Source organism: Guggenheimella bovis, from assembly GCF_054492335.1.
Genome location: NZ_JBQWTF010000002.1, coordinates 7227 through 61609 on the forward strand (window position 1 = coordinate 7227; position 54383 = coordinate 61609).

Annotated in this window: 63 protein-coding genes, 1 tRNA gene and 2 pseudogenes (1 of these 66 only partly in view); 40 read left to right on the top strand and 26 right to left on the bottom strand. The window is 43.8% G+C overall.

Features of this window, described 5'->3' with window-relative positions; translation table 11 throughout:
* The 6 genes from ACUB3H_RS06410 to ACUB3H_RS06435 all read left to right on the top strand — a co-directional run.
* Positions 1-1492 (top strand): Cna B-type domain-containing protein (locus ACUB3H_RS06410; RefSeq protein WP_459129852.1); only part of this gene is annotated, 1492 nt, incomplete at its 5' end.
* 124 nt (positions 1493-1616) lie between these two features.
* Complete coding sequence (locus ACUB3H_RS06415; protein WP_459129853.1) at positions 1617-2027, top strand: hypothetical protein; 411 nt, start codon at positions 1617-1619, stop codon at positions 2025-2027.
* Positions 2011-2238, top strand: a complete 228-nt coding sequence (locus ACUB3H_RS06420) for a helix-turn-helix domain-containing protein (protein ID WP_459129854.1) — start codon at positions 2011-2013, stop codon at positions 2236-2238. The genes ACUB3H_RS06415 and ACUB3H_RS06420 overlap by 17 nt, the downstream gene beginning before the upstream one ends.
* A 52-nt stretch (positions 2239-2290) precedes the next feature.
* Positions 2291-2809 carry a GNAT family N-acetyltransferase gene (locus tag ACUB3H_RS06425; RefSeq protein WP_459129855.1) on the top strand — a complete coding sequence of 173 codons (519 nt, stop codon included), beginning with the start codon at positions 2291-2293 and terminating at the stop codon, positions 2807-2809.
* 9 nt (positions 2810-2818) lie between these two features.
* Complete coding sequence (locus ACUB3H_RS06430; RefSeq protein ID WP_459129856.1) at positions 2819-3598, top strand: ZIP family metal transporter; 780 nt, start codon at positions 2819-2821, stop codon at positions 3596-3598.
* 22 nt (positions 3599-3620) lie between these two features.
* Positions 3621-4997: a leucyl aminopeptidase gene (locus ACUB3H_RS06435; protein WP_459129857.1), complete on the top strand. Its 1377-nt coding sequence runs from the start codon at positions 3621-3623 to the stop codon at positions 4995-4997.
* Between the two features lie 9 nt (positions 4998-5006).
* On the opposite strand, the gene ACUB3H_RS06440 is transcribed toward ACUB3H_RS06435, so the two are convergent.
* A complete protein-coding gene (locus tag ACUB3H_RS06440; RefSeq protein ID WP_459129858.1) occupies positions 5007-5549 on the bottom strand; it encodes an NUDIX hydrolase in 543 nt (180 codons plus the stop codon).
* Between the two features lie 67 nt (positions 5550-5616).
* On the opposite strand from ACUB3H_RS06440, the gene ACUB3H_RS06445 reads away from it, so the two are divergent.
* Complete coding sequence (locus tag ACUB3H_RS06445; RefSeq protein ID WP_459129859.1) at positions 5617-6270, top strand: GntR family transcriptional regulator; 654 nt, start codon at positions 5617-5619, stop codon at positions 6268-6270.
* Between the two features lie 238 nt (positions 6271-6508).
* A complete protein-coding gene (locus ACUB3H_RS06450) occupies positions 6509-7753 on the top strand; it encodes a hemolysin family protein (RefSeq protein ID WP_459129860.1) in 1245 nt (414 codons plus the stop codon).
* Between the two features lie 44 nt (positions 7754-7797).
* Here ACUB3H_RS06450 and ACUB3H_RS06455 read toward each other — a convergent pair whose 3' ends face one another.
* Complete coding sequence (locus ACUB3H_RS06455; protein WP_459129861.1) at positions 7798-9558, bottom strand: ABC transporter ATP-binding protein; 1761 nt, start codon at positions 9556-9558, stop codon at positions 7798-7800.
* On the bottom strand, positions 9545-11284 hold the full coding sequence (locus ACUB3H_RS06460) for an ABC transporter ATP-binding protein (RefSeq protein ID WP_459129862.1): 1740 nt from the start codon (positions 11282-11284) through the stop codon (positions 9545-9547). The genes ACUB3H_RS06455 and ACUB3H_RS06460 overlap by 14 nt, the downstream gene beginning before the upstream one ends.
* Positions 11285-11555: 271 nt before the next feature.
* On the opposite strand from ACUB3H_RS06460, the gene ACUB3H_RS06465 reads away from it, so the two are divergent.
* On the top strand, positions 11556-12491 hold the full coding sequence (locus tag ACUB3H_RS06465; protein ID WP_459129863.1) for a DUF3829 domain-containing protein: 936 nt from the start codon (positions 11556-11558) through the stop codon (positions 12489-12491).
* Here the strand turns inward: ACUB3H_RS06465 and ACUB3H_RS06470 are convergent.
* Together ACUB3H_RS06470 and ACUB3H_RS06475 are read right to left on the bottom strand one after the other, a co-directional pair.
* Entirely contained in the window at positions 12477-13334 is an 858-nt protein-coding gene (locus tag ACUB3H_RS06470) for a polyphosphate kinase 2 family protein (RefSeq protein WP_459129864.1), read from the bottom strand. The genes ACUB3H_RS06465 and ACUB3H_RS06470 overlap by 15 nt on opposite strands.
* On the bottom strand, positions 13331-14401 hold the full coding sequence (locus tag ACUB3H_RS06475) for a DUF362 domain-containing protein (protein ID WP_459129865.1): 1071 nt from the start codon (positions 14399-14401) through the stop codon (positions 13331-13333). Before ACUB3H_RS06475 ends, ACUB3H_RS06470 begins: the two co-directional genes overlap by 4 nt.
* Positions 14402-14480: 79 nt before the next feature.
* Here ACUB3H_RS06475 and ACUB3H_RS06480 point away from each other — a divergent pair, with 79 nt between their 5' ends.
* The 4 genes from ACUB3H_RS06480 to clpB all read left to right on the top strand — a co-directional run bounded on the left by ACUB3H_RS06480 (position 14481) and on the right by clpB (position 18883).
* Complete coding sequence (locus ACUB3H_RS06480) at positions 14481-14939, top strand: RNA polymerase sigma factor (RefSeq protein WP_459129866.1); 459 nt, start codon at positions 14481-14483, stop codon at positions 14937-14939.
* Positions 14936-15646, top strand: coding sequence for a hypothetical protein (locus ACUB3H_RS06485; RefSeq protein ID WP_459129867.1), 711 nt, complete (start codon positions 14936-14938; stop codon positions 15644-15646). Before ACUB3H_RS06480 ends, ACUB3H_RS06485 begins: the two co-directional genes overlap by 4 nt.
* A gap of 30 nt (positions 15647-15676) precedes the next feature.
* Entirely contained in the window at positions 15677-16204 is a 528-nt protein-coding gene (locus ACUB3H_RS06490; RefSeq protein ID WP_459129868.1) for a GyrI-like domain-containing protein, read from the top strand.
* Between the two features lie 96 nt (positions 16205-16300).
* Positions 16301-18883, top strand: coding sequence for an ATP-dependent chaperone ClpB (gene clpB / locus ACUB3H_RS06495; protein WP_459129869.1), 2583 nt, complete (start codon positions 16301-16303; stop codon positions 18881-18883).
* Here the strand turns inward: clpB and ACUB3H_RS06500 are convergent.
* Positions 18880-20040, bottom strand: a complete 1161-nt coding sequence (locus ACUB3H_RS06500; RefSeq protein WP_459129870.1) for an NAD(P)-dependent malic enzyme — start codon at positions 20038-20040, stop codon at positions 18880-18882. The genes clpB and ACUB3H_RS06500 overlap by 4 nt on opposite strands.
* Positions 20041-20128: 88 nt before the next feature.
* Between ACUB3H_RS06500 and ACUB3H_RS06505 the strand changes: the two genes are divergently transcribed.
* From ACUB3H_RS06505 to sdaAA, 9 genes are all read left to right on the top strand, one after another.
* Complete coding sequence (locus ACUB3H_RS06505) at positions 20129-21115, top strand: NAD-dependent epimerase/dehydratase family protein (protein ID WP_459129871.1); 987 nt, start codon at positions 20129-20131, stop codon at positions 21113-21115.
* Positions 21099-21749 (top strand): M48 family metallopeptidase, encoded by a 651-nt coding sequence (locus tag ACUB3H_RS06510; protein ID WP_459129872.1) that lies wholly within the window; start codon positions 21099-21101, stop codon positions 21747-21749. Before ACUB3H_RS06505 ends, ACUB3H_RS06510 begins: the two co-directional genes overlap by 17 nt.
* A gap of 61 nt (positions 21750-21810) precedes the next feature.
* Positions 21811-22794, top strand: a complete 984-nt coding sequence (locus ACUB3H_RS06515) for a metal ABC transporter substrate-binding protein (protein WP_459129873.1) — start codon at positions 21811-21813, stop codon at positions 22792-22794.
* Complete coding sequence (locus ACUB3H_RS06520; RefSeq protein WP_459129874.1) at positions 22791-23513, top strand: metal ABC transporter ATP-binding protein; 723 nt, start codon at positions 22791-22793, stop codon at positions 23511-23513. Before ACUB3H_RS06515 ends, ACUB3H_RS06520 begins: the two co-directional genes overlap by 4 nt.
* Positions 23506-24309 (top strand): metal ABC transporter permease, encoded by an 804-nt coding sequence (locus ACUB3H_RS06525; protein ID WP_459129875.1) that lies wholly within the window; start codon positions 23506-23508, stop codon positions 24307-24309. Before ACUB3H_RS06520 ends, ACUB3H_RS06525 begins: the two co-directional genes overlap by 8 nt.
* Complete coding sequence (locus tag ACUB3H_RS06530) at positions 24302-25021, top strand: hypothetical protein (protein ID WP_459129876.1); 720 nt, start codon at positions 24302-24304, stop codon at positions 25019-25021. The genes ACUB3H_RS06525 and ACUB3H_RS06530 overlap by 8 nt, the downstream gene beginning before the upstream one ends.
* Positions 25018-25707, top strand: a complete 690-nt coding sequence (locus tag ACUB3H_RS06535; RefSeq protein WP_459129877.1) for a TIGR03943 family putative permease subunit — start codon at positions 25018-25020, stop codon at positions 25705-25707. Before ACUB3H_RS06530 ends, ACUB3H_RS06535 begins: the two co-directional genes overlap by 4 nt.
* Positions 25708-25715: 8 nt before the next feature.
* Positions 25716-26372: an L-serine ammonia-lyase, iron-sulfur-dependent subunit beta gene (gene sdaAB, locus ACUB3H_RS06540; RefSeq protein WP_459129878.1), complete on the top strand. Its 657-nt coding sequence runs from the start codon at positions 25716-25718 to the stop codon at positions 26370-26372.
* The gene (gene sdaAA, locus ACUB3H_RS06545; protein WP_459129879.1) at positions 26369-27250 is read left to right on the top strand and encodes an L-serine ammonia-lyase, iron-sulfur-dependent, subunit alpha; all 882 of its coding nucleotides are present in this window, start codon (positions 26369-26371) and stop codon (positions 27248-27250) included. Before sdaAB ends, sdaAA begins: the two co-directional genes overlap by 4 nt.
* Positions 27251-27301: 51 nt before the next feature.
* Here the strand turns inward: sdaAA and ACUB3H_RS06550 are convergent, their stop codons facing one another.
* The 3 genes from ACUB3H_RS06550 to ACUB3H_RS06560 form a co-directional block, all read right to left on the bottom strand.
* Positions 27302-27709 (bottom strand): Fur family transcriptional regulator, encoded by a 408-nt coding sequence (locus ACUB3H_RS06550; protein WP_459129880.1) that lies wholly within the window; start codon positions 27707-27709, stop codon positions 27302-27304.
* 215 nt (positions 27710-27924) lie between these two features.
* Complete coding sequence (locus tag ACUB3H_RS06555; RefSeq protein WP_459129881.1) at positions 27925-28170, bottom strand: metal-sensitive transcriptional regulator; 246 nt, start codon at positions 28168-28170, stop codon at positions 27925-27927.
* Positions 28170-30611: an FAD-dependent oxidoreductase gene (locus ACUB3H_RS06560; RefSeq protein ID WP_459129882.1), complete on the bottom strand. Its 2442-nt coding sequence runs from the start codon at positions 30609-30611 to the stop codon at positions 28170-28172. Before ACUB3H_RS06560 ends, ACUB3H_RS06555 begins: the two co-directional genes overlap by 1 nt.
* 93 nt (positions 30612-30704) lie before the next feature.
* Here ACUB3H_RS06560 and ACUB3H_RS06565 point away from each other — a divergent pair, with 93 nt between their 5' ends.
* Positions 30705-31763 (top strand): M42 family metallopeptidase, encoded by a 1059-nt coding sequence (locus ACUB3H_RS06565; RefSeq protein ID WP_459129883.1) that lies wholly within the window; start codon positions 30705-30707, stop codon positions 31761-31763.
* 26 nt (positions 31764-31789) lie between these two features.
* Here ACUB3H_RS06565 and ACUB3H_RS06570 read toward each other — a convergent pair whose 3' ends face one another.
* The 10 genes and pseudogenes from ACUB3H_RS06570 to ACUB3H_RS06615 form a co-directional block, all read right to left on the bottom strand.
* On the bottom strand, positions 31790-32311 hold the full coding sequence (locus tag ACUB3H_RS06570) for an FmdE family protein (RefSeq protein WP_459129884.1): 522 nt from the start codon (positions 32309-32311) through the stop codon (positions 31790-31792).
* Positions 32308-33069: an ABC transporter ATP-binding protein gene (locus ACUB3H_RS06575; RefSeq protein ID WP_459129885.1), complete on the bottom strand. Its 762-nt coding sequence runs from the start codon at positions 33067-33069 to the stop codon at positions 32308-32310. The genes ACUB3H_RS06570 and ACUB3H_RS06575 overlap by 4 nt, the downstream gene beginning before the upstream one ends.
* Entirely contained in the window at positions 33066-34118 is a 1053-nt protein-coding gene (locus tag ACUB3H_RS06580) for a FecCD family ABC transporter permease (RefSeq protein ID WP_459129886.1), read from the bottom strand. Before ACUB3H_RS06580 ends, ACUB3H_RS06575 begins: the two co-directional genes overlap by 4 nt.
* Positions 34087-35169 carry an iron ABC transporter substrate-binding protein gene (locus tag ACUB3H_RS06585; RefSeq protein WP_459129887.1) on the bottom strand — a complete coding sequence of 361 codons (1083 nt, stop codon included), beginning with the start codon at positions 35167-35169 and terminating at the stop codon, positions 34087-34089. Before ACUB3H_RS06585 ends, ACUB3H_RS06580 begins: the two co-directional genes overlap by 32 nt.
* 242 nt (positions 35170-35411) lie before the next feature.
* Positions 35412-35642, bottom strand: a pseudogene (locus ACUB3H_RS06590) (tyrosine-type recombinase/integrase); the annotation flags it as partial.
* Between the two features lie 11 nt (positions 35643-35653).
* On the bottom strand, positions 35654-35935 hold the full coding sequence (locus ACUB3H_RS06595; protein ID WP_459129888.1) for an Arm DNA-binding domain-containing protein: 282 nt from the start codon (positions 35933-35935) through the stop codon (positions 35654-35656).
* Positions 35936-35977: 42 nt separating this feature from the next.
* Positions 35978-36355 (bottom strand): type II toxin-antitoxin system HicB family antitoxin, encoded by a 378-nt coding sequence (locus tag ACUB3H_RS06600; RefSeq protein WP_459129889.1) that lies wholly within the window; start codon positions 36353-36355, stop codon positions 35978-35980.
* 22 nt (positions 36356-36377) lie between these two features.
* Positions 36378-36485: pseudogene (locus tag ACUB3H_RS06605) on the bottom strand (type II toxin-antitoxin system HicA family toxin); the annotation flags it as partial.
* A 17-nt stretch (positions 36486-36502) separates the two neighbouring features.
* Positions 36503-37837, bottom strand: coding sequence for an SNIPE associated domain-containing protein (locus tag ACUB3H_RS06610; RefSeq protein WP_459129890.1), 1335 nt, complete (start codon positions 37835-37837; stop codon positions 36503-36505).
* Positions 37838-37847: 10 nt separating this feature from the next.
* Positions 37848-38459 (bottom strand): LexA family protein, encoded by a 612-nt coding sequence (locus ACUB3H_RS06615; RefSeq protein WP_459129891.1) that lies wholly within the window; start codon positions 38457-38459, stop codon positions 37848-37850.
* 384 nt (positions 38460-38843) lie between these two features.
* Here ACUB3H_RS06615 and ACUB3H_RS06620 point away from each other — a divergent pair, with 384 nt between their 5' ends.
* From ACUB3H_RS06620 to ACUB3H_RS06675, 12 genes are all read left to right on the top strand, one after another.
* A complete protein-coding gene (locus ACUB3H_RS06620) occupies positions 38844-39032 on the top strand; it encodes a hypothetical protein (RefSeq protein WP_459129892.1) in 189 nt (62 codons plus the stop codon).
* 72 nt (positions 39033-39104) lie between these two features.
* The gene (locus ACUB3H_RS06625; protein ID WP_459129893.1) at positions 39105-39347 is read left to right on the top strand and encodes a phage portal protein; all 243 of its coding nucleotides are present in this window, start codon (positions 39105-39107) and stop codon (positions 39345-39347) included.
* A complete protein-coding gene (locus ACUB3H_RS06630; RefSeq protein WP_459129894.1) occupies positions 39334-40890 on the top strand; it encodes a minor capsid protein in 1557 nt (518 codons plus the stop codon). The genes ACUB3H_RS06625 and ACUB3H_RS06630 overlap by 14 nt, the downstream gene beginning before the upstream one ends.
* Before the next feature lie 222 nt (positions 40891-41112).
* On the top strand, positions 41113-41517 hold the full coding sequence (locus tag ACUB3H_RS06635) for a WDGH domain-containing protein (RefSeq protein WP_459129895.1): 405 nt from the start codon (positions 41113-41115) through the stop codon (positions 41515-41517).
* A 179-nt stretch (positions 41518-41696) separates the two neighbouring features.
* Positions 41697-42020, top strand: coding sequence for a phage scaffolding protein (locus tag ACUB3H_RS06640; protein ID WP_459129896.1), 324 nt, complete (start codon positions 41697-41699; stop codon positions 42018-42020).
* Entirely contained in the window at positions 42017-42925 is a 909-nt protein-coding gene (locus ACUB3H_RS06645) for a hypothetical protein (protein WP_459129897.1), read from the top strand. The genes ACUB3H_RS06640 and ACUB3H_RS06645 overlap by 4 nt, the downstream gene beginning before the upstream one ends.
* Positions 42925-43167 (top strand): hypothetical protein, encoded by a 243-nt coding sequence (locus ACUB3H_RS06650; RefSeq protein WP_459129898.1) that lies wholly within the window; start codon positions 42925-42927, stop codon positions 43165-43167. The genes ACUB3H_RS06645 and ACUB3H_RS06650 overlap by 1 nt, the downstream gene beginning before the upstream one ends.
* Before the next feature lie 220 nt (positions 43168-43387).
* Positions 43388-43711 (top strand): phage scaffolding protein, encoded by a 324-nt coding sequence (locus ACUB3H_RS06655; RefSeq protein ID WP_459129899.1) that lies wholly within the window; start codon positions 43388-43390, stop codon positions 43709-43711.
* The gene (locus ACUB3H_RS06660) at positions 43708-44622 is read left to right on the top strand and encodes a hypothetical protein (RefSeq protein ID WP_459129900.1); all 915 of its coding nucleotides are present in this window, start codon (positions 43708-43710) and stop codon (positions 44620-44622) included. Before ACUB3H_RS06655 ends, ACUB3H_RS06660 begins: the two co-directional genes overlap by 4 nt.
* Positions 44619-44864 (top strand): hypothetical protein, encoded by a 246-nt coding sequence (locus ACUB3H_RS06665; protein ID WP_459129901.1) that lies wholly within the window; start codon positions 44619-44621, stop codon positions 44862-44864. The genes ACUB3H_RS06660 and ACUB3H_RS06665 overlap by 4 nt, the downstream gene beginning before the upstream one ends.
* A gap of 219 nt (positions 44865-45083) precedes the next feature.
* Positions 45084-45641 carry a phage scaffolding protein gene (locus tag ACUB3H_RS06670; protein ID WP_459129902.1) on the top strand — a complete coding sequence of 186 codons (558 nt, stop codon included), beginning with the start codon at positions 45084-45086 and terminating at the stop codon, positions 45639-45641.
* 132 nt (positions 45642-45773) lie between these two features.
* The gene (locus ACUB3H_RS06675) at positions 45774-46046 is read left to right on the top strand and encodes a hypothetical protein (protein WP_459129903.1); all 273 of its coding nucleotides are present in this window, start codon (positions 45774-45776) and stop codon (positions 46044-46046) included.
* Positions 46047-46224: 178 nt separating this feature from the next.
* On the opposite strand, the gene ACUB3H_RS06680 is transcribed toward ACUB3H_RS06675, so the two are convergent.
* Positions 46225-46300 (bottom strand) — tRNA-Ala (locus ACUB3H_RS06680).
* Between the two features lie 85 nt (positions 46301-46385).
* Here ACUB3H_RS06680 and ACUB3H_RS06685 point away from each other — a divergent pair.
* The 5 genes from ACUB3H_RS06685 to ACUB3H_RS06705 are packed head-to-tail and all read left to right on the top strand — an operon-like array spanning position 46386 to position 49890.
* Positions 46386-47168 carry a sugar phosphate isomerase/epimerase family protein gene (locus ACUB3H_RS06685; RefSeq protein WP_459129904.1) on the top strand — a complete coding sequence of 261 codons (783 nt, stop codon included), beginning with the start codon at positions 46386-46388 and terminating at the stop codon, positions 47166-47168.
* Between the two features lie 15 nt (positions 47169-47183).
* Entirely contained in the window at positions 47184-48029 is an 846-nt protein-coding gene (locus tag ACUB3H_RS06690) for a DUF6612 family protein (RefSeq protein ID WP_459129905.1), read from the top strand.
* Positions 48030-48035: 6 nt separating this feature from the next.
* On the top strand, positions 48036-48710 hold the full coding sequence (locus ACUB3H_RS06695) for a gamma-glutamyl-gamma-aminobutyrate hydrolase family protein (RefSeq protein WP_459129906.1): 675 nt from the start codon (positions 48036-48038) through the stop codon (positions 48708-48710).
* Complete coding sequence (locus ACUB3H_RS06700) at positions 48710-49390, top strand: gamma-glutamyl-gamma-aminobutyrate hydrolase family protein (RefSeq protein ID WP_459129907.1); 681 nt, start codon at positions 48710-48712, stop codon at positions 49388-49390. Before ACUB3H_RS06695 ends, ACUB3H_RS06700 begins: the two co-directional genes overlap by 1 nt.
* An 8-nt stretch (positions 49391-49398) precedes the next feature.
* Complete coding sequence (locus ACUB3H_RS06705) at positions 49399-49890, top strand: arsenate reductase/protein-tyrosine-phosphatase family protein (RefSeq protein ID WP_459129908.1); 492 nt, start codon at positions 49399-49401, stop codon at positions 49888-49890.
* A gap of 14 nt (positions 49891-49904) precedes the next feature.
* On the opposite strand, the gene ACUB3H_RS06710 is transcribed toward ACUB3H_RS06705, so the two are convergent.
* The 6 genes in view from ACUB3H_RS06710 to ribD are tightly spaced (at most 40 nt apart) and all read right to left on the bottom strand, a layout consistent with a single transcriptional unit that may run on beyond the window.
* A complete protein-coding gene (locus ACUB3H_RS06710; protein WP_459129909.1) occupies positions 49905-50357 on the bottom strand; it encodes an aconitase X swivel domain-containing protein in 453 nt (150 codons plus the stop codon).
* A complete protein-coding gene (locus ACUB3H_RS06715) occupies positions 50354-51628 on the bottom strand; it encodes an aconitase X (protein WP_459129910.1) in 1275 nt (424 codons plus the stop codon). Before ACUB3H_RS06715 ends, ACUB3H_RS06710 begins: the two co-directional genes overlap by 4 nt.
* Positions 51629-51668: 40 nt before the next feature.
* The gene (gene ribH / locus ACUB3H_RS06720; RefSeq protein WP_459129911.1) at positions 51669-52133 is read right to left on the bottom strand and encodes a 6,7-dimethyl-8-ribityllumazine synthase; all 465 of its coding nucleotides are present in this window, start codon (positions 52131-52133) and stop codon (positions 51669-51671) included.
* A gap of 12 nt (positions 52134-52145) precedes the next feature.
* The gene (locus ACUB3H_RS06725) at positions 52146-53339 is read right to left on the bottom strand and encodes a bifunctional 3,4-dihydroxy-2-butanone-4-phosphate synthase/GTP cyclohydrolase II (protein WP_459129912.1); all 1194 of its coding nucleotides are present in this window, start codon (positions 53337-53339) and stop codon (positions 52146-52148) included.
* 8 nt (positions 53340-53347) lie between these two features.
* The gene (locus tag ACUB3H_RS06730) at positions 53348-53980 is read right to left on the bottom strand and encodes a riboflavin synthase (RefSeq protein WP_459129913.1); all 633 of its coding nucleotides are present in this window, start codon (positions 53978-53980) and stop codon (positions 53348-53350) included.
* Positions 53962-54383, bottom strand: the 3' end of a protein-coding gene (gene ribD, locus ACUB3H_RS06735) for a bifunctional diaminohydroxyphosphoribosylaminopyrimidine deaminase/5-amino-6-(5-phosphoribosylamino)uracil reductase RibD (RefSeq protein ID WP_459129914.1). 664 nt of this gene lie beyond the right edge of the window; 422 of the gene's 1086 nt are visible here — the last part of the coding sequence; its start codon lies off the right edge, out of view; the stop codon is at positions 53962-53964. The genes ACUB3H_RS06730 and ribD overlap by 19 nt, the downstream gene beginning before the upstream one ends.

Consider the following 54383-nt stretch of genomic DNA (forward strand, 5'->3'; position numbering starts at 1 on the left):
GGTCGTTCAAACGAAGACAGTAAGTGCTACTGAAAACTGGACCTACTCCTTTACGAATGTCATGACAAAGGATGCTGAAGGTAGAACGTACACTTACCGTGTTGAAGAAGTTGTCCCAGCAGGCTACACAGCTAGCTACTCTGGCTACAACATCACGAACACGAAGAACACAACTCCAAAGAATCCAGAGTACACGACGATTTCAGGTTCCAAGTCCTGGATCGGAGATACTCAAGGAGAACGTCCAACCTCGATCACTGTTCGTCTCGTAAACGCAGTGACGGGTGAGGTCGTTCAAACGAAGACAGTAAGTGCTACTGAAAACTGGACCTACTCCTTTACGAATGTCATGACAAAGGATGCTGAAGGTAGAACGTACACTTACCGTGTTGAAGAAGTTGTCCCAGCAGGCTACACCGTTAGCTACTCTGGCTACAACATCACAAACACGAAGAACACGACACCAAACAATCCGACTTATACGGATCTCTCAGGTCAAAAGACGTGGGTCGGTGATACCGATGCAACGAGACCTCAAAGCATTGTAGTAAGACTCTACGACGTGGCTACCGGAAACCTCGTTCGTGAGATTACAGTAACGGCTCAGATGGGATGGAAATACACATTCACTCAAGTCCTTACAAAGGATGCTGAAGGTAAGACGTACAGCTACCGCGTTGAAGAAGTCGTACCAGCTGGATACACTGCAAGCTATCAAGGCATGAACATTGTAAACACCAAGACGACAACTCCACCTGAGTACACGACCATCACAGGAACCAAGTCCTGGGTTGGTGACACCGAAGCTACTAGACCACAAAGCATCGTCGTAAGACTCATCGATGTTGAAACAGGTAAGGTAGTGAAGGAAGTTACAGTCACTGCAGCAACAAACTGGGTGTACAGCTTCGCCGATATCATGACGAAGGACGGTACTGGTAAAACATTCAGTTACCGTGTAGAAGAGGTCGTTCCAGCCGGCTATACCGTAAGCACGAATGGATATAACCTAATCAACACGAAGACTCCAGATCAACCGGTTCCACCTCAACCAGAAGTGACAACCATTAACGGTCAAAAGAATTGGATCGGAGACACCGCAGCAGAAAGACCAGCAAGCATTATCGTAAGACTCATCGACGATGCCACGGGCGACATCATACAAGAAGTCGTCGTATCGGCAGCTTCCGGCTGGACTTACAAGTTCGAAGAAGTTGTAATGAAGGACGCAGACGGAAACGTCTATAGCTACCACGTTGAAGAAGTTGTACCAGCTGGCTATACAGCAAGCTACAATGGTTACAACATTACGAATACAGTCAACGGCTTTGGTGGAAACGTAGCACCAGATCGTGAAACGACTGGTAATACGAAGCCACAACGTGAAAACAACACATTGCCTAAGACTGGTGATGCTACAAGCACTACACTATTCGCAGCCATTGCACTCCTATTAGCAGGTATTTACACGCTAAAGCGTGCAAAGCGATAAGATTTTAAGACAGAAGGACCGCGCGCGACGGTCCTTTTGTTTTACCTAAAAACATATCGATTATCGATATAAATATATTGATAATCGATATGTTTTGTGGTATCCTCTTCTTAAGGAGGTCAAGATGAATTCAAAGCGTATCGTAAAAGGATTGTTTATACTCTTTCTCTTTCTGGTGTTCTCATTACAGTCGACGTTACTTCCCGAGATCGCTGTACTTAAGCATCACTCGAATGTCAGTGATCATCCTGCAGTTCAAGCGACGCTACTTGTCGGCCTTCTCTATTTCTCCTCGAGCGTTTGGCTCTTTGTAAAGGTCCAATATCAAGAAAATACAAGGGACTGGAAGTTATTAAATCTCTTTGGATTTTTCCTCAGTATTCTCTATGAGAGCGTCATGCTACTCGTTCTCGTGCACCTCGATTACAAGATCTTTCCTGTATTACTCATGCTCTTTAGCTATCACCTTGGAGCCTTTGCTTTTCTCTACGCATCGCTTCGTTACGAGGAGCGATTTTATGCCAATCGTCGTTAATCTCGATGTTATGATGGCAAAGCGCAAGGTCAAGGTGCAAGAACTCAGTAAACGCGTGGGAATTACACAAGCAAACCTATCAATCTTAAAAAATGGGCGAGCAAAAGCAGTGCGCTTTTCTACCTTAGAGCGCATCTGTGAAGAACTAGCTTGTGATGTTGGAGAAATACTTGAATTTATCCCGAAAAAAGACGATGAAATGGAGTCATAACGACTCCATTTTTCTATTGCATGTTATAATATAGAAGAAGATAGGAGGGATTATGGAAGTAACGACAATTCACCCCGATTTATTTGAAAGACTTTACCAATTTGATTTAGAAAATCGTGCTCACTTTGATCTCTTAGGCGTTCGTAGACCGGATTCCTACTTCGAAAAGAAGAACTTTGAACGCGCTCAACATATGCTCATGGAAGAGCACATGGCACAAGAGAATTTTCACTATATAGTGCTTCATGAGGACCGAGTCATTGCACGTATTAGCTTTGTTGACTTTGTGCCTGAACCATTTTATCAAGCCAACATCTTCGGCCGCATTGGAGAAGTAGATACGCGTCTCTTTATTGAAGAAAATGGCTTCTATGATGTTTTAAAGCGCGTCAAAGAGGATGCCGTAATTCATAAAGCGATTACGAGAGCTCGTGCGGATAGTCCTGATAGCCAAGAAGTTCTCTTACGTGCTGGATTTAGAGAAGTAGGTCTCTTAAAGAAGGAAGTTCAAGTGGCAGGCGAATGGATCGACATGATCTACTATGAGGCTCTTTTAGAGGAAATCGAATAAGGGTGTAGAATGACGACAGAAATCATCATTGGAATATTAATCCCACTCATCGGTACGACCTTAGGAGCGAGTGCTGTCTTTTTTATGAAAGACCAGATGAGCTCCTTTTTACAGCGTTCCCTTAGTGGCTTTGCGGCTGGTGTCATGGTCGCAGCGAGCGTATGGAGTCTTCTCATTCCAGCGATCGAACAGTCGAGTGGAATGGGATCCTTGTCCTTTCTACCAGCTTTCGTTGGCTTTTGGATCGGAATTCTCTTTTTAATGGCCTTGGACCATATTATCCCACACCTCCACACCTCTGGAGAACAGGAGGGTCTAAAGGCTCACATTAAAAAGACGACCATGCTCGTCCTTGCTGTTACACTCCATAACATTCCTGAAGGAATGGCCGTCGGAGTCGTCTTTGCGGGTCTCATTACTGGGGAAACCCAGCTTAGCTTTATGGGAGCGTTAGCTCTTTCTATCGGTATTGCAATTCAAAACTTTCCGGAGGGTGCGATCATTTCGATGCCCCTTCGAGCAGAAGGCATGAGTAGGAAAAAAGCCTTCATGTCAGGAATGCTTTCAGGCATTGTAGAGCCCATTGGAGCATTTCTAACGATTCTCTTAGCAAACGTCATCGTGCCAATACTACCTTACACCTTGGCCTTTGCAGCAGGATCTATGATGTACGTAGTCGTCGAGGAACTCATCCCCGACATGTCAGAAGGCGAACACTCAAACTGGGGAACGATCTTTTTTGGCCTAGGTTTTACGGTCATGATGGTTCTCGATGTCGCTTTGGGTTAATGAATAAAAGAAAGGTGGATCTATGGATCTCGAATTAAAAAAAGGTCGCGGAAAACAAATTATACTTTTAGATGAAGCACATGAGTCGACAGACGAATTGTACCTAGAATCGAAGAAGGGCAAGTTCTTCTCAGGTAAGAAGAATGAAAGCTATGGAAATGTCTCAGGTACTTCAACACTTTTATGGGGACTCGGTGAGAAAAAGGATGCCCTCGAAGTAGGAATTAGCCTTCAAAAGGCACTTCGAAAGGCTCACGTAAAGGATGCGACCATTGATGTAAGTATCCTCGATGAAGAACACTTTAAGCTCTTCTGTGAAGGACTTTTAACGGCAGATTACTTCTTCGATCGCTATAAAGAAAGAGAAGAGTCGAGCTTAAAAGCCATCTACCTCACAGGCGTCAAAGGCTTTGAAGAAGCACTCAAGGAAGTAAAGGGTATCGCTTTAGGTCAAACACTTACAAAAGACCTCGCTAATACAAGAAGTAATGACCTCTATCCAGAGACACTTGCAAAGACTACAGTCGATGAGCTTACAGCTGTCGGCGTAGAGGTAGAAGTCTACGGTAAAGAAGACATTGAAGAATTAAAGCTTGAAGCCTTCTTACAAGTGGCAAGAGGATCCGACAAAGAGCCTCGCTTAATCGTCATGAACTACAAGGGAAACCCTGAAAGCGATAAAGTCATGGCACTCATCGGAAAAGGTCTCACCTATGACTCCGGTGGTTATGGTATTAAACCGACAGACGGCATGTTCTCCATGTTTACCGACATGACAGGTGCAGCTACAGTCATCGGTGCCATCAAAGCGCTTGCTTTAAATAAGGTCAAAGAAAACGTCGTAGGAATCGTCTTGGCTTGTGAAAATATGATCGACGGCGATGCTTATAAGAATGGTGACATCATCGGTTCACTCTACGGAAAGACAATTGAAATTCATTCGACCGATGCTGAAGGTAGATTGACTCTAGCAGATGCCGTAACCTATACGGAAAGACGCTTCCATCCGACTGTCATGTTAGACATTGCAACACTCACAGGAGCTTGTGCTATAGCTCTAGGAAATGTGAGCTTAGGAGCTTATGCAAACGATAAAAAGGTTATGGATCGCCTTCTAAAGGCTAGTAAAGTGGCTCATGAGCATGCTTGGGCACTACCAGACTTTGAAGAATACCGTGAGCTTCTAAAGACACCTTTTGCAGATCTTAAGAACTCAGGAGGCGTCGGAGCAGGAGCAACGACTGCTGGTATGTTTATCGAAGCCTTCATCGACGATACACCATGGATTCACCTAGACATCGCTGGTACGAGTTACCGCATGAGTCCAAAGGGCGTCTTCGATGCTGGTGCAACGGGCTTTGGAACGAAAATGCTATACTACTTTGTAAAGGAAAAATAGGACTCAGTCCTATTTTTTTGTGTACTCATTTGCTAAGTAGTATGCAGTTGTCGTAAAGATCTGACTAATTGTACCCATATCGATTAGTTCCTTTAATTCTTCCATAGAAACCAAAAGAACTTCAATATCTTCTGCTATATCGAGAATTTGTTCGTGCGTTTTTTCACAGTCAAAGAGTATGAAGGTATAGGATTCATTATCGGAGTTCGCAGGATTCGGGTGCATCTTCTTAAGTAAGATGGGTTCTTTCGTGCTTGTATATCCCGTCTCTTCTAAGAGCTCTCTTATTACAGCATCCTTCGGATCCTCTCCTGGCTCCACCGTTCCTGCTGGAATCTCTATCGTAAAGTCACCGATACCGATGCGAAACTGTTTTACGAGGATGATCTTCTGTTCTTTTGTAAAGGCTACGACATTAGCCCAAGTGGGGAAATGTAGGTGGCAAAAGGAATCGATTTGCACTCCGTTCGGTAGTTCTACATTATCTAGAAGCACCTTAATATATGGATTTTCAAAGAGTACTTCTTGTTTCAGTGTCTTCCAAGGTTTCATGATTTCTCCTTTTGCAATGGTAACGTCTTTTATGCTATTATACCCTTAAAGAAAAGAGGGGGAAAGTATGACCAGAGGCCGTGTGAAAATTCTAGACCAAAATACATCTCGATATGAAAAGATCGCCGTCGATATCGCTTATAGCATTTCTCAAGGAGAATGGCAGGAAGGAGATACGATCAAGGGGCGCTCTACGCTTTCTGGGAAGTATTCTGTAAGCAGTGAGACGATTCGCCGTGCCGTAAGTCTTTTGCATGAATTTGGCGTTGTAGAGGTCATCGAAAGAAAAGGAATCGTCGTTTTAAGTCAGGAGAAGGCAAAGGAATACATCTTAGAGTTCCAGCATAAAGATAAGATCCTTCTCATGCGAGAAAACTTAAAGACCCTCATGGAAGAGCGTCAAGCGATCGATACCATTATGAATGCAAAGATCGATCACATCATAGAGCAAGCGATGATCCTTAGAAACTCAGGGATGATTAATCCGCTTGAAGCTAAAATTACAAAAGGGTCCAAGCTCATAGGTCACACCGTAGGTGAGGTCCAATTCTGGAAGCACACTGGAGCTACGATAATTGCCATTCAAAGGGAAGGACACCTCGTATTATCACCAGGACCTGAACTTATCTTCTACGAGGGTGACATTATTATGTACGTGGGAAATGCCGACGACAACGTAAAGCGCGTTGAAGATTTTGTATCACCAAAAGAATCCGAATAAATTCGGATTTTTTTTGTCTTCTTTTCAAAATGTGGGGTATAATAGAATCGGACAGGCAACCTATGATAAAAAATAAGTTGTCACCAGTGCTGATGGAAGACCTTGCTCATCATATCTTTCTTCCTTTTTTGAGCGCCATGAAAATGGCGCTCGCTTTGTTATGGAATCTCTTATCAAACTTCTTTATTTATGGTATTATGTTTTCGTACGAATTTATTTGAAAAAAGGAGTGAACATTTTGGACCCTAGTGACGCGTGGCAGATAGTACTATTATTTTTTCTACTATTAATGTCAGCATTCTTTTCACTGAGTGAGACGGCTTTAACGAGTCTCAGTAAGATCCGCCTTCGGCATTTAGTCGAAGAGGATGTAAAAAATGCGAGAACGGTTTTAGCACTGACAGAGAATCCTAGAAGGATGCTCGGAACGATCTTAGTCGGCAATAACTTAGTAAACATCGCTGCAACATCGATCATCACCGTACTCTTTACGAAGTACTTCTCAGGAGGCGGTATCGTTTGGTCGACTCTCGTGATGACGCTTCTCATTCTCATCTTTGGTGAGATCACACCGAAGAGTATTGCAGCACAGAATTCAGACACCTGGAGCTTGCGCGTAGCAAGGCCCATCAGACTCTTCGTCTCGATCTTAAGTCCTATTACAAAGATCATCATGTTCTTGACCCATGGTCTTGTTGTTCTTTTGGGTGGCAAGCATGATGACGATGGACCACACATTACAGAAGATGAGCTTAAGACGATGGTTACCGTCTCTCACGAAGAGGGGGTACTTGAATCGGACGAAAAGAAAATGATCTACAACGTCTTTGAGTTCGGCGATGCTCAGGCAAAGGATGTCATGACGCCTCGTACGGAAATGATCGCTATCGAGACGACGGATACGCTCGATGAAGTCTTAGAAATTTTCCGCAAGGAGCAATTTAGTCGACTCCCGGTCTATGAAGAGACGATCGATAACATCGTCGGCGTTCTCTACATTAAAGATCTCATTCTCTTAGGCTGTACGGGTGAAGACTTCTCTGTTAAGAACATCATGCGAGAACCGAACTTCACCTACGAATTTAAACGTACAGCAGAACTCTTTGACGACATGCGTAAAAACCACATTCCTCTCTCCGTCGTACTAGACGAATACGGTGGAACATCTGGTATCGTTACCATGGAAGATCTCGTAGAGGAAATTGTCGGTGAAATCGCAGATGAATACGACGAACAAAACGAAGAAATCGAAGTGATTAAAGAAGACGAATACATCGTCGATGGATCGGCAAGAATTGACCTCGTAAACGACATGATCGGCGTCAATATCGAATCCGAAGACTTTGACTCCATTGGAGGCTTTATCATGGGAGAACTCGGTGGTTTACCGGAAGAGGGTGAGACGATCGAGGTCGACGGCATTACCTTCAAGGTTGAAAAGGTCGATAAAAATCGCATCGATAGCTTACGAATTATCACATAACTCCACTTTTGTGGAGTTTTTTAATAGAAAAAATAGAGCCGGGGCTATGCCTCGGCTCTACTGCTCTTCGATTGATCTAAGTACATCTCTTTATAGGCACCATTCTTATCGATTAGTTCTTGGTGTGTTCCATGCTCAATGATTTTTCCCTTATTTAGGACGTAGATCTGATCAGCATCCTTGATGGTCGAAAGCCTGTGAGCAATGAGTAAGGTCGTTCGGTCTTTTTTCAGACGCTCCGTACCTTTTTGAATGATTCGTTCCGTTTCGGAGTCGATGTTTGCTGTCGCTTCATCGAGAATTAAGATCTTGGGATTTTTCGCGAGTGCTCTCGCAAAGCTAATGAGTTGTCTTTCACCACTTGAGAAATTATTTCCCTTCTCCTGAATAGGTGTATGGATTCCTTCGGGGTGATTTCTTAAAAACTCTTCACCGCCGACCTCTAAGAAGGCTCGTAGTGCGTCTTCTTCTGTAATTCGTTCATCGCCTAAAGTGATGTTCGAATAGACGTCTCCTTTAAAGAGGAAGGGGTCTTGAAGGACGATCGCGATGTGGTCTCTAAAGCCTTTTACGTTGAGCTCTCGAATGTCTTTTCCATCGGCCGTGATGCGTCCCTTCTGTACGTCATAGAAGCGAAGAAGGAGGTTCATGATGGTGCTCTTCCCACTTCCTGTATGACCTACGAAGGCCGCTGTCTTTCCTTGAGGTACTGTGAAGCTCACATCCTTTAACACCCATTCTTCATCTTTATAGTAGAAGCTAACGTCTTCAAAGGCAATGCTACCTTGAAGCGGGTTGTGTTCGTGTGACTCTGGGTTTCCCTTTTCTTTTAAAAGAGAGAAGATGTGATCTGCCGCAGAGTTGGCCTTTTCAAGCTGTCCGAGTCTTTGAATGATATTTTGCGAGTTATCGAAGATCTTTCCTACGTAGTCGATGAAGACGTAGAGGAGACCAACCTTGGTATCAGCACGGCCCGAAAGAAAGCTCAGTCCGAAGTAGAGAAGGACGAGTCCGATGGTTACAAAACGAAGTGTACTCATGGCATTCCAACCGGAGTAGCACTCGAGGTTTAGAAGCTTTATGTTGGCATCAAAGATGTTTTGGTTTACCTTTTGGAAGTTGTCGTACGTCTCATCTTCCTTTGCGAAGGCTCGAATGATCTCCATTCCCTGAATGCTTTCGTTTAGATTGGCGTTGAGTTCAGAGAGGTTTTCACGGTAGACGGCGTTGTATTTGGCGCTATTAATTCGAAAGTGCCTAAAGAGTAAAAGGATGATGGGCACTGGAAAGAGCGCAATGAGTGCGAGCTTGAAGTCGAGTAAGAATAAGCTCACGTAGACGCCCACTACGTAAAAGAACGCCGTTGAAATTTGAGCCAGGACGACCTGAAAGAGCACTTTTACGTCCTTGGTGTCGTTTGTAATGCGGCTTACGACCTTCCCTGCAGGGAGGCGGTCAAAGTAACTGATGGGCAGTGTCTGAACGTGCTCAAAGAGCTCTTCTTGCATAAAGAGGCTCACATCGTGTGCGCTCTTTTGAAAGCAAAAGAAGTGAGCAAGTCTAAGGCCGCTCGCTAGTAAGACACTTACAAAGAAGAGGCTCACCTTTAGTGTAAAGGAGTTTACATCTCTTATTCCGATGTTCTTAACGAGTTCGTTATCTAGAATATCTCCGATGAGGTAGGGTCCTAGGAGGTCTGATAGTACAGCGAGGATGGTAAAGATCAGACCGAAAAGGAGTGTCCATTTGGTTCTTAAAGCATAGCTTATGAGCTTACGGAGGCGATATCTCTTATCTGTTTTCATGGGTTACCTCCATTTGCTGATGAATATATTGTTCCTTGTACCAACCGCCGAGAGCGATCAGTTCTTCGTGGGTTCCACGCTCGATGATGCGTCCCTCGTCGAGGACGAGAATGAGGTCGGCGTGGCTTACGGCTGAAAGCCTGTGAGCTGAAATGATGTTAGTTTTTCCCGAACGAAGCGATTTGATGTTTCCTAAAATGTTCGCTTCCGTCGTAGCGTCGACTGCTGAAAGCGAGTCGTCGAGGATCAAAAGATCAGGGTTCGAAATGATCGCTCTTGCGATCGAGATGCGCTGCTTTTGACCGCCTGAAAGACTGATGCCTTTTTCACCGGTGAGCGTCTCTAAGCCACTTGGAAGCTGAGCTAAGTCCTTCGTAAAGTCGCTCGCATCGATCGCAGACTGAATATCTCCAGTACCTCTAAGTCCTAACTCGATGTTCTCACGGATCGTCTTTGAAAAGAGAACATGGGCTTGAGGGGTGTATCCGATGTGACTACGAAGGGAATGCTGTGAATAGTCTTCGATGGGAGAGCCGTTAATATAGAGCATCTCTTTTATCGGGTAGAGGTGTAATAATTGTTTGATGAGTGTCGTCTTACCGGAGCCGATCTTACCGACGATACCAAGTGTCTCACCGCGCTTAAGCGTAAAAGTAATGTCTTTAAGCGTATCTTCTTCAGCTGATGGATAGCGGAAGTTTAATCCCTTAAGCTCGATTGTGTCGAAGCCCTCGAGCGTCAGAGCATTTTCTTTATCCACGACCTCTTCCTTGTAATCCCAAAGTTCCTGAATACGGTCCATGGCCGTATCAGCTTCCTTTGCTGCCGTGTAGTATTCGGCAAAGCTCATCATCGGCCAGATGAGCATACCGAGATAGATTGTAAAGCTAATGAGCTTACCGATCGATAGCGTTCCTAGGGCGATGTAACGAGCACCAACGACAAGGGCGATCACAGTACTTACGGCAGGAATGATGCGATCGAGTGGCCCCCAGAGCGATATGAGTTTTTGAAGTCTAAAGTTGACATCGTAGTTCTTTTTAGCGAGCTTCTTAAAGACCTCGATCTCGTGTTCTTCACGGACGTAACTTCTTACGACGCGTACACCACTGACGTTTTCAAGCACTTTATCGTTCATCTCGTCAAAGGCTTCTTGAACAGCTGTAAAGGTCTTATTGAACTCCTTATCGAGTAGTCTTGTTGCGACCATGATGAGTGGGAGTGGAAGAATCGAAAAAAAGGTCAATTTGTAGCTAACGGTCGTCGCCATGACGATGATGAGTGAGAGCGGATAGAGGGTAGCATCGGTTAAACTCATAAAGCCGAAGCCTGCGAATTCACTCAGTGCATTGACGTCATTCGTGCTCTTTCCCATGAGAGAACCAGTGCTGTTCTTTTCATAGAAGATGGGGCTCTGCTTTAGAAACTTATTCATAAGGCGCGATCTCGTCTCAAAAGAGAGCGAGTCAGAACTCCTGTAGAGGAAGAAAGACCAGCCGTAGTTATTTAGGTAGTTAATAATGACGACGATAGCAAAGATCGTAAGTTTCGTCATGAGTTCTTCTCTCGTGATCGTACCGGTATTCAATGTATCTGCAATGTCGCCGAGTATCTTTGGTGGAATGATGATCACGACATAGCTCAGTATCAGAAGTGACATACTGATGATGTAGTTTTTTCGGTTCATCTTTATGAACCAGGATAATTTTTTAAACGGTCGAAACATAACGTCTCCAAGGTATGAATTTGCGCACAAAAATAGCGCACCCTTACAGGTGCGCTACTGTACGGGGCAAAGCCCCCCTAGGTTCTAATTAATATAGAATGGGGGAGGTTATGTAATTATTCTTATTAGTACTTCTTAACTTTGTCATTTTGATATAACCTCCTTTCCTTTGATAATTTAACGCTACCAAACTGGAATCCATTTGTCAAACATTTTTTGAAGTAGGCTTTTTTTCTGATTTACAGTATAATATGAGAATGAAAGGATTTCTATGAAAAAATACGTACTTTTCATGATCTTGAGTGCTCTCTTTTTTGTGGGTTGTCACAACACAGAAGACGCTTTTGATCTAACGAGTAAAAATTATATTGATACGATGGATGCCTACGTAGAGATCTACGAGGTCGTCTATGGTAAAGATAGTTCAGGAACCATCAATGGGTTGAGTAACGTCTTCTATTCGACCTTCTATCCGAATAACCAAGAGAACTTTGACATCTCTTCCTTCGACATGGGAAACGTCCGTCATGTCAAAGATCGCTTGAAAAAGATAGATGAAACCTTAAAGCGATCGACGACGCACCATGAGCTCGATAAGGAATGTACGATTCTTTTAAAAGACATCGACGCTCTTCTCAACGACCTTGTAGAGATGGAGAAGTACTATAAAGAAAAGCGCTTTGAAGAGGATGACTATCGTGGAGCAAAAGCACTCTTTAAAAAGATCGACAGCGAATTCTTGACGCTCGATGGAAAGATGAGTATCTATGCCGATCGTCTCTCGAATCTTCAGCTTACAAACGATGAACTTACGCTAAAGCACTACACAGAGAAGAAGGACGACTGGAACAAGGCGGTTCTTACGATCTTAATCGAAGCGAGAAAGCTCTCTGTAGAGCTTAATAAGATTCGTTTCGATGAAGAGTATTCGCTCGATATCATGAAAAATGCAGAGAGTGTTTCATCAAAGATGCACGCAGAACTCGAAGGACTCGTCTCGCAGAAGAAGGCACTCAGTAAGTCGAAGTGGACGGAAGAAAACGCCAAGAAGTTTCTTTCTTTAAACGAGCTCTTTTTAGAGACAGAAAGGTCCATCTTAGAGACGCTAACGGCAGAAAAAAAGGTCGATCCTACGCGAATCGACCAGTTTTACTCGGACTATCATGCTCTAGTGGAGCTCTACAACAAAGCATCACTCATGAAGTAGAGCTTCCTTAGCCACTTGAAGTTCTTGAAGTTGCTCTTTTGTGAGTTTCGGATACTCAAGCTTTAAACTCTTTAGCTTATCAATAATAATTTCACTTACGAGATAACGCATGTACCACTTATGGTCTGCTGGAATCACGTACCAAGGCGCCTCCTTCGTGGAGGTGTTTTTTATTGCCTCTTCGTAGGCCTTTTGGTATTCATCCCAGTATTTTCTTTCCTTGACGTCGCCCATGGAGAACTTCCAGTTCTTCGACTCATCATCGATGCGTTCGAGGAAGCGTTTTGCCTGTTCTTCCTTGGAGATATTTAAGAAGAACTTTAGGACGATAATGCCGTTTTCCGTTAGATATTCCTCATAGTTTTTAATTTGACGGTATCTCTTTTCAAAGACATCCTTCGTGAGAAGTTCTTTTGGAAGCTGTGAGGATTCTAGGAGGTTATGGACCTTAACGACTAAGACGTCTTCATAGTAGCTACGGTTAAAGATACCAAAGCGGCCTCTCTCCGGTTGGTTTTTCATGGCACGCCAGAGGTAGTCGTGGTCGAGTTCTTCGGATGAAGGTTGCTTAAAGCTAACGACTTGACAGCCTTGTGGGTTCACGCCTTTCATGACGTGCTTTATGGTACCATCTTTACCAGCGGCATCCATGGCTTGGAAGATGAGAAGAAGCGAATACTTGTTTGAAGCATAGAAGACGTCTTGAAGCTCACTGAGTTCAGTGAGGTTTTCTTTCATCTTTTCTTCGACTTCGGTCTTGTCTTTAAAGTTACCTGTATCGCTTGTGTCAAAGTCTTTTAGTTTGAAGTTTTTGGGATCTGCAAAGTATTTTTCTGTTTTCATGAGTTTCTCCTAAAGATGGATTTTTTAATGTCGATCGCTTCGACGGGACAGACCTCGTGACAGCAGAAGCAGCGGATGCACTTCTTGCGGTCGACTTGGGGGTAGTCTGTTATCGTAATCGCTTGAGGGGGACAGATGGCCTTACACCGTCCACAGCGAATGCACTTATTCTTATTAAAGTAGACGTTGTTTTCAAAGATGTGCTCAAAGAATCGGGGAAGTCCGTGGACTGTTAGTGATGAAGGAAGCTTAAAGGGAACGCTTTTCATCTCTCCTTCTCGTTCAATTTCTGGGATGAGGCCACGAAGCTTGGCCCTCACGTGAATGGGAGCCTTGGCTTTTGGAATGGCTGCAATTTCCATCGCTACTTCATCTAAAGCGAAGGGATTTTCACTACCTAAGAGGACTCCAACCTTGATCGTCGTTCCTCCACCGGGCCCGTTTCCTTCCATACCTTCGATCGCATCCATGATAGAAAAATCCGGCTTCACCTGAAGGGCGAGGTCTATGAGGTGGTCTGCAAATTGATAACGGTCTTTTAAAAGAAGATGGTGCTTGGCCTTCTTTAAACCGGGAATCAGTCCAAAGAGGTTCTTTACTGCACCGGTATAGGTCATCATGGAATGTGTCTTAAGCTTACAGACATTGATTATCGCATCGGCCTCAAGGGCAACCTTTAATATCTCCGTCTTCTTTAAAGCCTTAGCGTCCTTAAGCTCGATCACTTCGGCACGTAGATCTTCATTTAATACGACAGGAAAGTTCTTTGGAATCTCCGCTAGCCCTGTCACTTGATACGTCCTTTTGAGTTCACCGAGGGACATCGGTCCACCGGGACTATCAGCGATCGTAACCTTTTTTCCTAATGCTAAGAAATATCTTGCGACAGCTTCCACCACAAACGGGTGAGTCGTCACGTTCTTTGATACCTCAGCTGCCGTTAAGAGGTTTGGCTTTATGAGTATAGAATTTTTATCGGACCAATCGACGCTATCTAGCATGGCTCTTACATGCTCGTAAATGGGTTCTCTTTCATAGTGATCTTGAGCTTTAATAAATACTTTCATATGGTAGAATGACCTCATAGAAAGTATACCACTTCGTGGACAAATTACCCGTTTCGTTTGTTTATTAGAAAGAGGAACGATGAACATAGAAGCAATCTATAAGAGGCAGGTAGATACGGTCTACCGTGTGGCGATGCTGTACATGAAAAATTCATACGATGCTGAGGATGCTACGACGCAAGCCTTTTTGAACTTGATGAAATCGCCCAGGGAGTTTGATTCCTTAGAGCACGAAAAGGCCTTTCTCATCGTAACGGTCACGAATGTCTGTAAAAACATGCTTTCCCATTGGTTTCGTAAGAACAAGACGAACCTAGAGGATCTCGAAGAGGTTCTAGGAACGAATGATGAGAGAGACGAGATATTAGAAATTGTCCTCAAGCTTCCCGATGAACTTAAGACCGTGTTATATATGTACTACTACGAAGGATACAAGGGTGATGAGATCGCAAAAGCTTTAGATATCAACGCTTCTACCGTTCGTTCGAGACTCGCTCGGGCGAGGGAGCTCCTTCGAATCGAATGGGAGGAAGAATGAAAAGAGAAGAGCTGATCGAGAGAATCGATTCTATAAAACCGACTGAAGAACAAAAGGACCGAATGTTTCAAAAGCTGACGAAGAAAAAGCGTCCCACTTACATCTTCTATGTGGCTGCAGCAGCCGTCCTCTTTCTTGCTGTTCTCACTTTTCCACTAAGCAATATGAACGTTAAGAATTCAGCTATGAAGCCGTTGAGTGAGAGTGTCCCTTCAGAGAGTCAGGTAGATAGCGAGGCCATGGCAGATGCGAAGGAAAGTGCTAGACAGATGGTGGTTCCCTTTTCGTTCTTAGAGCGGGAACAAGTCGATACAGCTGGTGTGAAGAAGCTTCCTGGCTTTGTAAGAGGGGAAGGGGAAATTACGCTAGAACAGAATGAAGAAAAGACGCTTTCTTCTGGTCTAACACTGTCCTTTACTCGGTCGAATGACCCAGAGGAGACCTTTATAAGCTTTCATGCAACCTACTACCTCGATGGGAAACCTCTCACTGGTTTTTTGAGAAAAGAAAGTAAGCCCATCCGCTCGCTATCTGATGCTAAGGAAGAATTTCAAAAGAAGTATCCAAATCAAGTGTTATCGAGATTCCACATTGTTCTAACCTATACACCGAGGGAATTAAATGAACAAGAGCTCGTACCGATCTACGTCTTTTTTAATCCCAGTGATGAATTCGAATGGTTCAGTGTGCCTGCTTGGCTCGAATAGGGTATATAGGCACTAAAGGAGACAGAGCGAATGAAACCTGAAATTGTTCGATTAGAAAAACGCATGATCGTCGGTGTCGCCTATACGGGTGAGAATGACTACGACGAAGTGATGAAGGTCTGGACAGAACTTAGTAAGCGCGTAGAGGAGATTCCAAACATCCATAAGGATACGCACTTCTATGGTCTTTCCGAGCCTCTCTATAGCGGTGAAGATAAGATTCAATACCTTGCAGGTGTCGAGGTCGATCGCGTAGATACCGTACCTCAAGGAATGCAAGCTTGGTATGTAAACCACGAGAACTACGTGGCTGTCGTGCACGACTCCAATGCGGACAGCTTAGGAAGCACGTATCAAAAAATCTACGATGAGATTCTACCAGAACTCGGATTAAAGCCTGCCGACAGCTATGACTTTGAAGTCTACACGAAGGAGTTCTACTCTGGGGAAAAGGATGAAGTCTATATCTTCGTTCCTGTAGATATGTCGGGGTCAGAATTACCGAAAGATTATACGGATATCCGAAAGATGCTCTTCGGAGATATGTTTAAGGAATAAAACAGCGAAAGCTGTTTTTTTCTTGCTTGACAGGGGAATAAAAGGGTGTATAATAAAATTAGCACTCGAAGATAACGAGTGCTAATAGGAGGAGATATGAACTACGAAAAGATGACAAAGAATGTAATTGAAGCGCTCAATCAAGCGAACTTCATTGCCACAGAATATGCGAACACCCAGATTGATCCGGAACATCTCTTCTTAGGGTTACTTGAAAACGAACAAGGACTCGCAAGAGAGCTCATTACGGCTTGTAAGGCCGATGTCAAAACGTTAGAACAAGAAGTTAAGCGTGTAGTAGAGAAAAAACCAAAGGTCTCAGGAAATGTAAAGACTGTCATTTCAAACGATACCTTAATGCTACTTAATGAAGCAGAGCGCATTGAAAAGTCGATGCAAGATGAGTATTTAAGTGTAGAACACGTGATGCTTGCGATCGCTGAATCAAAGACAGCGCTTTCAAAGCTCTTTAAAGAATCAGGACTTACAAAGGAAAAGCTCCTTGCTGTTTTAAAGGACATCCGAGGCTCTATGCGCGTTACGAGTGATTCTCCTGAAGATACGTACCAAGTGTTAAAGAAATATGGAACCGATCTTGTGGAGCGTGCTCGAAAGAATACCTTAGATCCTGTCATCGGTCGAGATGAAGAGATTCGAAGAGCCATTCGAATTCTCTCTCGAAAGACGAAGAACAACCCGGTCTTAATCGGTGAACCAGGTGTAGGTAAAACAGCTGTCGTAGAAGGACTTGCACAGCGAATTGTCCGCGGAGACGTTCCAGAAAGCCTAAAAGATAAGACCATCTTTGCTTTAGATATGGGTTCACTTATCGCAGGAGCTAAATTCCGCGGTGAATTTGAAGAACGTCTTAAGGCCGTACTCGAAGAGATTAAAAAGAGTGAAGGAAAGACGATCCTCTTTATCGACGAGCTCCATACGATTGTTGGTGCAGGAAAAACAGAAGGAAGCATGGATGCTGGAAACATGCTAAAGCCCATGCTTGCGAGAGGTGAACTCAACTGTATCGGTGCGACGACGCTCGATGAATACAGAAAGTACATTGAAAAGGATGCGGCCCTCGAGAGACGTTTCCAACCGGTACTCGTAGGAGAACCTGGTGTGGAAGAGACGATCACGATCTTACGTGGTCTTCGTGAACGCTATGAAATCTTCCACGGCGTACAGATTAGTGACGCGGCACTCATTCAGGCTGCAACCCTTTCTGACCGATACATTCAAGATCGTTTCCTACCGGATAAAGCGATCGACCTCATCGATGAAGCTTGTGCACTTATTAAGACGCAGATGCAGTCGATGCCAGTAGAGCTCGATGAAATTCATAGAAAGATCATGACAAAAGAGATCGAGATCGCTGCCCTTAAGAAGGAAACGGACGAAAAGAGTAAGGAACGTCTTTCTGAGATTCAAAGGGAAGTGAGTGAACTCAAGGAAGAATACGGTTCACTCGAATCGAAGTGGAAGCGTGAAAAAGAATCAGTCGATAGAGTCAATGTGTTAAAGGAACAGATTGAACGCGTTCAGCATGAGATCGAGATGGCACAAAGCCACTACGACCTCGAAAAAGTTGCTGAGCTTACGTACGGCGAGCTTCCAAAGCTTCAAAAAGAACTTGAGGATTTGAAGACCCCAAAGGATCATGAGCTTCTAAGAGAAAAAGTCACGGAAGAAGAAGTCGCTGGTGTCGTCAGTCGCTGGACGGGCATTCCACTCGATAAGCTCATGGAAACGGAGCGTACAAAGCTTTTAAGCCTTGAAGAGCACCTTCATGAAGAAGTGATCGGACAGGATGAAGCCGTATCGAAGGTTTCGGATGCTATTCTTAGAAGCCGTGCAGGTGTAAAAGATCCATCGAAACCCATTGGAAGTTTCCTCTTCTTAGGACCCACCGGTGTCGGAAAGACTGAGCTTGCAAGAAGCGTGAGTAGATTACTCTTCGATTCTGAAAAGAGCATGATTCGTATCGATATGTCTGAATACATGGAAAAACATTCCGTGAGCCGCTTGATCGGAGCGCCTCCAGGATACGTCGGTTACGATGAGGGTGGTCAACTTACAGAAGCCGTTCGAAGAAAACCTTATAGCGTTATTCTCTTTGATGAAATTGAAAAAGCCCATCCCGATGTCTTTAACGTACTACTTCAAGTCTTGGACGACGGAAGAATTACAGACGGACAAGGACGAACCGTGGACTTTAAAAACACGATCATCATCTTAACTTCAAACCTCGGAAGTGAGTATCTCTTAGGTGGAATCGATGATATGGGAGAGATTAAAGAAGAGGCAAGAGAAGCGATTGACCGCGAACTGCACTTACGCTTCCGCCCAGAGTTTTTAAATCGTCTCGATGAGATCGTACTTTATAAACCGCTTACGAAGAACGACATGAAGTCGATCATCGATATCCTTTTAAAGGATCTAAAGGAGCGACTGAAAGAACAAGATATCGATCTTACGATTTCTGATAAAGCCAAGGATTTTGTCATCGAGGAAAGCTATGATGTAAACTTCGGTGCAAGACCTTTAAAGAGATACCTACAAAGACATGCAGAGACGTTGCTCGCTCGAAGCATTTTAGCCAATGATATTCTACCAGGGGATCAAGCAGTGATCGATGTAGAGGATCAAAAGCTCATCATTAGAAAAGCTGAAACCCATTAACGGGTCTCAGCTTTTTTACATTCTATAACGGCTTCTGCTACAGCTTTTGCAGCCCTTTCATCAAAGGCATTTACAATGACATAGTCCTCACTTAGTTCAGCTTCTGTAATAAGAGAAGCGAGTCCCTTGGCTGCAGCGAGCTTCATTTCCTCTGTGATCTTTTCTGCTCTCGCATCGAGTGCTCCGCGGAAGAGCCCGGGAAATGCTAGGACATTATTAACCTGGTTCGGATAGTCGCTTCGACCCGTGCCTACAACTCTTGCTCCAGCTTCCTTGGCGTCGTCGTAAGTGATCTCAGGATCGGGGTTTGCCATGGAAAAGACGATGGCATCCTTTTTCATTGAACGAACCATGTCTTTTGTGATTAGATTTCCGCCGCTTACGCCGATAAAAATATCGGCTTCTTTCATGGCGTCTTCTAAGTTATAATCATGGTCCTCTTTATTCGTGATCTCAGCGAGCTCTTTTATAAGTGCGTTATCTTCGTCGCTCTTTCGAATAATTCCCTTACGGCGAAAAGCGAAGATATCCTTAACGCCTAAGTGTGTGAGCATCTTTGCGATAGAGCTTCCAGCTGCTCCCGTTCCTAATAGAACAACCTGACACTCTGAGAAGTCTTTTTTTACGAGCTTTAAGGCGTTCATGAGTGCAGCCGCCAGAACGATCGAGGTTCCGTGCTGATCGTCGTGGAAGACGGGGATATTTAACTCTTCTTTTAGTCTTGTTTCGATCTCTACACAGCGTGGGGCACTGATGTCCTCGAGGTTAATTCCTCCGAAGGTCGGTGCGATGGCTTTACAGATGGAGATGATCTCTTCGGTGTCTTTGGTATCGAGTACGATCGGAACGGCGTCGACTCCAGCAAAGCGCTTAAAGAGTGCACACTTTCCTTCCATGACGGGAAGTGCAGCCATGGGACCGATATCGCCAAGGCCTAAAACGGCTGTTCCATCACTCACGACAGCTACCGTATTCGACTTCCAGGTGTACTCATAGACGCTCTCGGGATCTTTGTGTATTCTTCGGCATGGTTCAGCCACGCCCGGTGTATAGGCGAGAGAGAGGTCGTCTTTGTTTTCTAAGGAGCATTTGAGCTCGGTCTTAACTTTTCCTCTCCAAGTTTTATGTGCTTCTACTGATTTTTCAAAAATAGTCATATCGCCCTCCTAGAAAAATCATACCATAAATATGCTAAGAGTGGCTTAGATGCTGTATGATAGAGATGTAGACTAAAAGGAGTCAGAGATGAAAGAAATCATAGTGATCGGTGGTGCTGGATTTTTAGGTTCTGAGCTCGTGCGTCAAATTGCACAAAGAGGAGACAGGCCCATCGTTTTTAGTAATCATCCCAGTCCCTACCTAGAAGTACTCGGTGTTCCTGTCTTCGTAGGGGATACGAGAAACAAGGAATCTTTAAGAGATTGTATCTCAAAGTACGAAAAGCCCGAGGTCATTCACTGTGCCTCGATCATTACGATTGAAAAGAAGCCGGTGGATGAGCTCTTTGACGTAAACGTCACTGGACTTAGAAACACCATCGAAGTCTGTCAAGAACTGAATACGGGAAGACTCGTCTACGTGAGTAGCGTTCACGCCATACCGATGCGTCGCTTAGGCCTTGTAAAGCGTGAGATTCGTGAATTTGACGAAGACCGCGTCATCGGTCAGTATGCAAAGAGTAAAGCCAAGGCCTCTCGCTATGCGATTCAAGCGATGGATGCGGGAATGGACATGGTCATGGTTCATCCTTCAGGCATTGTAGGAGTGGCTCCTTTAGGTGAAGGTATGACGACGCCTATGATTCGAGATTACCTCCTTGGAAAGTTAAAGGTTCTCGTGGGCGGTGGTCACGACTTTGTCGATGTAAAGGATGTGGCGGAAGGGACGCTAAGTGCACTTGACAAGGGAAAACGTGGAGAGAATTACATCTTAAGTGGTGATTATCACTCGGCGAAAGACATTCTCGATGAAGTCTCTAGACTTGCTGGAAAGAAGCCGATTGGTGCCGTCATGCCCATGGGAATCTTTAAGATCGTAGCCCCCGTCGTTGAGTGGGGTGCAGAGACTTTTAGGAAGAAACCACCTCTAACGAGTTACATGGCGACGACGCTAAGTAGCTTTGAGCTCTATTCACACAATAAGGCTTCAAAGGAACTCGGATACCGTACGCGGGCCATTGAAGAGACGCTCACAGAGCTCATAGAAGCGATAAGAAATGAAGCTAGCTTTTAAGGAATTTGAAGTAGAGATCGAAAGAAAACCCATTAGAAACTTCTATCTCTTAAGACAAGGGGATGCTTTTGTCTTAAGAGCACCACTTCATGTGAGTGATGAACGCATCCTAGAGGTGTTAAAGAAGAAGGAAGAATGGATGAGAAGCCATTCGAAACGAAGCCTTCTCTTTGAAGAAAGTGAAAGGGTACCCGTTCTAGGAAAAGTCCGTCAAATTTCTTTTAAAGAAGTCGATAACATGGTTCTTAAAGAGGATGAGATCATCTTTCCTTTGGAAAAAAAGGAAGATGCCAAGGAACTGTTTTTTGACTTTCAAAAGAAGCTTCTCGAGGAAGTTCTAATGCAGCTTCTTCCTTTTTGGGAGGAAAAACTAGGCATAAAGGTAAATGGCCTAAGTGTCCGAAGAATGAAGACACGCTATGGAAGTGCGACGGTATCGAAGCGAACGATTCGAATGAATTCAAGACTTGCGTATTTCAGGAAAGAAGTGATCGAAAGCGTCCTTGTACATGAACTCGTTCACTTCTTTGTACCAAACCACGGGTCTCGATTTTATGCTTCCTTAGAAAAGTTTCTTCCTAATTATTGGGAACTTCATAAAGAATTAAAAAGAGACGATGTATTCTATGATTGACAGCAAATAAAAAGGTGTATACAATAATTGCGAATCGTTTGCAACAAGGGGGTATACACACATGAAACGCATTCTATCACTCGTTTTAGCAGTGATTTTACTAGCAGGTTGTACGGTGACAAATCCACCGGAAACGTATGAAACAACAGAGACAATAAGAAATCCTGAGAAGAAACTCGTCGTCGTATCGAGTCTCTTTCCTCAATATGACTTTGTTCGCATCATCGGAGGAGATAAGGTAGAAAGTAAGCTCTTACTTCCTCCTGGTGTAGAGGCACACTCTTTTGAACCGACACCAAAGGACATTGAACTACTAAGTAAAGCAGACCTCTTCTTCTATACCGGAGAGAACATGGAACCTTGGGTTCATAAGCTCGTGAAGGAAAATGTCAAAGGCGTTGTCGCTGTAGACCTTTCTCAAGGTATCGAGATGATCGAAGGTCATCACCATGAAGAAGAAGGTCACGAGACAGAAACTGGAGAATCACACGAAGGAGAAGAGCATCATGAAGAAGGCGAACTCGATCCACATATCTGGACCGATCCCGTCAATGCCAAAGACATGGCACTTCATGTACTTCACTCACTTTCTGTAACATCTCCTGCTCACAAGGAATACTTTCAAAAGAACGCAGATGCTTTAATTAAAGAACTCGAAGGTCTCGATAAGAGCCTTTCAGAACTTGTTAAAGGAACCGATACACCGAGCGTCATCTTCGGTGGTCACCAAGTCTTTGGTTATCTCTCAAAGCGCTATGGTATCCAGTTTATCACCGCTTACGAAGGCCTCTCTCCTGATCAAGAGCCTTCAAGTAGAGCCATGGCAGAACTCGTAGACGTCATGAAGGCGAGAACGAAAAAGGTGATCTACTATGAAGAGATCATTGAACCGAAAATCGCAAAGCTCATCAGTAATGAAACGGGAGCAGAGCTCGTTCTTCTTCATGGTCTTCATAATGTAACGAAAGAAGACCTCGAAAAGGGAGTCGGATACGTCGACCTTATGAAGCAAAACATTGAAAACTTGAAAAAAGGAATGGAATGAATCTCTTTGAGGTAAAAAACTTAAGCTTAAGCTACGGCAAATCAAACGTCTTACAAGACGTTTCTTTTGCGTTAAAAGAAGGAAGTTTCTTAGCGGTCGTTGGCCCCAATGGATCCGGTAAGACGACCTTAATGAAAGCACTTTTAGGGCTCGTTAACGATTACGAGGGAACGATTACTCGATTCATCGAAAGGGAGGACATTGGTTACCTCCCTCAGCTTCTTTCTAGAAAAGAGAAGACGTTTCCGGCTTCTGTAGAGGAAGTCGTGTCGATGGGACTCTTATCGAGAAAGAAGCCACCGAAGCTTCTTACGAAAGAAGATAAGGAAAAGATTCACGCGATTCTTTCGGAGCTCGAGATGGACCGTTTAAAGGCGAGACGGATCGGAAACTTGAGCGGTGGAGAGCTTCAACGAGTTCACCTGGCGAGGTCATTGGTAAACGACCCGAAGCTTTTAATCTTGGATGAACCGACGAGTGCACTGGATCCGCAGATTCGAGAAAGCTTTTATGAGCTACTTACAAAGCTCAGTAAGAGAATGACGATAGTCCTTGTAACGCATGATATTTCAAGCGCTGGTCGCTATAGCTCGGAACTCATGTTACTCGACCATACGCTTCGATTCTTCGGCGATTATGAAGACTTCTGCCATAGTGAAGAGATGAGTCACTACTTTGGTGCAGCACAGCATCAAATTTGTTGGAGGCACCATGATTGAGTTATTAAAATATCCCTTCATGATAAAAGCCTTAGTCGTAGGTAGTGTCGTAGGGGTAAGTTCTGCTCTCTTAGGTGTCTTTTTAGTCCTAAGAAAGCAGTCGATGATCGGCGATGGCCTTGCACACGTCTCTTTTGCGGCTGTCGCGTTAAGCCTTTTACTTATAGGAGAACCTTTAATCCTCACGCTACCGCTCGTGATTCTTGCATCTCTCGTCATTCAACGATTAAGTGCTAAGCACGTCAATAGCGATGCAGCCATCGGACTCGTATCTAACTTTTCGATCGCACTCGGTGTGATTCTTTCGAGTCTCAATAAAGGCTTTGGCGTCGATCTCTTTAGCTACCTCTTTGGTTCTATCTTAGTCATTGCCAATGAAGAGGTGGTGCTTTCTGTCGCCCTTGGCCTTGTGACGGTCTTTACCGTATGGATCTTTTATAAGGATCTCTTTGCGATCACTTACGACGAAGAGTTCTGTATTGCAAGTGGAATGAAGACGGAAAGACTGACGTACCTTTTAAGTGTTTTAACGGGTGTCACCGTAGTCCTCGGTATTCGCATCGTAGGAACGATGCTTATTAGTGCCATGATCGTTTTCCCTGCATCGAGTGCACTTAACTTTTCAAAGAGCTTTAAAGGACTTCTCGTGTATTCCGCGCTCATAAACGTCTTGAGTGTCCTCATCGGTGTCGTGGGAAGTTTTTACTTCAATCTTCCAACCGGTGCAAGCATCGTCGTTGTTGAAGCCGTCTTCTTTGTCTTTAGCTCGCTCTTAGGAGGAAAGGGCAATGATTAAGAAATACTGGGAGATCATGCTTTCAGTGCTCATTCTAATCATATGTATCGTGCTACCTAAGGACGTTTCAGGATCTTTAGTAGAGATCATGTCTTCTAAACTCTTAAAAGCTTTGCCCTTTCTTTTACTGGGAAGTGTCTATTACGCCATTACCCGTCTTTTGGGAGTAGAGGCGAATCCTGTAAGTCGCGTGTTAAACCCCATTTCGCTCTACGTGATGCACTTTGTCTTTAAAGATGTGAAGATGCTTCTCGCTCGAATCGCCATAGCGGTCGTATCCATTCTTTTGGCATCATTTATCCTGAAAGAGAAAAAGGTGAGGGAAGAAAGAGAAGCCTTTACCTATGACAACTTTATGAGTCGCACCATGGATGCTTTTTTAACGTTCAGTAAGTGTGCCATCTTTGCGTCCTTTTTCATCTCGCTTTTTCACACCTACTTTCCTTTTTCTACCTTAAGACTCATTGGAAAGAATCCGTTTCTTTCGATTCTCTTTATGGTTCTCGTGGTCCTACTTCTTCGAGTACCCTCTGTAGCAAGTTCTTTTTATCTAGAGGGCTTTCTCTTTAGTTTTGAAACGAGCACCTTCATTGCAGGCCTCATTGCGGCTGATCTCTCAGTCGTTGATTCTAGTAATAAGAAGAAAATGGCTACGGTACTTCTTGTTAGCATCCTTCTAAACCTCGTCTTTTCACTAGGAGGCTTCCTATGAAGCACGTGATGGAAAAGGCCTACCTCATCTTCTTTGCTCTCTTTTACCTCTCGCTCAATCGAATTCTTGAAAGCTCGAAGATCCACGACCTCGTTGGCTATGAGTCATTTCCTTTCATTAGTTTAGGGGCGGCTCTTGTTCTAGTCTTTTTCTTTAGCGTTCTCTTTCTCATTACGCATCGAAAGAAAGAGCTAAAGAAGGATGCTTCGATCATGGTGCTCTTTCTTCCTATTCTCTTAGGAATTCTCTTTATGCCAGAGACCCGTGTCGTTGAAGAAGGAAAGATCGAGGTCGAGGTGACACATACGGAGTTCGGTGAAACGGGAGCGTTACTAGAAAGAAGCGATGCAGAGCTCTTTCAGACGGTAGCTAACCAGGCCTATGAGAATTTTACGAACGTCTCAGGAAAGCGCTTCACTTTATTAGGCTTTACGAGTCAGGATGAACGTTATAAGGGAAATCAATTCTTTTTGTCGAGACCTCTTATTAGAGAAGGAGCTGAGGAAGAAGTGAACGTCGGATTTCCTTGTGAGGTTCAAGGGGCTTCGTTTGACAAAGTCGGTAAGTGGGTAGAAGTCACGGGGACTTTTGTACGAAGAAAGAACGGGGGAGAAGTGTTTCCCCTCTTTATAGTAGAAAGCATTCGCGAGGTGGAAGCTCCAGAAAGCATCTACCTGTATCCATAGGAGGAAGAATGAATATTCTAGATACCTTAGGACCTATTATGATCGGTCCTAGTAGTTCGCACACGGCAGGCGCTTGTAAGCTAGCGAACGTGGCAAGACGCATCATTGAAGACCCTTTTCATGAGGTTGTCTTTTACCTTCACGGGTCATTTAAAGACACCTACTTTGGCCACGGTACCGACCGTGCACTCGTTGCTGGTGTTTTAGGAATGGCTCCAGATGACGAAAGACTCATCGATTCCTTTGAGATTGCAAAAGAACAGGGAATTAACTTTCGTTTTGAAGAAGCTGATCTCGGTTACGTTCACCCTAACACCGTAAAGATGGTCTTTACCTTAGACGATGGTGTCGTAAAGAGTATTACAGGTTCCTCTGTAGGCGGTGGAGCGATCGAGATCACAGACTTAAATGGCGTTCCCGTCAGTGTTTCAGGAAGTCGTCCAACTATTATTGTAAAGTATACCGATAAGCGTGGTGTCATCCACAGGGTGAGTGAAATTCTTCTGAGTCAATCGATCAACATCGCTTCGATGAAGGTTACAAGAGATGACACGATTTCTACCATGATCGTAGAGATGGATGCCAAGATCTCTGAAGAGAGCTACGAAAAGATAAGAAATCAAGAGGGTGTCAAGCTCCTTGCAAATATTGGGGGTGTCGAATGATTTTCCACAACGGACAGGAGCTCTTAGAGCTTACGGAGAAAAATGGTGTACGAATTTCTGATATCGCAATAAAACAAGCTATGAAAGATAACGATGCCTCTGAAGAGGCCGTTCGTGCGCTCCTTCAACAGACGATCGATGTCATGATGCATTCGGCTGAAAAAGGAACAGAAGAAGAAATTCACTCGATTAGCGGAATGAGTGGTGGTTATGCGAAAAAAGCCATGGACTACGCTAAAGAGAAGGAACCGCTCATGGGTAAGACCATGATGCGAACGGTTGCTGCAGCCTTAAGTACATCGGAGGTAAATGCCGGCATGGGAAGAATCTGTGCAGCACCTACGGCAGGTAGTAGTGGGATCTTACCATCAGCCCTCCATTACCTTAAAGTAGAAAAGAACGCAACCGATAAAGAACTCGTCGATGCTCTCCTTACAGCTTCTGCTGTAGGTCTTCTCGTAGAAGTCAATGCGACGGTGAGCGGTGCAGAAGGCGGTTGTCAAGCAGAGTGCGGAACGGCCGCTGCGATGGCTGCTGCAGCACTCGTCGAATTTCAAGGAGGAACGCCTCGAGAAGCACTCGATGCAGCGGGATTCTCCTTTATGAACATCATGGGTCTCGTGTGTGACCCTATCGGAGGCTTTGTTGAGTTCCCTTGTTCCATACGGAATGCATCGGGCGTCATGAATGCCATCGTAAGTGCCGATCTCGCTCTTTCAGGCTGTGTGAGTCTCATTCCTTTTGATGAAGTCGTAGACAGCATGTTCCGAGTAGGAAGAGCCTTACCTGAAGCACTCCGTGAAACGGGTAAAGGTGGTGTAGCGATAACGCCTACTGGAATAAAACTAAGAAATCAATACTTGAAAAAAGATCGATAAAAAAGCGGACCCTCGGGTCCGCTTTGGTTTTAGACATATTGTCCGGGATCACTACCTAAATCCCTTCTTTTGACACTCCTCACAGAGTCCGAAAATCTCCAGTCTGTGTTCTTGAAGAAGATAATGGTGCTCTTTTGCGATTTCACTGAGATCATCGATTGGGCAGTAATCTAAGTGAACGACCTTATTACATCCGGTACAAATCAGGTGATGATGATGATCTTCAGAGCACTTCAACCGATAGTGGCTGACGCGGTCAATGATCTCGCGTTCAGCAATCCCCGCTTCCACAAAAAGCTCGAGATTACGATAGAGTGTCGAGAGATCCATCTCATCCGGGCACCTTCTAAATAGTTCCTCCGCACTACTCAATTTCTCCTTCGATTGTTGGAGTGCGTGTAATACCGTTTGTCTTTGCTTCGTGGTCCTGAGACCATGCTTTTTGAGTGTGTCTTTCAATGTCTGACTCGCTTCAGAAGTAGTTGTTACAAGATAAGGCTTGTGTCCTTTCCTCTAAAAAGAGGCTAAAATGATCTGAAAAGAGTCTCTACTATTCCCGTAAGACCCTTCCCATACTGTTTAGGGTCTACGGGATGCCAATGTTCTTCGTACATTGGAATCACCTCCCTTTGATATTGTATTACTATAATACCACAAATTGAGGTCCCTAAACACTATTTATCTAAATATTTTAAGATTTTCTCTAAATCTTCGCTTAAAACTGCGTTAGGATTGAAGCATTCGGTCAAATAATTCTTTACTATCAGCGACTTTACTTTAGCTAGGGAACTTGAAAGAGCTTGGACCTGGATGAGAATTTCATCACAGGCCCTTTCTCCTTCAATCATATCAATGACGCCTTGTAAGTGACCGGAAATGATTCGAAGTCTTTTGACAATATCCTTTTTTGCGTCTGTCATTAGATGAAGAGGTTTGTATCTGCATCTTCTGCAGAACCGAGATACGTTGCGACGCCGCCTAGCTCGACTCCGTCAATGAGTTCTTCCTTCGTGATGCCCATTAAATCCATGCTCATGTTACATGCGATCATGCGAACGCCGTTGTCTAGAGCTTGTTTAAGGAGCACTTCAACTTGATCGACGTTGTTCTTTTTCATGATGCCACGGATCATCTTAGCACCTAATCCGCCGAAGTTCATGCGAGAGAGGCCGAGTTTTTTCGTTCCTCTTGGCATCATCATACCGAAGATCTTTTCTACAGGTTCCTTCTTCACATGGACGGGTTCGTTTCTTCTAAGGATATTGAGTCCCCAGAAGGTGAAGAACATCGTAACTTCACGGCCCATGCTTCGAGCGCCGTTTGCGATGATGAGGCTAGCGATGGCTTTATCTAGGTCACCACTAAAGACGACCATGGTCTTACCGTGAGGAATTTCTCCTGAAACGGCCTTTGGAGCGACGGCTGCACCCTTTTGTACGAGGGCTGTAATCTTCTTTCCTTCATCAGAAATCTGAAGGAGTGTATTTCCTGTCTTTTGTGCCCAGACAGGGAGGTCCTTAAAAAATCCTGGATCGGTTGCATGAACTTCTAGAAGATCTCCTTCCTGAAGTTCTTCCATCTTCTTAGAAACCTGCATGATAGGGCCGGGGCAACTGAGTCCACCGACGTTTAATTCATGTCTTTCACCAGGAGTGCGGATGATGCCTTCACTGTGACCAGCGTCGGAGAAGTTTACGTCCCCTAAGCCACAAGTTCCTGCACCGCTCTCACAGAAGTTTTGAGCGTAAAGGGAGTATCCACCGGAGAGGTTTCGTACGTCGTAGCCGTGTTGCATGAGAATGCGAGCTGCGATGTAACCGCGAAGACCGATTTGGCAGTTTACGACGACGGTCTTGTCCTTTGGAATTTCATCCATGCGATCGCGAATCTCGTCAAGCGGGATGTTGATTGCATTTGGAATTTCTCCGAGTAGGAGTTCTTCTGGAGCACGAACATCGAGGAAAGTGGAATCTTTATAATCGTCGAGCTCTGTTACGAGGATTGGTTTTACATAGCCATCTAAGATGTTTTGGCCGACAAAGCCGAGCATGTTGATGGGGTCTTTGGCGCTTGAGAAGGGTGGAGCGTATGAGAGGTCTAGTTCAGCAAGATCTGTAACGGTTCCTCCCATGGTCATAGCTGTAGCAAAGACGTCGACGCGCTTATCGACACCGCTATAGCCTACACCTTGAATGCCTAAAAGCTTTCCTTTGGCATCAAAAATGCCTTTAAGTGTAATTGGCATGGCATTGGGATAATAACCAGCGTGGTCTTTTGAGATGATCTCTGCTACGTGGTAATCTTTACCGCGAACCTTACCCATGGCCATGAGTTGCTTTTCATTGAGTCCGCTCGTTGCAGCTGTGATATCGAATATCTTAGCGATACCTGTACCGAGTGCACCGCGGTATTTTCTCTTAAGTCCTGCTACGTTATCTGCAGCCAAGCGACCTTGCTTATTCGCAGGCGATGCAAGAGGAATCGTCACTCTCTGTCCACTTACGAGGTTTGTAATTTCTGTCGCATCACCTACAGCGTAGATGTCTTTGACATTCGTCTGCATGAAGTCATTCACGACTATGGCACCGCGTTGATTTAACTCGATTCCGCTATCTTTTAAGAAGGCCGTCTGTGGACGAACACCTAAGCTTACGAGAACGAGCTCTGCAGGAATTTCTTCACCAGAATCTAATTGAACGGCTTTTTCTGTAAAGGCCGTGACTTTTTTCGATAGATAGAGTTTTACACCGTTTCGTTCGAGTTCTTGCTCGACGATTGCTGCCATTTCTTTATCGAGAGGACCCATGACTTGGTCCATCATTTCTACGAGGCTAACTTGAATGCCACGTTCACGTAGGTTTTCTGCCATTTCGAGACCGATAAAACCACCGCCGCAGACGACAGCTTGCTTTGGTTTCTTATGGTCGATGAGGGCTTGAATTTGATCCATGTCGGGAACGGTCCAGAGGACGCGAACGTGATCTTGATCGATTCCTGGAATCGGTGGTTTCATAGGGGTGGATCCGACGGAGATGATGAGTTGGTCAAAGCGTTGAGTGTATTCTGCACCGTCTGATTTTCTAACTTGGAGTTCTTTTTTCTTCGTGTCTAGTTTGACGACCTCTTGGTTTACGCGAACATCCACTTGAAAGCGTGCTTTAAAGCTTTCTGGTGTCTGTAGGAGTAGGGCATCGCGGTTTCCGATGGCTCCTCCAATGTGATAAGGTAGTCCGCAGTTGGCGTACGAAATGTAGGGGCCTTTTTCAAGAATAATAATTTCTGACTCTTCATCGAGTCTACGAAGTCTAGCTGCAGCGCTTGCACCACCGGCAACGCCGCCAATAATAACGATGGTTTTCATGCGTTCTCCTTTCAGACCCCCCTATGGGGGGTAAAAACACTATATCACACTTTTACCCTGTTGTGCTAAAATAATGTAAGAAAGTGAGGAAGTATGAAGAAAAAGAGTATCGAACGTTTACAAAAGCTATCGGACGCCTTTGGTCCTAGCGGCTTTGAAGATGATGTAGCGAGTATTATTAAAGCGGAATTAAAAGATGATTTTGAAGTAGAAGAGGATAAATTTAGAAATCTGTATGTAAAAAAGAGTAGTGGAAAGAAGCTTCTCGTTCAGCTAGATGCACATACTGATGAAGTGGGATTCATGGTCCATAGCATTGATGACAATGGACTCATTAAGTTCATTCCCTTAGGAAGCTGGGTTGAGACGACCGTTCCAGGGGAACTTCTAGAAGTCAAAACGTATGAAGGAGAGCTCGTTCAAGGAGTAGTTGGATCCATCCCACCGCACTTCATGTCGGAAGAACAAAAGAAAAAGCCTCTAACGATCGATCTCATGCGACTCGATGTAGGGCTCAGTTCAAAAGAAGAAGTTCAGGCACTTGGCATTGAACCGGGTCTTCCGATCGTTCCTGTCACTCGCTTTTATGACAATGAGAATGTGCTCTACGGTAAGGCTTTCGACTGCCGAATCGGCTGTGCTGCTCAAGTGGATGTACTACAAGAGATTAAGGATATCGATTTAAATGTAGATGTCATCGGAACCTTTAGTACGCAAGAAGAAGTCGGTGGCCGTGGTATCGAAATGATCACAACAAAAGTCGCACCAGACCTTGCGATCATCTTTGAAGGAACGCCAGCAGACGATACGTTTGCCAAGGGAAGTGAGATGCAGACGGCCTTACGAAGTGGCCCTATGCTAAGGCATATTGACGTAAGGATGATTACGCATCCGAGATTCCAACGCTTTGCACTCGAAACAGCAAAGGAACTTGGAATCCCTGTGCAAGCGGCCGTTCGCACAGGCGGTGGAACGAATGGACACTTTGTCCATAAGGAGCACGGTGGCGTTCCAACCATAGTCGTTGGAATCCCAGTGCGCTATGCCCATACCCCTCGTGGTTTTTCTTCAAAGACCGACTATGATCATGCAGTGAAACTCGTCGTTGAGCTTTTAAAGAAAATGGACGAAAAAGTGTATGAAGCACTATAAAAGGAGCCTCTTCGGAGGCTCCTTTCTTATACGTGAAAACGATCATAACTTTCGTAGCAGTCGAGGCAAAGCTTTTGGTCTCCTGAAAGACGAATCCAGTGAACACCTGTCGATTCGCCACAATTTGCACACACATAGGAGTCAAAGATCTTCGCTTTCTTAGGTGGTATAAGCGTCGGTTCTTTCACCTCGAACATCTCTTTTGGTTCAAGACCTTGATAGTATGCGAAGGATTCTTCGCGAGTAAGACCTTCAGGCCTTGGCTTTAAGACGAGACGCACCTTCGATCCGTTCTTTCTATTGTAGAAGGAGAAGGCTTGTTTTCCGCATATGTGAAATAATAGGTTCCCCTTTCCGACACTACAACCTAACATCACTTGAATGGCATCGATTCCACAAGCGTCATTTTCTGCAATACAGACGAGCTCTTCGTCGGAAGAAAAGTCGATTCCTAAGAGTTCAATCGCTAAGAGACTCGCTTTATAGCCGATCGTAAGTCCTCCACATTCATGCCCATGAAAGGCGACACAGTCGTTCCAAGTTTTCATATTTCCTCCTCCACAAAGACCATTGGTTGGCCTTCGACTTCTGTAATTCGTGCGCGTACACCATAGACTTGCATTAAACTTTCTTCATCTAATACCCTTCGATCACCGACCCGGTACACTTTGCCATTTTTTAAAAGTAAGAATTGATCGGAAAAGCGTAGAGCGAGGTTTAGATCGTGAATGACGACGACGGCGATTAACTGATCACTTTTACAAAAGTCTCTCACCATTCGAAGTACCTGATATTGATTCTTAATATCTAGTGAACTCGTCGGTTCATCTAAAAGAAGCACCTTTGGTTCTTGAGCGAGAGCTCTTGCAAGCATGACCTTTTGGCGCTCACCACCAGAGAGCTCGTTTAAAAAGCGACCTCTTAGATCTTCGATTCCTAAGCGGTGCATGGCCTTATGAATGATCTCATGATCCTTTTCAGTGACACCCCAGGTCATGTAGGGTCTTCTACCGAGCATGACGACGTCATGAACGGTCATCTGCGTATTCGGTATAGTCTGAGAAACGAAGGCGATGCTTTTTGCCACGTCTTTTGTAGACTTTGTAAGGAGGTTCACTCCATCGAGTAGGACCTCACCTGAGTCAGGAGTTAAGATATGGTTAAAGCATTTTAGAAGGGTGCTTTTACCGGCTCCATTGTTTCCTAAGATAGCAAGACATTGTCCGGGATTTACTGAAAAGGATACGTCTTTAAGAAGCTTTGGATGACCTTTATAAGAGAAGCTCAAGTTTTTTATTTCGATCATTTCTTACCTCCTTTAAAGAGAAGGTAGAGGAAAAGCGGTCCGCCTAAGAAGGAGGTAATCGCACCGATCGGAAGAATCACGGGACTAATGATGGTGCGAGCAAAGAGGTCACCTAAGAGCAAAAGAGTAGCACCACAGAGAATGGAACCTGGGATCAGGTAGACGTGATTATTCCCTACGACCATTCGAACGAGATGGGGTGCGACGAGTCCGATGAAGCTTATGAGACCGACTTTTGATACGACGACGGCACTACATAAGGATGCAAAGAGCATGCCGACAAGAGTCAGTCTCTTGACGTTTATACCAAGACTTATGGCCGTTTCTTCGCCACTAAGGAGTGCATTGTAATCCCAGCGGTGATAGATGCAGTAGAGAGAAAGAAAGACTACAACGATAGCCATCTCTCCTAGGTCTTCCCAACCTGTACTTCCGAGATCTCCAAAGGTCCAAAAGACGAGCGTTGAAAGTTGCACTTCGTCGGCAAAGTACTGCATGAGTGTCGTAGCACCGGTGAGCATGGAGCTTATGGCAACGCCTGCTAAGATGATGCCCTCAGGAGTGATCGAACGAAACTTTGAGAGGCCTAAAATCACTAAAGCCACAGAGAGCGAGCCTAGAAAGGCAAAAAAAGGAATGCTAAAAGAGCCTCCTTGAGTGAAGCCTAGACCGACGATGGCAAAGGCTGCACCGAAGGTCGCACCTTGTGAGACACCGAGCGTCGAAGAAGAGGCCAAGGGGTTACGAAGAAGCGCTTGAAGGATACAGCCAGAAAGGCCTAGGCCGCTTCCTGTAAGAATGGCCGTGATGATTCTAGGTAAACGGTGACCTTGTACGACGAGGTTTATTTTACGATCAGAGGCTCTTCCAAAGATCCCTCGAAGAAGTTCTCCAATAGGCGTGTTGTAAGAACCTGCTCGCAGGCTAAAGAGGATCGCAAGGATTAAAAGGACAGCGAGAACGACGAGAAAGGCTACGCTCTTCCTTTGATTTTTCCTATAAAGTTCCTCGATTCCATTATTCGAAGAGGTTGATGGAACGGAATTCATAGCCAGACTCCTTCAAGACGGGGTAAGGGTTTGAGCCGAGTAGTTTTGTAAAAATTTCTTCCGTTTTCTTTATCGGATCGACATCCTTAAAGGCATCAGGATACATGATGGTTGCTGCATAGTAGCTATCCGCAAGGGCGGTTTCTAGGTTTGAAGCAGACGAGCGGAAGGAAATTTGTGAATAAACCTTTCCTTCTTTTACAGCCTTCAAAGACTCGTAGAAGCCTTTGTTCTTTTGAATGTCTTCTTTAATAAGATCCAGGCCGTTAAAATCGATAAAGATGAGATCGGGATCCCAGGATAGAACTTGTTCGAGATCGATGTTAAAGGCACCTTTTTTTCCGGTCGTGTCGGCTAAGTTTTTCGCTTGAATGAGAGCAAAGGGACCATATCCAGCTTCTGTGCCTTCAAAGCCGTGGTGACCTTTAAAGGAGACCCCTCCAACATAAACGGAAGGTTTCTTATCATCAGGAATGTCCTTTGTGCGGTCAGACAAATCTTTTTCAATACCCTTTAGATAGGTCGTAAGTTCCTCTGTGCGCTCTTTCTTATCTAAGAGCTCACCTAAGATTCGAAGTGTATCAAAAGCGCTCTGATCGAGTGCTGTATCACTTCCGGGAACGACAACGACGGGGATAGAGGTCTTCTTTTGAAGCTCATCCGCATCGATCGATGCAAATTTACTCATAACGATGACTTCAGGTGCAACCTCAATGATCTTTTCAATGAAGGGGTTACCATTCGTTCCAATGACTGGTAGCTTTTTAAAGGTGTCAAAGTGAACGTAGTTATAGAGGCGAGTCATTGTGGGTTTTACTTCATAATCTTCGACGCCCACGACGAGGTCGGCTCCACCCATATAGGTGGTGTAGCGAAGAGCGCCCACGCCAACGCAGACGATTGATGTGACCTTCTCGGGTACACTCACCTCACGACCAACGCCATCTGTAATTTCTCTCGTGTTTGAAGCAGTCGGGGTACTTGAGTTACAGCCGCCTAAGAGACCTAAAGTTAGGGCAAGGATAAGAATCCATGCAGCCGTTTTTTTCATGAGAAAGTCCTCCTTTTTATCTTTTTTAATTATATTATATAGTGGTTGATAAAAGGGGGCAAGGACAAGAAGTGAAGGGAAGAATTTATCCAAAATAGTCGTGAGAATAGACGTCAAATGGATGAAAGAAAAAAGAAACGTTGATTTTCCAACGTTTCTTTGATGTTTGGTGGAGAACAAGGGACTATACTACGAATCGCTACAGCCTTTGAAATGACTAGGTTTCAGCGTTTCTGTTGTCCTCATTGACCAGCAGTTTGACCAGCAAGGTAGGATGTGAAGCGGTTTACGGTCTCTAGCTTTTTTCTAGCCGAAACGTGATTATAAATGTTCATCGTGGTTTTGATATCAGAGTGACCAAGTCGTGCTTGCACCTCAGGGAGTGTAGCACCTGCTTCGAAAAGCACGCTACAGTGTGTATGACGAAAGCCGTGGGCAGTGATCCGCTTGAATCCTGTCTTTTTAAAGAAGCGTTCTAGTGCATTTACTGGGGCTTGGAGTGCAGGGACAGCGTTGACTCTTTCACACGGAGCTTATAAAGCCCCATCCATACCTCATAGACCTCAGCGAAGGTCATCCGCTTACTCTTACCGACCTCATCCTCCGCAGCGATCAGGCGGAGGTAAGCGATCTCCGCGTCTTTTTTTGTTTTAAAGCCACGTCGTGCCGTGTGCTTTCTTTTTCCTGTTCGTGGATCCGTTGGAAGCGAGATCTTAAACATATAGTACGTTTTACCATCAGCTTTTTTATAGGACGTAATGACCATGGGTTACCTCCTTGTCTGTAGGATTCTTTCGTGCACTTACAACTACAGCCCCAGCTTCTTCACAAGAGCCTCTTGGAGAGTTTGGGAGAAGTTGATGTTTTGCTTTTCGGCTTTTTCAGCAATCCATGCTGGGATTGTGGTATTCTTTTTTACTGACAGAGAGCGTTTTGCTGGGTCAATTGAAACGAGAATATAATGCGTCTCAGCGTCTGGCTTCGATGGTATATTGGCTGACTCTAAAGGTAGTTCTTCGCCTTCAAGCAAGCTTAATTCTATCCAACCTGTCGCTGCATCAACAGCCATGATAAAAGCATCTTTTAAATTGTCTCCTTGTGTGATGCAACCGTTCAAATCTGGAAATTCAACTGTGTAGCTTCTATCTTCATTTTGAAAGAAATAAGCAGGATATAATCTATACATAAAAAATCCTTTCTGCAGGGCTTTATTTCAGCCCCGCTTGTTTTAAGATTGAGTTTAGAGTATTAATGTTTAGTTCTTTGTGCTGTGGTACTGTTAATTTACCTTTGATGATTGGATGTTTGAAATATTTGTGAGACCCTCTTCAACCTACATACTTTTCTTGATTTCTAGAGTCTCTCTATACTGTGACGCTTCAGGAATTTTTACGAAATCTACGAGCTTGTCATGATTTTCTTTGACAACTGCTTCAATTTCTTCAATGGAGACGTTAAAAAACTCACGTCGAGTGTTTACCATGTTTACTTTTTTCTTTTCAAAAGCTCGATGTAGTGCATTTTCAAGCTTTGGAGCATCGTCTGAAAAGATCAAAGCGTGCACGTCGAACTCGAACGGAACCGATGCATCACCGAGTTCTCTTACTCTATCCATCGGCTCAAGGCGTCGTGTCATACCGATCTTATAGACATTCTCTCCAAAAGAACCGATATTCGAGATGACGTACACGAAACCAGCCCTCGTATTTGCTTCACGATTAAAGACGTTTTCTTTGTCTTTTTCTAGCAGTGCTAGCTTTTCTTCTAGCTCTTTAATCTTTTCAATGTAGAGGTTTTTCTCAACTTCGTTATCTGTTTTACTCATGTATTGCATGAGCTTGTTTTGCTCGTTTCTGAATTGTGCCTCTTCTTTGGCGATTTTAATCTTTTCAAGTTCTATTTCTCGTCTCACTTTTTCTTCTTCGATCATTTGTTCCCTGATCGCTCTTTGAATTTCTCGCTCTTCCTCGATCTTCTTATTGTACTGGTGAAGGAGATTGAGTTCTTCTAGCCTAAGGTCTAGATAGTCGTGTGTGATCTCGATATTATCCCCCTGAAAGACCTTATTTGTCGTTTCAAAGGCTCTTGTGATCTTTCCTCTCGTTGTGTCCACATTAGTGGCGGAGAGCTTCATCAGTGCGATGTCGACATCTGTATTGAAATTCTTTAGAATTTGCCGATTTAATATGTTCATTCTAGACTTATTCCCACTAAAATGAACCCGTGTCGCTTTTCCTTCTTTTATAAGATCCTTACTCTTTAAGGTTAGCATTGCCAGTTCATTTTTGATCTGAGCGGAGCTGATGTCTGAGTAATCTCTCGTATCGACGTATTTTACGGTCAGCTCCTCGTCGTATGACTGAATGCGTTGGATCAGCGAGTTCATCTCTTCTTCTTTGGCTTTCAACTCGCTTTCTTTCGTTGATATTAAAGCGTTAATTTCATTCTGAACTCTAGTCTTTTGTTCCTCTAACGCCTTGAGCTCATTGCTCGCTCTATGTAGCTTTTTAGTCTTAATGACAGGGATAAGGCAAAGAATACCAAGGATCGAAGCAACAAATCCCACCCCATAAGATTTACTGAAAAACTCCGAAAAACCTACTAATAGTAGGATTGCACCGATACCAGCCAGTATGTAGGCTAAAATTAATTTTAATTTTGAACTCACTTTTTCCTCCTTAAAAGCTTCTTCGAAGCTCTATTACTTTACCTAAAATTTTTATTGGCAATTCCTCGACTTCATCCCATGTGAACGACATGGGGTCATAGGACGGGTTTAAAGGCTGTATAATTAACGAAGTCTCATTGTAGATGATCTTCTTGCACGTGGCTTCATAGCCGTTGATGTAAATAACACCCACACTGCCAGATTCCACTTCGCTTTGAACTCTTACAATGACGATATCACCGTCGAGGATCTTTGGCGCCATGCTATCACCCTTGATTTTCAAAGCAATGTGTTGACCTTTTTTAGAGACAGCCTCATCAATATCAACATAGCCGATGATATCCTTGATGGCTTCAAGTGGTACACCAGCTCGCACCGAACCTAAAATGGGTATTCTACTCACTTCCTTCCGATTCTCCACGTTGGCATTTTCCATTCCCATAATTTCAAGCGGTGATATTTTCAGTGCTTTCGCTAAAGATGCGATTTTACTCCTTCTCATATTAGCAATCTCACCGCTTTCCCACCTCGATATAGTAGCTTCACTGACACCCACTTTATCCGCCAGTTCTTTCATTGTTAGCCCTAACATTTGCCTATTTTTACGAATAACGTCTTTCATTTTTTTCACCTCCAATCCCTTCCTTTATATAGTATTATGACACTTGCATAAAAGCAATACATAGAATGAATGTTTTAGAAAAACTTGCATAAAAGTATTGACTTTGTTTTTTTATAGCGTATGATGTACTTACGGAAACGCAAGAAAGGAGACATTACCAAGTTCTAGTGATTTAATGACAGCATCTAAAAGGGGACAAAAATATGGATTGATAACTTGTCACAATGGTGATGTGTTCATGTATGAAGTTGAAGGAGAGTTTAATGCTTTTAAAAAAGCTTTATACGATACTATGCTTGATACTTACTACGCAGGTGGGTACAATAGTATTGAAAATTTTAAAAGCAGTGTCGAGCAACTTGGAATTAAATTTAGGAGACTGTAATGATAAATTTTGATACAATTTCTAAAAGGCTGGGTTTTGACTTTTGGCCAGAATACCAGAAGTACCTAAACGGCGAGTACGGAGATGAGGCGATTTTTCAATCACCAATAAGATTATTAACTGACGCCGAAAAAAAATTCGTCGTTGATTTTTGTTGGTCAAACATAAAAACAAATGAGAAAATCTGAGTTAAGATCTACTAACTAAAGCACCCAACTCACAATGAGCTGACGGTGCTTTTTTAGTGCAAAGGAAAAAAGATGCTAAAAAAGATCAAGATCGGTTACAAGACGTACGACATCATCATCGTGGAGTCGGAGCGTATCGATAATGTAACGAAGCTCAGAGGACTTCTATCGACAGAGTCGCTACTTGCACAGCTACCGATGGTCGATGACGTGCAGCTGGAGCTGAAGCGTATCGAAGAAGAGCGTGCAAAAGAAGAAGCTCGATTCATGGGCTTTAAGCCTCCTCAAGCGGTAGAAGAAGATGAAGAGTCGTGATTACTGGGCAGAACGCTCAAAAGAGGTCTACAGTGAGGCTTTTCGAAAGACCGATGCGTACGTGTCTGTCGTGTCTGAGTCGATCGATAAAGCGGAGGCGGAGCTTAGTAAAGAGATCTACCACTGGCTCGAGCGAGTGGCAAAAAACAATGAAATGACGATCTCTGAAGCTAGCAAAGCACTGAATGGAAAAGAACTCCAAGAGTTTCGATGGACGGTCGATGAGTACATCAAAAAAGCTCAAGGAAAACTGGATGATAAAATACTAAAACAGCTCGAAAATGCATCTGCTAGAGCTCATATCTCGCGTTTGCAAGCGATGCAACAGATTATCCGCACCCAAGGTGAGACACTCTTTGCGGAGGCAAACGTGAGCGTCGAAGACCACCTAAAAGAAACCTACTCTACAGGCTACGGACGCATGACGAAAGAGATCTCATCGGTCGTCGATCCTGATACGACCTTCGCGAGACCTGATGAGAAGCTACTGCGTCGCATCGTATCGAAGCCCTGGGCACCTGATGGTCGTCACTTCTCAGACCGCATATGGTCAGCAAAAGAGCTCTTGGTGAATGACCTACAGCAAAGCCTGACGCAGATGGTGCTTCGTGGGGAAGCACCTGATAAGTACATTAAAGAGCTCTCTCAGAAGTTTGGTGTAACAAAACGCCGAGCGGGTACGCTGATCCAGACGGAGTCAGCTTACTTCACTTCGCTTTCAACAAAAGATAGCTACGACAAGATGGGGCTTGAGGAGTACGAGATCTTAGCCACGCTTGATACTCACACGTCAGAGATCTGCCAAGATCTGGACGGGGAACGCTTTCCGCTAAGCGAGTATAAGCCAGGTGTTACCGCACCACCGTTTCATCCGAACTGCCGTTCGACAACGGTGCCCGTGATTGAGGGCGATGAGGTTGAGAAGGCGATAGCAGAGTGGAACAAGGAAAAAGTAATTAAAGATTACGAAGAAGGAAAAGCAACAGCCTACGATGTAGCTCACGAGTTCGGATATAATCCTCTTCCGCAAGGACGGGCTCTTGACTATTTGACCGAAGAAAGTAAAAAGTGGATTGAGAAACTAACACCCGAAGAAATAAATAGCATTAGAAAATACTCTGGAAACGGAACGGATGCCGATGGCATGAAACTGTATCAAAAAATTAATGGCTACCTACGAGGTAAATATAAACCTAATAGCGAAAAAGAGATTGAACTCATTAAAAGAAAAGTGGATGAAATTACAACTGCGTTGTTGAAAAATATAACTAAGGATGATATGATTTTATATAGATACCAAGATCCTAAGTTTCCCTTTGATGGTGTATATGATAGTTTTTTAAGCCTTTCTGCGTTGGATTTGCCCGCGATGGGCGACAATCCACCAAACATCGAATTAATATATCCTAAGGGAACCAGTGGAGCTTTTATCAAGGATTTAAGTGAATACCCAGAACAAAATGAGTTTTTGGGTATAGATGGACTGAAGATAAAACTATTAGCCTCTGGAAAAGAGAGAAAGTTATACGTGGTACAGCCATGAACAAGAAAAACTGGACAGAATCGCAAATAAATTTTTATGAACGAGCTATGAGTCAAGTCGCTCCGCTTCAAACGCCAGAGCAAAAAAAAGCCTCGGAGAAAGCACGAAAAGAGAGGCACGCCAGAATAAAAGCGGAATTAAGAGCAGAAGGCTACGACGTATAAAAGCACCCAACCAGAAAAGAGTTGCAGGTGCTTTTTTAGTGCAAAGAAAGGAGAAATGATGAAGCCTGAAGTAACAGTTTCAGTCAATTTAGCACTTGATGAGGAAAAGACAATTAAAACGGTAAACAACTTGCTCAAATTTATGCGCGATGAAGGCTATTCAAGAAAAGGTGTGTCTGACGGCTACCACACCTTTGAGGAGCTGTACTATCACAGGATGGTGCTATTCTCGATTATCTGCAATCAGAATAAAGATAAAGCGTGGAAATCAAAGAAGCACCACGACGGAAGCATGTTTGATGACACAAGCTTTATTGTCGGAGTCGAGACCACAGAAGGACAATATACTTACCACTACCACTTGGAATATTGGGATCACTTTGACGTCAAGGTCTTAGAATTTGCTCCTCAGTATGACGGACACAAGCCATCCGACATTGGAAGGCTGAGAAGCTTACTATAAGCGAAAGGAGGTTTATTTGCAAAACTATTTGACGGAATAGAAAGGCAGGTGATCCTCTTATCTCGTCGTGACACCGACGTTAAACAGGTCTTTTTATTTTGTTTGAAATCGCACGCCGTGGCGTGATACGGCAAGCCTAAGCGGACGAAAACCGCGTCACCAAATCGTAAGGAGAAAAAATGAAACGTGAAACTTTAAAAGCGATGGGACTCACTGATGATCAAATTAACCTGATCATGGAAGAAAACGGCAAGGACATTAATTCACTCAAAAACGACATCGAGACGCTAAAGAAGGAAAAAGAAAGCCTTTCAAGTGAGATCAAAACGCGGGACACACAGCTCGAGGAGCTCAAAAAGACGAGTGCATCAAGCTCAGACCTCACGGCTAAGATCGCAGAGCTCGAGGAAGCGAATGCAAAAGCAAAAGAAGAGCATGAAGCAAGCGTCGCTATGATGCTAAAAGAGCACGCTATTGAATCCGCCCTAAGATTAGCGGTATGAAAACAATTGATCCAAATAGTGCTCTAGGTAAGAAGATATTCTCATCTGGCGATGCGATAGCTTCGTATAGCCCTGTAGATCATGGAATCTATTTAAATAAAAGCATCCTTAAGAATGCTGAATCAGTTCAAAATTATCTTAAGAAGTCAAACGAAGCATGGGAATACGTAAAGAAAAACTTAGATTCTTTACCGTCTTCTCAGCGTGAAGTTGCTGAAAGATATATCAAAGCAGGTAGGAGCTTAGTAGGTGACACATTAGAAGACTACATCACTCATGAAATGGGGCATCATGTTCAATGGGAAGTCCTTGGCGTTAAGACTAATGAGTTATCTAAGGGCATGTTAGAATATTCTGACAAGATTTCGGGGTATGCAGGAATGAGCAAGTCTGAATACTTTGCGGAGTCTTTCACGTCTTATCGAAAAGGAGAGTTCGATAAGCTTGACCCGAAATTAGTAAAAGCTTTTGATGAACACAAGGGAAGTAGCATTTTTATAAAAAAAGGGTATAATAAAAGTACAAAGAATTTGAATGTCGAAGATGACATGAAAACATTGCAAAATGTTCCTGTGAGGAAGAAATACCATGAACGACTTGATGAAATAAGAAATAAATACCCTAACCCTGAAGATATCCCTGAATATGAACTTGAATCCATTGCAAAGGAAATGTTTGATTTAAGGAATGAAGCGAAAATTAAAACAAGAGATGAAATGCCTGACCAGGAACAACGAAAATATCTCGACACATATTACCCAATACCGACTTTCGAAGAAATGATTGATCACAAAGTTAAAGATAAAGGTTTATCTTTAAAGCAAGCATACGTAGATATTATTAAAACTTCGAGTAAGTCTAATACTAAATTCGATCAGAAGTTAGGTTTGGAAAGGAAAAAATGATGAAAACGTTCGTAGTCCGTGAAGCATCAGATGAATTTCAGTTTGAAGAAATTGTAAAGAATGTTTTTTTAAAGCTAGAAGGCGTAAAAGTAATTAAAAAAATAACGGATCCTTTTGACGGATCTAAAGTTCAGGTGATGAAATATATGGAGAATGAATTTGCAATCATCAATAATCGTGAAAAGGATGTAATAGAGGTTAAGTTTGAAGGAATAATACCGGCTTTAAATAGTTTATACTAAAAGCACCCAACCAGGAATGCGTTGAAGGTGCTTTTTTAATGCAAAGGAAGGAGGTTTATTTGCAAAACTATTTGACGGAATAGAAAGGCAGGTGATCCTCTTATCTCGTCGTGACACCGACGTTAAACAGGTCTTTTTATTTTGCATAAAATCGCACGCCGAGCGTGATCGGCAAGCCTAAGCGGACGAAAACCGCGTCACCAAATCGTAAGGAGAAAAAATGAAACGTGAAACTTTAAACGCGATGGGACTCACTGATGATCAGATTAACCTGATCATGGAAGAAAATGGCAAGGACATTAATTCACTCAAAAACGACATCGAGACGCTAAAGAAGGAAAAAGAAAGCCTTTCAAGTGAGATCAAAACGCGGGACACACAGCTCGAGGAGCTCAAAAAGACGAGTGCATCAAGCTCAGACCTCACGGCTAAGATCGCAGAGCTCGAGGAAGCGAATGCAAAAGCAAAAGAAGAGCATGAAGCAAGCGTCGCTATGATGCTAAAAGAGCACGCTATTGAATCCGCCCTAAGATTAGCGGTATGAAAACAATTGATCCAAATAGTGCTCTAGGTAAGAAGATATTCTCATCTGGCGATGCGATAGCTTCGTATAGCCCTGTAGATCATGGAATCTATTTAAATAAAAGCATCCTTAAGAATGCTGAATCAGTTCAGAACTATCTTAAGAAGTCAAACGAAGCATGGGAATACGTAAAGAAAAACTTAGATTCTTTACCGTCTTCTCAGCGTGAAGTTGCTGAAAGATATATCAAAGCAGGTAGGAGCTTAGTAGGTGACACATTAGAAGACTACATCACTCATGAAATGGGGCATCATGTTCAATGGGAAGTCCTTGGCGTTAAGACTAATGAGTTATCTAAGGGCATGTTAGAATATTCTGACAAGATTTCGGGGTATGCAGGAATGAGCAAGTCTGAATACTTTGCGGAGTCTTTCACGTCTTATCGAAAAGGAGAGTTCGATAAGCTTGACCCGAAATTAGTAAAAGCTTTTGATGAACACAAGGGAAGTAGCATTTTTATAAAAAAAGGGTATAATAAAAGTACAAAGAATTTGAATGTCGAAGATGACATGAAAACATTGCAAAATGTTCCTGTGAGGAAGAAATATCATGAACGACTCGATGCAATAAGAGATTTATATCCTAATCCTGAAGATATCCCTAAATCTGAACTTGAATCCATTGCAAAAGAAGTATTTAATTTAAGGAATGAAGCGAAAATTAAAACAAGAGACGAAATGCCAGATCAGGAACAACGTGAAAAACTTGACAGAGATCAACCATTAGTTACTTTTGAAAAACTATTATCTGATAAGATGCAAAGAAAAAATCTTAGTAAAGAGGAAGCCCTTCTAGATATTATTAAGACATCAAGTAAATCAAATAAAGCAATTGATGAAAAGTTGCATTTAGAAAGGAAGAAGAAAAAATGAAAATTTCAAAAGATGTTTATTTAGAGTCGGATGCTTCTATATTTGAAAGACAGTGTGCATTAATAGAAAACACAATAAAGGACGTTGAAAAAATCGACCGAATTGTAGATCCGTTTGATGGATCAATACTCCAGTACTACAAATCAAATAATAACAATATACTAGTAATTAATGACGAGGAGATGGGGTTAATAGAAGTAAGAAGTGACTTTAAACTAGATCCCCAATCATATATCAGCTAAAGCACCCAACCAGGAATGCGTTGAAGGTGCTTTTTTAATGCAAAGGAAGGAGGTTTATTTGCAAAACTATTTGACGGAATAGAAAGGCAGGTGATCCTCTTATCTCGTCGTGACACCGACGTTAAACAGGTCTTTTTATTTTGCATAAAATCGCACGCCGAGCGTGATCGGCAAGCCTAAGCGGACGAAAACCGCGTCACCAAATCGTAAGGAGAAAAAATGAAACGTGAAACTTTAAAAGCGATGGGACTCACTGATGATCAGATTAACCTGATCATGGAAGAAAATGGCAAGGACATTAATTCACTCAAAAACGACATCGAGACGCTAAAGAAGGAAAAAGAAAGCCTTTCAAGCGAGATCAAAACGCGGGACACACAGCTCGAGGAGCTCAAAAAGACGAGTGCATCAAGCTCAGACCTCACGGCTAAGATCGCAGAGCTCGAGGAAGCGAATGCAAAAGCAAAAGAAGAGCATGAAGCAAGCGTCGCCATGATGCTAAAAGAGCATGCGATTGAATCCGCTCTACGTGATGCGGGGGCAATTAACTTAAAGGCTGCACGGGCACTTATCGATGACAGCTCGCTAAAGCTCAAGGACGGTGCACTGGACGGCATAAAAGAACAGCTCAAAGCCCTAAAGGGTGATGAGACGTCATCCATGCTCTTTAAGAGTGACGCACCGCCTAGGATTGACGGCGTGAACCCTGCAAATGGCTTGAGTGAATCTGAAGCGTCCTCGATGCAAGCTGTAATTGACAAAGCATTTAACATTTAATAAAGGAGAAAAATATGCCGCTAAATAAACTTGAATACGCACAAATTTTGCAAAATAAACTTGACCAACAGATCGTACAGGAGAGTACGACAGGCTGGATCCACACGTACAACACAAAGGAGATTAAATAATATGCAACAATTCTTTTCGTTCATCATCATGGCAATCCTCGTAGAAGCGATTATCACGTATGTTTCAGAGATCAAGAGCGTGAAATCGCCTCTCATCCTTTCTTTGGTGCTAGGCGTGGTGGTGGCACTAGCCTATGGGCTAGACCTCCCGAAAGAGCTTGGTATTGTGTCGAGGCTCTCTTATGTGGGAGAGGTGATCACTGGTGTGGTGCTATCGCGTGGTAGTAACTACCTCTACGACCTTTTAGGAAGATTCACTAATTTTGAAAAATAGATAGACCTACCCTCCTTGAACTTGCCCCTTTTTAGGGGCTTTTTTTATTTCATACGATTGACCAGCAGTTTGACCAGCAGTGAAATCATATTTTATTCCTTTCTAAAGGAAATTAAAAATAGGAAAAGCCCTGAATCTCAAGGCTTTTCCGTTCCGGTGGTATTCTACTACTTTCTAATGGTGGAGAATAAGGGACTCGAACCCTCGACCTTTTGAATGCCATTCAAACGCGCTCCCAGCTGCGCCAATTCCCCAAGCGTATGAATATAAAATAAGCTATCTTATTTTGTTTGTCAAGTCGAACGCCTTTCCTGGGTACGAACGTTACACGAGGTGATTATGAAATTAGGAATATTTAGTTGGTTTGGTTACATCCTCCCTTTAGAGGATCGTTTAAAGCTTATAAAAAATGCCGGTTTTGATACGGTGAGTCTATGGTGGGGCGAGGAGTTCGTGGAGCTTACGGGGACCTTAAAGGAGCAGGTGGAGTCGTCGCTTGCCTGTGGACTCGAGGTTGAAAACGGACATCTTCCTTATTACGAAATTGATTCTCTATGGACGGATTCCTTAGAGTCTAATGACGTCTTTGAACGACTAAAAAAGCTCATTAAGCTTTCTGGTGAGTTGGGTGTTCGGACCTTAGTGATCCATCCTTACCATGGAGCTGCTCGTTTTCTTAAGGATGGCAAGTTCTTTTTGCCGCGCTTTAAGGCTTTAGTAGAATGTGCTGAGAATTCTGGTGTCACCCTTGCTTTAGAGAACCTAAGTGAATTTCAAATAATTAGGGATGTTCTAAGCGAAATTTCCTCAGATTCACTCGGCTTCTGCTTTGATTCAGGACATGCGAATGTTCACCTGCCTCGTGACTTTTCACTTCTTTCTGAATTTCCCACCCGCCTTGCTGCGCTCCACTTACACGATAACGGTGGATACTTTGATGAACACCTTTTACCGCTTTCTGGAAGCGTTCCTTGGGATGACTTTACAAAAGCCCTGGGAAAGACTTCCTTCCAAGGTTCTATCCTCTTAGAGAGCATCTCTCCTAACCCTGGTATCGATGTTAAATCGTACCTTTCTACCGCATACAATCGTGCAAAAGAGATCCTAAACATGGTAAAATAATATCATGGGGGAATCATGAAAAAGAACATTGCCATTTTTACTCTGTTATTCATTATGATCCTTTCAGGATGTTCAAGAATAACGGAGCCACAGACGACAGAAGCCAAGGCTTTTAACCTTGAGTCAGAGCTTACTAAGATCGAAGCGAAGCTACCAAAAAATCCTAGTGTAACGATCGATACCAAGCTCATCTCAACCGTAAAAGAGGATAAAGTCACGACAAAGAGTGAATCGAAGCTTCTTTACGATGAAGAGAAAAGTGCTCTTTACTTAGAACACAATACGACAGCTGGTGAGAAGTTTGATCCAGAGATGATGAGTAAGATCTTTGCCTATGAGGACATTGTCTATGAAGAGAGTGCCTTCTATGGCGGTTGGACTCACTATAAGAGAGCAAACTCTCCTTTCCTTTTAGATTCGATCTATGCAGGAAATCATCCAAGAAGCTATGTTCGTTTCTTAAAAGCAAATGAAAAGAATTTAGTTCATTCGGAGCGTGATGGAAATCTCCTTTTGACGCTTCGAGTGAATAGAAATGCGATTCCTGCACACTTAGCTCTCATTATGGAAGAGACGCCAGCTTTAGGAATTAGCTTTCAAAACGCATCGATCATGAGTGCAGATTATCTAGAGTACGTCTTTGTGATCGATAAAAAAGGAGTCATCAAATCGGTACAGATTATGAGCCGATTTGAACTTGAGGGAGAGGGACTTCCCATTGAAACAGAGCTCATTCAAGAGCGTATCTATGAAGCTCGTGGGACATTTCCTAGTCTTCCTAAAGAAGCGATAGAGTCAGAAGAACAACTTGTCATCCCGATGACAGACGAACCAAGAACGAGTGAACCACTAACTCCATGAGGAACTATGAAAAAAATACTAATTAGTGCATCTTCTAGTCGTGAAATGACGCTACTCGATGTGTCGTACTCCGATGCCATCCGTTTAGCGGGTGGACTACCCTTTATGGTCGCACCGACCGATGAACTTGAAGTTTGTGAAGAAGCCGTGAAGCTCTGCGATGGCTTACTTCTTACAGGTGGTGTCGATGTGTCGCCTTTTCTCTACGGAGAAAATCCGTCACCGAAGACACAGACACCCAATGATATGAGAGATCAATTTGAATTAGAACTTCTAAAGATCGCCCTTCGAGAGAAGAAAGAAGTATTAGCTGTATGCCGTGGCTTTCAGCTTATTCAAGCAGCCTTCGGAGGATCTCTCGTTCAGGACATTCCCACTGAACGTCCTGAATCCTTAGAGCATGCCCGCCCGAATGTTCAGCCGAGCTATCACTACATCGATCTCGAAGAAGGCTCTCGCTTTCATGAGATTATGGGGGTCGATCAGATTATCGTAAACTCCATCCACCATCAAGGGGTATTGCACGCAGCAGAGGGTCTTAAGGTAACGGCTACAAGTGAAGATGGCTTCGTAGAATGTGTAGAAGCTGATCACCTCATCGCCTTTCAATTTCACCCTGAAAGACTCATCGAGGACGAAGACTTTCTTCGAATCTTCGAGGACTTTATAGGGAGGGCATAATGAAAAAAATACTCGTATGTAGTCAGGTTGTAAAGGTTGAGGATCGTACCCTCTTAGGTGCGAATAAGGTCGTAAAAGATGCTCTTGTAGAAAGTGGTGCCCTTCCGCTATTTACAACAAGCTACGACTTAGACCTCATCGATGAATACATTGAACTCTGTGATGGCGTTCTTTTTATAGGTGGTGAGGGCGTCGCTCCTTTCTACTTCGGTGAAGAGCCCACTCGCCCGAAAGTCATTCATTTTGAGAGAGATCAATTTGAAATTGCACTCTTTCACAAGGCAGTAGAATGTAAGAAGCCTATCCTTGGAATCTGTAGAGGGGCTCATTTAATAAACGTTGCTCTTCAAGGAACGCTCGAACAAGATGTTCAAAATGCTTATGAAGGGGTAATTCATAAAGGGGATGGAGAGCATCCAATCTATCACTCCATAAAGATAGAAGCAGATAGTTTACTTCATTCACTTTATGGTAGTCGACTCATTGTAAACTCCAATCATACGATGGCGATTAAGACGCTTGGAACGAACTTAAAAGCAACTGCCTTTAGTCCTGATGGTTTGATTGAAGCCTTTGAAGATCGAGATCGATCGATCTTTGGTGTACAGTTTCATCCGGAATATGTAAGTCAAAATCGTGAATTTAGCCGCATCTTTGATGCATTCGTTAATACTCTATAGGAGGATGTATGGAAAACGAAAAAATGATCGTAGCCTTTGTCGACCGAAACAACACGAACCTCAGTATGATTGCAGAAGCTTTGGGACGCTACTATGGAAAAGACGTGTTTGAAGTGTACTCTGCAGGAATGGAAGAACCAGGAACACTGAATGAATTCGCAGTCGATGCCATGGAGGAGATCTATGAAATCGATCTCAACGATCTTCCTGAGCCTAAGACGATCGATGACATCCCGGATGTCGATATCATCGTAGGCTTTGGTGATGTAGAAATTCCACTCTATGCAGACGTTCACTATGAAGAATGGGAAGTAGAAGATCCCGAAGATGGCGACATGGAAGACTTCCGTGAAGTCATCTACGAACTAGAAGAACGCGTGAAGTACCTCACAGAGCGTCTCATTACAGGAGAAGTTCAATGGAACGATGTTCCTGAAGAAGAGCTCGAAGAGGACGAAGAAGAAGCTGAAGAAGACGAAGAAGAGTCTGATGAAGAATAGGTAGAGCATTTGCTCTACCTATTTTCTTCTACTTCTACGATTCCGTTTTCTTTAATGGTAATGGTCATTCCGTCTTTAACGAAGTGTATAAATTCTTCTCCTAAGCGGTCTATTACTGGCATCGAAGATCCTTCGAGCCAAATGTCTTGTAGGATGGCACCTGCAGCGGCTAAGGAATCGATGGATTCTGAAAAGAGCATACAAGCTGGATTTCTTCCCATCGCACAAGCCGTATAGAGTACGAGTCCACCTGTCGTTGAACCGATGGTCTGTGGTAAACAGAGGGCTTTTCCTGCTAAGGGTTTCTTATAGAGCTCTTCGTTGTTTTGGTCACTACAAGTGGCTTTTTTATCGCCAAACTGGAGTGCCTTTTGAAAAGATGCGAGTGTATTAAAGCCTTTTGTCGTTACGACGGCTTCCGCTTGGATTTCTCCAGGAACGACGACTCTTCCTTGAAAGCTTTTCATCTCTTACCTCCTGTAATGAGCTCTAGAATATCGGCGTCTTTGTAATATCTTGCAGATGTGTAGGTTCGAAGCTTATTGGAGGATGTAATGACGGGACGCTTTCCAGCGAGAGGATTATTCATGTACATGAGCGGGCAGATGTAGCTTAAAGTGACGCCCATCTCCTTCAGTCTCATGCCACTTGGCTTTTTCAAAAAGGCTTCGACGACGTCCGGAGCAGAGGTTAGGACCGTAGGAATCGTTACCTTACTACGTCCATTTTTCTTTAATGCGTCGCTAATTTTCTTAGACCAGTCGGTCAACTGTTCCATCGAAAGGTGAGGGCAACCGATAAAGCAAAGTTTTGGCTTCGCGTCCTTATTTTTCCAGATGATCGGATAGCTCTTTTCAACGCGCTCGAGCTCCGCATCATCGATGACATACGTCTTTACGTTTTCTTTGAGGAGTTTTTCTCCCAGTTCCTTTGCCTCTGGTGTGAGGTTTTCTACGTGGTAGAGTCCAACAGCGCCGTTTGATGCGGTCGCTGCACCAAAGTCTTTAAGATAGGCCTTCGTTTCTTCTGTAAGAGTATCTCCTAAGAACTGATCTAAGCCTTTTATGTAGGGAACATCTTCCATGACCTTCATACCGATGGCAGAGCCTAAGAGCTGAGCTTCGGGGACTTTTGAAGTCTTTACTTCAATGATCCAGTCGGCTTTTCTACCTTCTTCTGTTAAGAGGCCAAAGACAGGAACATAGCCAACGATGGCACCCATGAGATCGAGAATACCGCTGTTTCGGTTGCACTTAGCCCCGAGAACAGAGTTTGCATAAACGACAGCAGATGATTCAGACCAGCTTAGAATGTCGCCTCTTTTCGGAATGTTTCCAACTTCTTTTAAGTAGCTAGCACAGCTAAAGGCATTATTATCCTTTAACCCAAGCTTTTTAAGCTGTTCTTCGTAGTCATCTTGTTTCGTATACATGAGCTTGGAAAAGACAATATCTTGTAGTAGCGTAGAGGGAACGTTCTTATCGAGTGGCTTGGGGTCTACCGTAAAGGGACGATCGGTCTTAATGCCTTCTTCGATCAGTTGATCTAAAAGCTCGTAGATCGGTTTTAAGGCTTTTAAACCAAAGCTTGTAACGAAGTGGTGGGCAGAGGAGGTGATTTCTGCCATCTCGGTTGCACCGAAAAGCTCTCCGTAGCGAACCATGGTTTCCATGAGTTTCTTACGTGTTTCTCCGTGCTTACCGTCTAGAATTTCTTGTTGAGCGGGTGTAAGGTTCATGAGAATCTCCTTTCTTCGCTCTCATTATACCATTAAGTAGTTAGGCGATGGAGCTCATTAGGTTTATCATCTCAAGTGCTCCTTGAGCTACATCAAAACCTTTATTTCCTGCCTTGGTACCGGCTCTTTCAATGGCTTGTTCGATGTTTTCTGTCGTAAGGACACCAAACATGACGGGAATTCCCGTTTCTAGAGAGATGGAGGCGATACCTTTTGAGACTTCGCTACAGACGTAGTCGTAGTGTGTCGTGCTTCCGCGGATGACAGCACCCAGGCAGATGACAGCATCATAGCGACCGGTGTTTGCAAGTTTCTTGGCGACGAGTGGAATTTCAAAAGCGCCTGGAACCCACGCGAGTTCGATGTCTTCATCTTTGACTTCGTGACGAGTGAGACAGTCAATGGCACCTGAAATGAGCTTTGATGTGATAAATTCGTTGAAGCGAGATGCGACGATTGCAACCTTTGCTCCATTAGCCGTTAAATTTCCTTCGAATGTTTTCATGATTTTTCCTTTCTAAAACTCTAAGATATGACCCATGCGGTCTTTTTTTGTGTGTAAGTAGAACTCGTCAAAAGGCGTTGGATTCATCTGAATAGAAACGCGTTCCTTGATTGTGAGGCCAAATTCTTCAAGCTGATACACTTTATCGGGGTTATTTGTAAGGAGTCGTAAGCTCTTTACACCGAGGTCTCTAAGAATTTGAGAACCGATGTAGTACTCTCTTTCGTCTCCCTTAAAGCCTAGGGCGAGGTTTGCGTCCAAGGTGTCGAAGCCTTTTTCTTGAAGTTCGTAGGCTTTCAGTTTGTTGATAAGACCGATGCCACGACCCTCTTGACGCATGTAGAGAAGAATCCCTCTTCCTTCTTTTTCAATTTGACTCATGGCACGTGCAAATTGATCACCGCAGTCACAGCGAAGAGATCCGAAAGTGTCTCCTGTTAAGCACTCGGAATGGACTCTACAGAGGACATCTTCACCGGAACCAATGTCGCCCTTAACAAGAGCAACGTGGTGCTCTCCATTTAAGAGGTTGATGTAGCCGTAAGCTTTAAAAGAACCGTACTTGGTGGGCATGTTAACTGATGCCACGCGTTCTACGAGTTGATCCTTGGCTTTGCGGTAATTTTTAAGTGCTTCAATGGTTACCATCTTGATGTTCCACTCTTTCGCAAAGCGCATCAATTCAGGAGTTCGCATCATGGTGCCATCTTCTCTCATAATCTCACAGCAAAGACCTACTTCCTTAAGTCCAGCTAAGCGGCAGAGGTCAACGGTCGCTTCTGTGTGTCCTTCACGTTCAAGGACCCCATTTCTCTTCGCAAGAAGTGGAAACATGTGACCAGGACGTCTAAAGTCTTCAGGCTTTACGTCAGGATCGACACAGGCGAGGGCTGTAACAGAGCGCTCTGCGGCACTGATACCTGTAGAGGTCGAGACGTGGTCAATGGATACTGTAAAAGCTGTTTCGTGGTTATCGGTGTTTTGTGAGACCATCTGCGGAATTTTAAGCTTTCTTACGTAGGCTTCGCTCATCGGCATGCAGATGAGTCCCTTTCCGTAAGTTGCCATGAAGTTTACGACCTCAGTCGTTGCAAACTCAGCGGCACAGATGAAGTCACCTTCGTTTTCACGGTCTTCGTCATCCGTCACCAAAATGATTTTTCCTTGTCTTAGATCTTCTAGTGCTTCTTCGATTGTATGAAACATCGTTCCTCCTAAAATCCATGTTGTAAAAGAAAGTCTCGAGTGATCGTGGGGGAGTCCTTCTTTATTAGCTTTTCTACGTACTTTCCAATGAGATCGTTTTCAAGGTTTACGAAATCCCCTTGTTTTTTTAAAGGGAGAATCGTTTCCTGAAGGGTGTGAGGTATGACAGAAACCTCGAACGAATGGTCGTTTACAGAAACGACTGTAAGAGAGATGCCATCGATTGCGATAGAGCCTTTTTCGATGATGTAATGAAGGATGCTCTTTGGAGCCATAATCGTATAGCGGATGGCATTCCCATCGGAGAGGATACTCTCAATCGTTCCTCTTCCATCGATGTGCCCTGAGACCATGTGTCCTCCTAAGCGATCTGTTAACTGGAGAGCTCGTTCGAGGTTCACCTTGCTTCCAACTTGAATGGATGAAAGAGACGTTTTACTGATGGTCTCTGGCATGACGTCAGCCGAAAAGGAAGTGGAGTCAAGTGTGGTCACCGTAAGGCATATGCCATTTACTGCGATGCTATCGCCTACTTTCGTTCCTTCTAATACGGTAGAGGCTTGAATCATAAGGGTAAAGCTTCTTTGCCCTCTAGCGATGCGCGAAATCGTTCCGATTTCTTCTATGATTCCTGTAAACATAAGACCTCGCTTTCTAGAAAGATGTCATTTCCTATGGCAGTCGTTTTCATGGTCTTAAGTCTTATCCCATCTCTGACCTCTTTGACTCCTAATTCACTGACAGAAGACTTTCCATCTGAGCCAAAGAGGAGGGGAGCGATGTAGGTGTAGACCTTCTGTGCGAGACCTTCTTTTAAAAAGGATGCGTGAAGGGATGCGCCGCCTTCTACGAGAATGCTGTCGATTTGTAGCGCTCCTAACTTTTCTAAAAGATCTTTTAGATCGACCTTTTCTTCCTTTTTCTTACAGCGAAGGATCTCGACACCGAGTGCTTCATAGGGATCAAATGGTCCTTCGAAACACGTTGCGATGATCGTTCGTACCTCTTTTGCGCTTTGGACGACCTCGCTATCAAGGGGTGTTC

Bases quoted from the DNA above. Each gene is read 5' to 3' on its own strand.
- ACUB3H_RS06415 (WP_459129853.1), top strand. From the start codon at position 1,617: ATGAATTCAAAGCGTATCGTAAAAGGATTGTTTATACTCTTTCTCTTT.
- ACUB3H_RS06420 (WP_459129854.1), top strand. From the start codon at position 2,011: ATGCCAATCGTCGTTAATCTCGATGTTATGATGGCAAAGCGCAAGGTC.
- ACUB3H_RS06425 (WP_459129855.1), top strand. From the start codon at position 2,291: ATGGAAGTAACGACAATTCACCCCGATTTATTTGAAAGACTTTACCAA.
- ACUB3H_RS06430 (WP_459129856.1), top strand. From the start codon at position 2,819: ATGACGACAGAAATCATCATTGGAATATTAATCCCACTCATCGGTACG.
- ACUB3H_RS06435 (WP_459129857.1), top strand. From the start codon at position 3,621: ATGGATCTCGAATTAAAAAAAGGTCGCGGAAAACAAATTATACTTTTA.
- ACUB3H_RS06440 (WP_459129858.1), bottom strand. From the start codon at position 5,549: ATGAAACCTTGGAAGACACTGAAACAAGAAGTACTCTTTGAAAATCCA.
- ACUB3H_RS06445 (WP_459129859.1), top strand. From the start codon at position 5,617: ATGACCAGAGGCCGTGTGAAAATTCTAGACCAAAATACATCTCGATAT.
- ACUB3H_RS06455 (WP_459129861.1), bottom strand. From the start codon at position 9,558: ATGAAAACAGATAAGAGATATCGCCTCCGTAAGCTCATAAGCTATGCT.
- ACUB3H_RS06460 (WP_459129862.1), bottom strand. From the start codon at position 11,284: ATGTTTCGACCGTTTAAAAAATTATCCTGGTTCATAAAGATGAACCGA.
- ACUB3H_RS06465 (WP_459129863.1), top strand. From the start codon at position 11,556: ATGAAAAAATACGTACTTTTCATGATCTTGAGTGCTCTCTTTTTTGTG.
- ACUB3H_RS06470 (WP_459129864.1), bottom strand. From the start codon at position 13,334: ATGAAAACAGAAAAATACTTTGCAGATCCCAAAAACTTCAAACTAAAA.
- ACUB3H_RS06475 (WP_459129865.1), bottom strand. From the start codon at position 14,401: ATGAAAGTATTTATTAAAGCTCAAGATCACTATGAAAGAGAACCCATT.
- ACUB3H_RS06480 (WP_459129866.1), top strand. From the start codon at position 14,481: ATGAACATAGAAGCAATCTATAAGAGGCAGGTAGATACGGTCTACCGT.
- ACUB3H_RS06485 (WP_459129867.1), top strand. From the start codon at position 14,936: ATGAAAAGAGAAGAGCTGATCGAGAGAATCGATTCTATAAAACCGACT.
- ACUB3H_RS06490 (WP_459129868.1), top strand. From the start codon at position 15,677: ATGAAACCTGAAATTGTTCGATTAGAAAAACGCATGATCGTCGGTGTC.
- clpB (WP_459129869.1), top strand. From the start codon at position 16,301: ATGAACTACGAAAAGATGACAAAGAATGTAATTGAAGCGCTCAATCAA.
- ACUB3H_RS06500 (WP_459129870.1), bottom strand. From the start codon at position 20,040: ATGACTATTTTTGAAAAATCAGTAGAAGCACATAAAACTTGGAGAGGA.
- ACUB3H_RS06505 (WP_459129871.1), top strand. From the start codon at position 20,129: ATGAAAGAAATCATAGTGATCGGTGGTGCTGGATTTTTAGGTTCTGAG.
- ACUB3H_RS06510 (WP_459129872.1), top strand. From the start codon at position 21,099: ATGAAGCTAGCTTTTAAGGAATTTGAAGTAGAGATCGAAAGAAAACCC.
- ACUB3H_RS06515 (WP_459129873.1), top strand. From the start codon at position 21,811: ATGAAACGCATTCTATCACTCGTTTTAGCAGTGATTTTACTAGCAGGT.
- ACUB3H_RS06520 (WP_459129874.1), top strand. From the start codon at position 22,791: ATGAATCTCTTTGAGGTAAAAAACTTAAGCTTAAGCTACGGCAAATCA.
- ACUB3H_RS06525 (WP_459129875.1), top strand. From the start codon at position 23,506: ATGATTGAGTTATTAAAATATCCCTTCATGATAAAAGCCTTAGTCGTA.
- ACUB3H_RS06530 (WP_459129876.1), top strand. From the start codon at position 24,302: ATGATTAAGAAATACTGGGAGATCATGCTTTCAGTGCTCATTCTAATC.
- ACUB3H_RS06535 (WP_459129877.1), top strand. From the start codon at position 25,018: ATGAAGCACGTGATGGAAAAGGCCTACCTCATCTTCTTTGCTCTCTTT.
- sdaAB (WP_459129878.1), top strand. From the start codon at position 25,716: ATGAATATTCTAGATACCTTAGGACCTATTATGATCGGTCCTAGTAGT.
- sdaAA (WP_459129879.1), top strand. From the start codon at position 26,369: ATGATTTTCCACAACGGACAGGAGCTCTTAGAGCTTACGGAGAAAAAT.
- ACUB3H_RS06555 (WP_459129881.1), bottom strand. From the start codon at position 28,170: ATGACAGACGCAAAAAAGGATATTGTCAAAAGACTTCGAATCATTTCC.
- ACUB3H_RS06560 (WP_459129882.1), bottom strand. From the start codon at position 30,611: ATGAAAACCATCGTTATTATTGGCGGCGTTGCCGGTGGTGCAAGCGCT.
- ACUB3H_RS06565 (WP_459129883.1), top strand. From the start codon at position 30,705: ATGAAGAAAAAGAGTATCGAACGTTTACAAAAGCTATCGGACGCCTTT.
- ACUB3H_RS06570 (WP_459129884.1), bottom strand. From the start codon at position 32,311: ATGAAAACTTGGAACGACTGTGTCGCCTTTCATGGGCATGAATGTGGA.
- ACUB3H_RS06575 (WP_459129885.1), bottom strand. From the start codon at position 33,069: ATGATCGAAATAAAAAACTTGAGCTTCTCTTATAAAGGTCATCCAAAG.
- ACUB3H_RS06580 (WP_459129886.1), bottom strand. From the start codon at position 34,118: ATGAATTCCGTTCCATCAACCTCTTCGAATAATGGAATCGAGGAACTT.
- ACUB3H_RS06585 (WP_459129887.1), bottom strand. From the start codon at position 35,169: ATGAAAAAAACGGCTGCATGGATTCTTATCCTTGCCCTAACTTTAGGT.
- ACUB3H_RS06595 (WP_459129888.1), bottom strand. From the start codon at position 35,935: ATGGTCATTACGTCCTATAAAAAAGCTGATGGTAAAACGTACTATATG.
- ACUB3H_RS06600 (WP_459129889.1), bottom strand. From the start codon at position 36,355: ATGTATAGATTATATCCTGCTTATTTCTTTCAAAATGAAGATAGAAGC.
- ACUB3H_RS06615 (WP_459129891.1), bottom strand. From the start codon at position 38,459: ATGAAAGACGTTATTCGTAAAAATAGGCAAATGTTAGGGCTAACAATG.
- ACUB3H_RS06620 (WP_459129892.1), top strand. From the start codon at position 38,844: ATGATAAATTTTGATACAATTTCTAAAAGGCTGGGTTTTGACTTTTGG.
- ACUB3H_RS06625 (WP_459129893.1), top strand. From the start codon at position 39,105: ATGCTAAAAAAGATCAAGATCGGTTACAAGACGTACGACATCATCATC.
- ACUB3H_RS06630 (WP_459129894.1), top strand. From the start codon at position 39,334: ATGAAGAGTCGTGATTACTGGGCAGAACGCTCAAAAGAGGTCTACAGT.
- ACUB3H_RS06635 (WP_459129895.1), top strand. From the start codon at position 41,113: ATGAAGCCTGAAGTAACAGTTTCAGTCAATTTAGCACTTGATGAGGAA.
- ACUB3H_RS06640 (WP_459129896.1), top strand. From the start codon at position 41,697: ATGAAACGTGAAACTTTAAAAGCGATGGGACTCACTGATGATCAAATT.
- ACUB3H_RS06645 (WP_459129897.1), top strand. From the start codon at position 42,017: ATGAAAACAATTGATCCAAATAGTGCTCTAGGTAAGAAGATATTCTCA.
- ACUB3H_RS06650 (WP_459129898.1), top strand. From the start codon at position 42,925: ATGAAAACGTTCGTAGTCCGTGAAGCATCAGATGAATTTCAGTTTGAA.
- ACUB3H_RS06655 (WP_459129899.1), top strand. From the start codon at position 43,388: ATGAAACGTGAAACTTTAAACGCGATGGGACTCACTGATGATCAGATT.
- ACUB3H_RS06660 (WP_459129900.1), top strand. From the start codon at position 43,708: ATGAAAACAATTGATCCAAATAGTGCTCTAGGTAAGAAGATATTCTCA.
- ACUB3H_RS06665 (WP_459129901.1), top strand. From the start codon at position 44,619: ATGAAAATTTCAAAAGATGTTTATTTAGAGTCGGATGCTTCTATATTT.
- ACUB3H_RS06670 (WP_459129902.1), top strand. From the start codon at position 45,084: ATGAAACGTGAAACTTTAAAAGCGATGGGACTCACTGATGATCAGATT.
- ACUB3H_RS06675 (WP_459129903.1), top strand. From the start codon at position 45,774: ATGCAACAATTCTTTTCGTTCATCATCATGGCAATCCTCGTAGAAGCG.
- ACUB3H_RS06685 (WP_459129904.1), top strand. From the start codon at position 46,386: ATGAAATTAGGAATATTTAGTTGGTTTGGTTACATCCTCCCTTTAGAG.
- ACUB3H_RS06690 (WP_459129905.1), top strand. From the start codon at position 47,184: ATGAAAAAGAACATTGCCATTTTTACTCTGTTATTCATTATGATCCTT.
- ACUB3H_RS06695 (WP_459129906.1), top strand. From the start codon at position 48,036: ATGAAAAAAATACTAATTAGTGCATCTTCTAGTCGTGAAATGACGCTA.
- ACUB3H_RS06700 (WP_459129907.1), top strand. From the start codon at position 48,710: ATGAAAAAAATACTCGTATGTAGTCAGGTTGTAAAGGTTGAGGATCGT.
- ACUB3H_RS06705 (WP_459129908.1), top strand. From the start codon at position 49,399: ATGGAAAACGAAAAAATGATCGTAGCCTTTGTCGACCGAAACAACACG.
- ACUB3H_RS06710 (WP_459129909.1), bottom strand. From the start codon at position 50,357: ATGAAAAGCTTTCAAGGAAGAGTCGTCGTTCCTGGAGAAATCCAAGCG.
- ACUB3H_RS06715 (WP_459129910.1), bottom strand. From the start codon at position 51,628: ATGAACCTTACACCCGCTCAACAAGAAATTCTAGACGGTAAGCACGGA.
- ribH (WP_459129911.1), bottom strand. From the start codon at position 52,133: ATGAAAACATTCGAAGGAAATTTAACGGCTAATGGAGCAAAGGTTGCA.
- ACUB3H_RS06725 (WP_459129912.1), bottom strand. From the start codon at position 53,339: ATGTTTCATACAATCGAAGAAGCACTAGAAGATCTAAGACAAGGAAAA.
- ACUB3H_RS06730 (WP_459129913.1), bottom strand. From the start codon at position 53,980: ATGTTTACAGGAATCATAGAAGAAATCGGAACGATTTCGCGCATCGCT.